This is a genomic window from Castellaniella sp., assembly GCF_034674885.1.
Taxonomy (GTDB): Bacteria; Pseudomonadota; Gammaproteobacteria; order Burkholderiales; family Burkholderiaceae_B; genus Castellaniella.
The window spans coordinates 1-57,075 of sequence record NZ_JAUCDS010000005.1 but is presented as its reverse complement, the minus strand read 5'-3'; the positions used below and the strand labels follow the sequence as shown (position 1 = coordinate 57,075).

Here is a 57,075-nt window from a genome sequence, read left to right as displayed (position 1 = left end):
CCTTCACGTAGATCTTCCATGAACAGGAACCCGTGCAGTTCACGCCATGCGTGGAACGGACGATCTTGTCGTGCTGCCAGCGGTTGCGATAGGCATCTTCCCAGGTGCGGTCCTCGTGGACGACATTCCCATGACCATTGGAAAAGGCTTCTTTCTGACGGGAAAAATACTTCAGGCGATCAATGAAATGGCTCACGATGATGGCTCCGTTTGAAAGCGTTCTGAAAAGCGCCGATCAATGGCGCAGGCCCCGACCGAGGGGCAGGATGTCGATGGGCATCAGCACGGGATCTCCGCGCGGCGACGCGAGTAGTACCACCACGTGACAGCGATGGATACGGCATAGAAGACGACGAAGAACACCAGCGCGGCATCCGGGGTGCCCGTCAGGTCGAAGGACGTGCCGAAGCTCTTGGGGATGAAGAATCCGCCATAGGCCCCCATGGCGCCGCTGAAACCCAGGACAGCGGCGGATTCCTTCGCCCCCTCGGATTCCGCCTGCGCCAGCGAACCGGCCGCATGGCGGCGCTGCGCCAGCGTGTTGAAGATGACCGGAATCATGGCGAAGGTCGAGCCGTTACCGATACCGGTCAGGAAGAACAGAAACAGGAAGGCCAGCAAAAAGCCCAGGAAACTGCCGCCCGAGCCGCCGCCCGGCAGCGATGCCATGACGCCCAGAACCCCCAGGATCATCCAGAAGAACGTCCAGAACGTCACCCTGGCCCCGCCCAGGCGATCGGACAACCAGCCCCCGAAAGGCCGCGCCATGGCGCCCACCAACGGCCCCAGCCAGGCGTATTGCAAGGGCCGGATATCGGGATACAGGTACTTGATCAGCAGGGGAAAACCGGCCGAGAAGCCGATGAAGGACCCGAAGGTGCCCAGATACAGGAAGCACATGATCCAGTTGTGCTTGCGCCGGAAGATGACGGCCTGTTCGCGAAAGGACGCCTTGGCATCCGCGATGTCATGCATGCCCACCCAGGCCAGCATGGACACGATGATGATGAAGGGCACCCAGATGAAGGCGGCGTTCTGCGCCCAGACCTCGACCACCCCATGGGCGCCGGACAGCCTGGCCATCTGGGGCTCGCCGGCCCAGGGGCCGAGGATGCCCATGGTGATCACCAGCGGCGCCAGAAACTGCACCGATGACACCCCCAGATTGCCCAACCCTGCATTCAGCCCCAGGGCGGAACCCTTGCGTTCCTTGGGGAAGAAGAAGCTGATGTTGGACATGGACGAGGAGAAGTTCCCGCCACCCAGGCCGCACAACAGCGCCAGCATCAGCATCGTGGAATACGGCGTGGACGAGTCCTGGACGGCCAGCCCCACCCCGATGGTGGGCAGCAGCAGGCTGGCGGTGGTCAGGGCCGTCCAGCGCCGCCCGCCGAACACCGGCACCATGAAGGAATAGAAAATACGCAGCGTGGCGCCAGACAGCGCCGGCAGCGCAGCCAGCCAGAACAGCTGGTTTTCGGTGTAGCGGAACCCCAGGTTGGGCAGGTTGACCGCGACGACGCTCCACATTTGCCAGACCGCAAAGGCCAGGAACAGCGCGGGGATCGAGATCCACAGATTGACGTTGGCGATGGCGCGGCCTTCGTGCACCCAGAAGGCCTGATCCTCTGGAGTCCAGACGGTCAACAGACGGCCACGCCGGTGAGGGACATCATCAGGCACAGTACTCATGCAGGGACTCCTATGAGAAGGACCCCTTACGATAGACCCCATGAAAGACAGGGGTACTGATCTGAATCAAACCTGCCGGAACTTCCACGGGCGTCTCGGCGCCTGTGGCAGCGGACTGAATCCGGAAGACTGTTCAGACCCCGCGAAGGCCAGGGTCCCGTGATCTGACGGAATGGACCCAGTATAAGTGCCCAACCGCCCAAAGACCACAGGCGCAGTCCGGTCACCTGCCACAAAAAAAAACCGCACCCTGGACGGATGCGGTTTGCTGGGGTATCCCCACGGCCCTCGCGGCACGAGGGCAGGCAGCGATCAGACGCGATCGCAGCGGATGGTGATGGGATGGCGGCGCAGGCCCTCGATCACCTGGTCCGTGACGTCGCCGTCGACATCGGTGATGGCGTAGCCGATCTTGCCACGCGTCTGCAACTGCTGGCTGACGATGTTCAGGCCGAATTCGCCCATCAGGTTGCTGAGCGCCCCCATGGCGCCGGGCACGTTCTGGTGGATATGGATGATGCGCACGGCACCAGCTTGCTCGTGGTAGGAGATTTCCGGGAAATTCACCGTGCCCTTGGTCGTGCCGCTGCTAATGAAGCGCTTGAGCTTTTCGGCGACCTCGCGACCGATGTTTTCCTGGGATTCCTGGGTGCTGCCGCCGATGTGCGGAGTGAGGATCACGTTGTGCATGCCGCGCAGCGGGCTGTCCAGGGCTTCGTCGCGGCTCTTGGGTTCCGTCGGGAACACGTCGATGGCCGCGCCCGACAGATGGCCGGACTTCAGGGCGCGCTGCAGGGCCGGAATGTCCACCACCGTGCCGCGCGAAGCGTTGATCAGGATGCTGCCCGGCTTCATGGCTGCGATGGCATCGGTGTCGATCAGGTTGGCCGTATCCTTGCCCCCGGGCACGTGCAGCGTGACCACGTCTGCCTGGGCCAGGAACTTCTTCAGCGAACTGGTCGCATGAGCATTGCCCAGGGGCAGCTTGGCCTCGATGTCGTGATACAGGACCCGCATGCCGAAGGATTCGGCCAGGATGCCGACCTGGGACCCGATATTGCCGTAGCCCACGATGCCCAGAGTCTTGCCGCGCGCCTCGTAGGCGCCATCGGCGGTCTTGTCCCAGAAGCCCTCGTGAACCCGCGCGTTCTTTTCCGGAATCCGGCGCAGCAGCAGGATGGCTTCGCCCAGCACCAGTTCGGCCACGGACCGGGTGTTGGAGAACGGCGCATTGAACACCGGGATGCCGCGCAGCGCAGCCGTTTCGAGATCCACCTGATTGGTGCCGATGCAAAAGCAGCCGATGACCCGCAGGTCCGGCAGATCGGACAGCACGCTCTGATCGAGATGGGTCCGGGAGCGAATCCCGACGACATGCACCCCCTGCAGGGCTTCGCGCAAGGCGTCGCCCGTGAGCGCACCCGGATAGGTGACGACCTCGTCGAACCCGGCGGCGACGAAGACTTCCTTGGCGCTGGCATGGATGTTTTCGAACAGAACGATGCGTGCCATCTTGATCCTTCTCAAGCAATGGAAAACGACCATTGTGCGATATTTCTGAGTCTACGTCAGGGTCATCCCTAATGAAAGCAGGGTCAAAAAGCGCTGATTTCACAGGTATCCTAGATTCAGCGCATATGCTTATATGGCATCCGGTCGGATTCCTGTTCCAGGCCGGGTAAAAGTGCTACCGTTTTCCCAGCTTCGTTGCCCCGTCATCGCCATTCTGTCCCGCAAGGTGGTTCTCACGATGGTCACGTCCTCCGCCGGCAATGCATCGCCTCCCCAACCGCGCATCCACCGCAGAAGCCGGACCGCGCGCGACGCCGATGACCACGCGCACAACCTCAGCCAATGGGAACAAAGCTACGACCAATTTTCCTCGGGCACGTTCGAAGGCCGGCTGACCGAATTGTGGCTGCCGCGCCTGCAGGTATTCCAGGAATCCGCCAACCAGGCCTTGCACCAGTCCTGTGCCGCCTGGCCAGATTCCCTCTGGTTCGGCCTGCCTGCCCCCCACCAGGCGACCTCCCGCCTGGACGCCCAGCCGATTCCCGGCCACACCGTGCTGTTCCGACCCGGCGCCTGTGAATTCGAACTCTCCACCCCTCAGGATTACGACATCTTCGGCATCGTGGTAGACCAGGACCTGCTGCGCGAACACCTGACGCCGCTGGATGAGGATGCCTGCGGCAGGTTGAACGAAGGCGGCACCCTGAAGATCACGCCCGACCTGTACCGGCACATGATCCAGACCCTGGGCCGGGCTCTGTTCGAACCGCAGCCACCCGACACGGCCGCCGAGGACCTGCAGGAAACCGTGCTGGATCTGCTGTGCACCGCCCTGACCCAGGGGGCTCGGCCCGCCCTCGACCCTCATTATTCCCGCATCCGCCACAGTCGCCAGATCGTCCAGCAGGCCCGGGAAATGGTCCTGTCCCAGGCCAATCACCGGCTGTCGATCGCGGACATCTGCCGCCAGTTGCACATCAGCCGGCGCACCCTGCAGTACAGCTTCCAGGCCGTGGTCGGCCTGTCCCCGCTGGCGTACCTGCGCATCCTGAAACTCAACCAGGTCCGGCGGCGGCTGCACAACGCGCAGGATTTCTCCAGCCGCGTCACCCAGGTGGCGACCACCTGGGGCTTCGAGCACCTGGGCCAGTTCTCCCAGGACTACCGGCGCCTGTTCGGGGAATGCCCGTCGGCCACCCTGAAACACATCCCGGACTGAAGCCTTTCCACTCCCTCCTGGCGGATACCGGGGATAACCCTGGTTTTGCCGAAATCCGATAAGGCATTGCCAATTCTCGATAACGCAATGCCGTTTTCAGATAGGCACCCGCCAAGGCACGCGCAATCATAGACCTCATCAGAAAGCGACAGCAGCCCCCGGGGCGGACTGTCTCAGGAGGAGGAGCGTGCCACACATCATCAAGCTGTACGTGCGATGGGTCGACCGGATCAACCGGGTCATCGGGCGTTTCGCCATGTATTTCGTGATCGTCATGATCGTCGGATTCCTGTATTCCGCCTTCATGCGCATGGCCTTCAACATCTACTTCAACTGGATGATGGAAAGCGCCCAGTTTCTGCTGTCGGCCTACTACCTGCTGGGCGGCGGCTATTCCATGCAGCTCGATTCCCACGTACGCATGGATCTGCTGTATTCGCGCTGGAGCCCGCGCACCCGGGCCTGCGTGGACATCGTCACGATCTGGCTGGTGGTGGCGTTTCTGGTCTTCCTGCTGCTGGGCGGCATTTCCAGCACCGAATACGCCCTGGTCAACGATCAGCGCAACTACACCGCCTGGGCGCCTCCGCTGGCCCCCATCAAGATCATCATGACCTTCGGCATCTTCATGATGCTGCTGCAGACCCTGGCGACGTTCTTCCGGGATCTGGCAACCGCGCTTGGGAAATCCATCGAATGAGCCACGAACTGATCACTCTCACGATGTTCTCGTCCCTGCTGGTCCTGATGACCACCGGGCAGCGGGTCTACGGGATCGTCGGCTTCATCGGCGCCACGGCTGCGTATTTCCTGTGGGGCGGCAACGACATCGAAATGCCGTTCAACGCCACCTTCACGGTGCTGAACTGGTTCGCCCTGCTGACCCTGCCGCTGTTCGTATTCATGGGCTTCATGCTGTCGGAATCCGGCCTGGCGGACAAGCTCTACCGCATGTTCCACGTCTGGATGGGGCCCCTGCCCGGCGGACTGGGCATCGGCACCATCGGCCTGATGGTGATGATCTCGGCCATGAACGGGCTGAGCGTCGCAGGCATGGCGATCGGCGCCAGCGTCGCCCTGCCGCAGATGATGCAACGCGGCTACGACAAGGTCATGGTCACCGGCGTGATCCAGGCCGGCAGTTCTCTGGGCATCCTGATCCCTCCCAGCATCGTGCTGGTGCTGTACGCCATGATCGCCCGCCAGCCGGTGCTGCAGCTGTGGATCGCCGGCATTCTGCCCGGCCTGCTGATGGCGGCGCTGTTCACGATCTACATCTACATCCGCTGCCGCATGAACCCGGAACTGGGGCCGCCGCTGTCGGAAGCCGAACGCAAGGCGGAAGAGCCCGAGAAATGGCGGCTGCTGGGCGAAGGCATCCTGCCGGTCGTGATCTTCGCCGTCATGATGGGCTGCTTCATGACGGGCGTCACCAGCCTGGTGGAAACATCCGCCCTGGGCGCCGGCCTGGCCACCGCTGCTGCCGCCTTCAAGGGACGCCTGAACGGCCAGGTCATGGAATCCTGCCTGCGCCAGACGCTCAGCATCAGCTGCATGTTCATGTGGATCATTCTGGCCGCGCTGTGCTTTGGGGCGGTCTACGACGGCCTGGGCGCCATCAAGGCCATCGAGAAACTGTTCCTGAGCGAACTGGGCTTCGACCGCTGGACCATCCTGATCATCATGATGCTGTCCTTCATCGTGCTGGGCATGTTCCTGGACGACACCGCCATGCTGGTGATTGTCGCGCCGCTGTACATCCCGCTGGTCAAGGCCCTGGGCTTCAGCCCGATCTGGTTCGGGATCCTGTACACCATCACCTGCCAGCTGGCCTACGTCATCCCGCCATTTGGCTACAACCTGTTCCTGATGCGGGCCATGGCTCCGCCCGAAATCACCATCGTGGACATCTACAAATCGATCGTGCCGTTCGCCATCCTGATGATGATCACCCTGGTCATCATCATGATCTTCCCGGACATCGCCCTGTGGCTGCCCGACATGTATTCAAACCGCGCCCGCTAGGCCCCACAGGCCTGCACCTGTAAAACACGGGGCGGCACGGCGCGGCGTGTCCCCCAACCAAGCGGAGGTCAGAGACAATGACTCAAAGACGTGAATTCCTGAAACTGGCAGGCGGTGCCGCCCTGGGGGCGGGCACCATCGCGGCGCCGGCCATCGTGCGCGCCCAGGCGCCCATCAAGTGGCGGCTGCAGACCTATGCCGGCCCGGCCCTGGCCGCCCACGTGATCAAACCGTCCATCGACGCCTTCAACAAAGCCGCCAACGGCCAGATGGAAATCGAACTCTACACGGCCGACCAGCTGGTGCCCCAGGGCGAGTTGTTCCGCGCAGTGCAGAAAGGCACCATCGACGCCGCCCAAAGCGACGACGACTCCATGGCGGCGCCAGTGGACGTAGCCATCTTCGCCGCCTATTTCCCCCTGGCCTCGCGCTACAGCCTGGACGTGCCCGCCCTCTGGAACTGGTACGGCCTGAACGACATCTGGAAGGAGGCCTACAGCAAGGTCGACAACGTCACCTGGCTGGGCACGGGGGCCTGGGATCCCTGCAACATGGCCACCACCAAGCCGATCAAATCCCTGGAAGACCTGAAGGGCCTGCGCCTGTATACCTTTCCGACGGGCGGTCGGTTCCTGTCGCGGCTGGGCGTGGTGCCCGTCACCCTGCCCTATGAAGACGTACAGGTCGCGCTGCAGACGGGCGAGCTTGACGGCGTCTGCTGGTCCGGCATCACCGAGGTCTACACCGTGGGCTGGGCGGACGTCACGAAATACTATCTGACCAACAACGTCTCGGGCGCCTGGGCCGGGTCCTACATCGCCAACACCGAAAAATGGAACGCGGTGCCCGACCACCTGAAAACCCTGTTCCAGCTGTGCATGGACAGTTCCCACTATTACCGCCAGCACTGGTACTGGTGGGGCGAGGCCCACTATCGCACCCAGGGCGGCAAGCTGGAACTGACCACCATTCCCGAATCGGAATGGAAGGCCGTGGAAACCGAGGCCCATAAGTTCTGGGACGAGATCGCGCAAAAAAGTCCCCGGGACGCCAAGGTCGTGGGCATCCTGAAGCAATACGCAGAGATCATGACAAAAGCCGGTCCTCCGTACCGCTTCGCCTGATTCTGATCAGCAGGTCCGGGGGGCGCGCCAAGCGCCGCCCCCCGCTTCATCGACGCGGCACAAAGGTGCAACATGCAAGAACGTACCCTACAGACCATCGACGACGCCATCGCCCTGGTCAAGCAAAGCAGCCTGTCCCACATCAAACTGGGGCTCTCAGACATCGACGGCGTCATCCGCGGCAAATACATGCGCAAGGACAAGTTCATCAGCGCGCTGCAATCCGGCTTCGCCTTCTGCGACGTCGTGATGGGCTGGGATTCCAACGACGAGCTGTACGACAACACGACTTTCACCGGCTGGCACACCGCCTACCCGGATGCTGCCGCCCGCATCGACCCCAGCACCTGCCGCCGGCTGCCGCTGGAACGCAACGCCCAGGGCGAGGACATGCTGTTCTTCATCGCCGAACTGGACGGGCCCGCCGCCCAGGTCTGTCCCAGGCGCCTGCTGCACCGAGTCATCCAACGCGCTGCCGACCTGGGGTTCGACGCCCATGCCGCCCTGGAATATGAATTCTTCATGTTCGACGAGACGCCCGATTCCATCCGGGAAAAGCAATACCGCAACCTGAAGAACTGGACGCCCGGCAACTTCGGCTACTCGGTGCTGCGCAGCACCGTCCATGCCGATTTCTACGAAGAACTGATGGATCTGTGCGAACGCATGGACCTCCCCATCGAAAGCCTGCACACCGAAACCGGCCCGGGCGTGCTGGAAGCCGCCATCGCGGTGGACCGCATCGACCACGCAGCCGACAAGGGCTTCCTGTTCAAGACATTCACCAAGGCCCTGGCCGAACAGCAGGGGCTGATGGCGACCTTCATGGCGAAATGGTCGCATCACCATTCCGGGCAAAGCGGTCACATCCACCTGTCGCTGACTGACCGCAAGACCGGCCTGAACGTCTTCCACGACCCCAAGGCCGAGCACCACATGAGCGCGCTGCACCGGCATTTCGCAGCAGGCCAGCAGCGCTACATGCCGGAACTGATGGCCATGTATGCCCAGACCATCAACAGCTATACCCGCCTGGTGCCGGGCTACTGGGCGCCGCTGGAAGCCAGCCTGGGCGTCGAGAACCGCACCACGGCGTTGCGGGTGATCCCGGGCGGGCCCAAGGCCCAGCGCATCGAGGTACGCATCGGCTCGGCCGACGCCAATCCCTACATCGCGCTGGCCGCAGCCCTGGGCTCGGGACTGCTGGGCATCGAACAGAAGCTGGAACCGACCTTCACCTTCGGCAATGCCTACACCCAGGAATTCCCGGAATCGATCAAATTCCCCCAGACCCTGTGGGAGGCCGCGCAGCGCCTGCGCCGCTCCGACGCTGCCCGCGACTTGTTCGGCAACGTCTTCGTCGACCACATGGCGGCCACACGCGAATGGGAAGAGCGTAAATTCCGCGAATACGTCACCGACTGGGAACTCCAGCGTTATTTCGAAATCATCTGACCATCAGGACAGGCGTTCACCATGAGCGAACTCATCACCATCAGCCCCATCGACGGGCAAGAACTGCTGCGCCGGCCGCACGCCACGAGCGCCGACCTGGAACGCATCGCCCAGGCAGCCCGGCGCGCCCAGCGCGACTGGGCGCGACAACCCTTGTCCGTGCGCGTGGGCCTGCTGGAACAGGCCATCAGCACGGTCGTCGCACGCACTGACACCTTTGCCAAGGCGATCACCGAACAGATGGGCCGCCCGATCAGCCAGGCACCGGGCGAACTGCGCGGCTTTGCCGAGCGCGGGCGCTACATGCTGTCCGTGGCGGAACAGGCGCTGGCGCCGCTGGACCTGCCGCAACAGGATAATCTGCACCGGTCCATCGCGCGCGAACCGGTCGGCGTGGTGCTGACCATCGCGCCGTGGAACTACCCGCTGCTGACCGCCGTCAACAGCATCGTGCCCGCGCTGGCCGCCGGCAATGCCGTGATCCTCAAGCATTCGGACCAGACGCCCCTGTGCGCCGAACAGCTGGTCCAGGCCTTTACCGACGCCGGCCTGCCCGCAGGCCTGTTCCAATTCATCCACGCCACGCACGACACCATCCGTGCGCTGATCCAGTCGCCGGCCATCGACTATGTGGCCTTCACCGGATCGGTGCGTGGCGGTGCCGCCGTGGAAGAAGCCGCCGTGGGGCGCTTCATCGGCCGGGGGCTGGAACTGGGCGGCAACGACCCTGCCTACGTTCGCGCCGACGCGGACCTGGGCCAGGCCGTCGAAACGCTGGTGGACGGCGCCTTCTTCAATTCCGGACAGTCCTGCTGCGGCATCCAGCGCATCTACGTCCACCAGTCCCATTACCAGGCGTTCGTGGACCAGGCGGTCGCCCTGACGGAACAATACCGCCTGGGCGACCCTCTGGACCCGAACATCAACCTGGGCCCGGTGGTGCGGATGCGAGCAGCCGAGGAAATCCACGCCGTGCTGGCCCAGTCCATCGGCATGGGCGCCCGCGACTGCGTGGACCCCGGACGATTTCCCATGGCGCTGCCCGGCAGCACCTACCTGGCGCCCAGCATCCTGACGCAGGTCAACCACGACATGCCGATCATGAACGAGGAATGCTTCGGCCCTGTGGTGGGCATCATGCCGGTGTCCTCCGACGAACAGGCCGTGGCCCTGATGAACGACTGCCGCTACGGCCTGACCGCCTCGGTCTTCACGCGCGACATGGATGCCGCCCGCCACCTGGGGCAGCAGATCGAAGCGGGAACGGTCTTCATGAATCGCTGCGATTACCTGGACCCGGCCCTGGCCTGGACCGGCGTCAAGAACACCGGCCATGGGATCTCACTGTCCATCTACGGCTATCACATGCTGACGCGTGTGAAGTCCTACCATCTTCGCGAGCTGTCGCTATAGGGAAGCATCATGACCAATCTGACCGCCAACTGGAACTACCCCACCGCTATCAAGGCTGGCCCCGGACGCATCCGCGAACTGCCGCAACACTGCCGGGACCTGGGCATGCACCGGCCCTTGCTGATCACCGACCCCGGCCTGGCCGGCCTGCCCATGGTCAGCCAGGCCGTACAGTCCTGCCAGGGCGACGGCCTGGCTTGCGGCCTGTTTTCCCACATCAAGGGCAACCCCACCGGCCAGAACGTGAGCGACGGCGTCGCCGCCTTTCAGGCGGGCGGCCACGATGGCGTCATCGCATTTGGCGGCGGCTCGGCCCTGGACGCGGCCAAGGCCATCGCCCTCATGGTCGGGCAGGGCCGGCCACTGTGGGATTTCGAGGACATCGGCGACAACTACACGCGCGTCAACGTCGCCGGCATGGTGCCCGTCGTGGCGGTGCCGACGACGGCAGGCACCGGCTCCGAGGTCGGTCGCGCATCGGTCATCACGGATGACCATGCCCATGTGAAACGCATCATCTTTCACGCCCGCATGCTGCCGGCCACCGTGATCCTGGATGCCGAACTGACCACCGCCCTGCCCGCCCGCCTGACGGCAGCCACCGGCATGGACGCGCTGTCCCATAACCTGGAAGCTCTGTGTTCCCCCGTCCACCACCCCATGGCGACGGGCATCGGCATGGAAGGCAGCCGCCTGGTGCACGAATACCTGAAACGCGCGGTGGACGACGGCACGGACCTGGAAGCCCGCCACTTCATGCTGGTGGCTTCCTGCATGGGCGCCACAGCCTTCCAGAAAGGCCTGGGCGCCATGCACGCGCTGGCCCACCCCCTGGGCGCCCTCTACGACGCCCACCATGGCATGCTCAACGCCATCCTGATGCCCTATGTGCTGAAGGCCAACCAGGCTGTCATCAGCGACACGATGACGCTGCTGGCCCGCTACCTGGGTCTGCCCAATCCCGGTTTCGCCGCAGCGCTGGACTGGGTGCTGGCCCTGCGGGAATCCATCCACATTCCACACGGCCTGGCCGACATCGGCATCCCCGCCGACGCCGTGGGCAAGGTCGGCGCACTGGCAGTGCTGGACGGTTCGGCCGCGACCAATCCGATCCCCTTCACCTCTGCTCAGTATGACGCGATCCTGAGCGACGCCATCCAGGGGACGCTCTGACCATGGCGCGCATCGGTATCCTGGGGTTCCTGCACGAGACCAACACCTTCGCCCCCGGCCCGACCACGCTGGACCGTTTCATCGAGGCCGATGCCTGGCCCGGACTGGTCGAGGGCCCCGCGCTGCTGGACGCCACCCACGCCATGAACCTGGCGGTCAGCGGTTTCATGGCCGCATTGCGGGGCACCGGACACACCCTGGTGCCCTTGCTATGGTGCTCCGCAAACCCCTCGGGCCCCGTGGCGGACGCGGCCTTTGAAACCGTCGTCGCACGTATCGAAGACCTGTTGTGCCAGGCAGGCCCGCTGGACGCCCTGTTCCTGGACCTGCACGGGTCCATGGTGACCGAAAGCCTGGATGATGCCGAAGGCGAACTGCTGCGGCGCCTGCGGGCCATCACCGGCCCCGCCATGCCTTATGTAGCCGCCCTGGACTTCCACGCCATCATCACCCAGGCCATGGTGGACCAGACCCAGGCCATGGTGGCCTATCACAGCTATCCTCACGTGGACATGGCGGACACAGGCGCCCGGGCGGCGCGCATGATGCAGCGGCTGCTGGCCGGGGAAGTCTTCCATGCAGCCTGGAAAAAACTGGATTTCCTGGTCTCCATGCCGTGGCAAAGTACCCTGGGCCAGGAACCCGCCGGGCGGATCATGGCCCGGGCACGGACACTGGAGGCCCCCGATCGCCCCGAGGTCCAGTTCATCCCCGGATTCCCCAATTCGGACACCCCCGAATCCGGGCCGGCGATCCTGGCCTATGCCCGCACGCCCGATCTGGCGCAGGCAGGCGTCCAGGCCCTGGCGGCCGACGTGACCGGTCTGCAGCAGGCCTTCAGCGGCACGCTGCACACTCCCGACGAAGCCTTGCAAATCGTCCGCACACAGGCCGCCCGCCGCACCATCCTGGCCGATACCCAGGACAATCCGGGCGGCGGCGGGTCGGGGGACACCACCGGCATGCTGCAGGCGCTGCTGGACCATCGCCTGCAGAACGCCGCCGTGGCCCTGCTGTGCGATGCGCCCTTCTCCCTGGCAGCCCACCAGGCGGGCGTCGGAACCACGATCCGGCACCCCCTGGGAGGCCGCAACACGCCGGGCGGCCCCCCGGTGGAAGGCGACTTCGAAGTGCTGGCCTTGGGAGACGGGAAGTTCACGGGCACGGGGCCGTTCTATCAGGGCTGCCGCATGGACCTGGGCCCCATGGCCCGGGTGCGCATCTGCGGTGTCGACGTCCTGATTTCCAGCCGCAAACAACAGGCGGCCGACCAGGCCATGTTCCACCACCTGGGCGCGAATCCGCAGGACTACAGCATCCTGGTCCTGAAAAGCTCAGTCCATTTCCGCGCTGACTTCGGCGCCCTGGCCGACCGCATCCTGGTGGTGAAGGCCCCGGGCGCCAATACGGCCGATCTGCACGAACTGCGCTATACCCGGCTGCGCCCCGGGGTCACGATCCTGTAAGGCGATGCAGGGCTTGCTCATGCAAACGGGCATTGGCCGCTGCAATGACGCGGCCATCGGACTGCGCCGTCAACGCCCGGCCCTGCCAGTCGGTGATGATGCCGCCTGCTTCCTGGACGACGGTGATCAGGGGCAGGTAATCGTAAGGCATCAGGCCCGATTCCACGACCAGATCCACGTGCCCGCTGGCCAGCAGGGCGTAGGCGTAGCAGTCGCCGCCGAAGCGGCGCAGATACACCGCCTGCCCCAGATGGTCGAAGGCCCGGCGGTCGGCCTCCCCGAACAGGTCCGGCGATGTGGCCTGCAGAATCGCCTGCGCCAGATCCGTGACCGCCCGGGTGCGGCAGCGTTCACCATTGAGCCAGCAGCCGCGCCCGCGCACCGCCACCCAGCGTTCTGCCGTATACGGGATGTCGATGATGCCCAGCAGCGGCTGTCGTTCGTGCAGCACCGCCAGCAGGCAGCCCCACAGCGGGTTGCCGGTGATGAAACTGCGCGTGCCATCGATCGGATCGATGGACCACAGGATAGGGGCATCCCCCGCCTGTATGCCGAATTCCTCGCCCAGCACCCCGTGATCCGGATAGCGGCGCGCGATTTCACGGCGCAGGAATTCCTCGACCCCGCGATCAGCCACCGTGACCGGGCTGGCATCGGCCTTGACCTCGATGCCGGGCTGATGGCGAAACCAGCGCAGGGCAATCGATCTGGCCTGGCCTGCGAGGTCCTGCGCAAAATCCAGGACTTCATCCGTCCAGGGCGGCACCACGGATGATATCGGCATGTCTGGCTCCGAAAACAATGGATGGGCACATCACTGAAAAAGAATTCTGCAGGGGATTGCATGTTTTTGCAAATTTCCACAAAATAACAACCACAGGCGCTTCGGCAGATAACTCGTAGGACCGCAACACGCCATGCATCGCCGTAGCGACTCCCGACGACCCGGCACCAGACCGGTTCCCCACGACAGCAGGAGACACGCATGCAACGCTTTACACAAAAAGCCCTGACCGCAGCCATCGCGCTCGTCGGGGCCGGCCTGATCCAGGCCGCCCACGCCAAACCCCTGACCATCTACACCGCCCTGGAAGACGACGAAGTCACCGACTACATGGCAGCCGCAAAGGCCGCCATGCCCGACGTCGAATTCCACGTCCTGCGCCTGTCCACCGGCGACATGGCCGCGCGCCTGCTGGCGGAACTCAAGAACCCCCGGGCGGACGTCATCTGGGGATTCGCAGTCACCAACATGCTGGACCCCCGGATTCACGGCGAACTGATGAAATACGAACCCGCCGCCGCCCAGAAACTGCCCGCCATCTATCGCGGCAAGGACGGCACCTGGTTTGCCGCCACCGGCTACATGGCAGCCTTCTGCGTCAACACGGAACGCCTGAAATCCAAGAACCTGCCAATGCCGGCATCGTGGGAAGACCTGACCAAACCGGTCTACAAAGGCGAAGTCGTGATGCCCAACCCGGCCGCGTCGGGCACGGGCTGGCTGCAGATCGCCGCCATCCTGCAGGGGCTGGGCAACGACAAGGGCTGGGACCTGATCAAAGGCCTGAACCAGAACATCGCGCAGTACACCAGTTCCGGGTCCAAACCCTGCAAGATGGCGCGCACGGGCGAATACGCCATCGGCGCCTCGTTTGCATTCCCGGCCATGCAATCGATCGAAGCCGGCTTCCCCGTCAAGATGGTGATCCCATCCGACTGGGTCGGCTATGAACTGGAAGCCTCCGGCGTGGTCAAGACCACAAAGAACCCGGAAGACGCCAAGCGCTTCCTGGACTGGACCCTGTCGTCCCAGGCCGCCACGCTCTACACCAAATACAAGGAAATCGTCACGATCCCGGGGTCCCAGCCGTCCGAACAGTTGCTCAAGGCAGGCCTGCCCAAAAACGTGGACAAAGTCCTGTATCCCATCGACTTCGAGAAATCCGCCGCCGACCGGGCCGAGATCCTGAAGAAATGGCAGCAGGTCACGGCGCGCTGACCCGCCATCCATCAACGGGCCGGGCTCGCCCGGCCTCCTTCGGAGGGCTGCATGAGCCTGGAACTCTCACACATCCACAAGTCGTTCGGCGATTTTCAGGCGCTCAAGGACATCAACCTGACGGTCGGACCCCACGATTTCGTCTGCCTGCTGGGCCCCAGCGGCTGCGGCAAGACGACGTTGCTGAGAATCATCGCAGGACTGCTGCAGGCCGACGGCGGCGATCTGAAACTCGATGGCCAGGACCTGGGGCAAATGCCGCCTCGCACCCGCAATTTCGGCATCGTCTTCCAATCCTATTCGCTCTTCCCCAACATGACCGTGCGCGACAACATCGCCTACGGCCTGCGCATCCGCAAGGAACCGGCCGACAGGATCCGCCAGCGCGTGGACGAACTGCTGCAACTGATCCGCATCCCCACCATGGCCGAGCATTTCCCCTGGCAGCTGTCGGGCGGACAGCAGCAGCGGGTGGCCCTGGCGCGGGCCCTGGCAGTCAACCCCCGGCTGATCCTGCTGGACGAACCGCTGTCGGCCCTGGACGCGCGGGTGCGCAACGAAATGCGCCATGAAATCCGCGACGTCCAGCGCCGCCTGAAAATCCCGACCATCATGGTGACGCACGACCAGGAAGAAGCCCTGATGCTGGCCGACACGGTGGTCTGCATGAACAATGGCACGATCGAACAGGTGGGATCCCCGCAAACGCTATACCGCGAACCCAAGACCCGTTTCGTGGCGGATTTCATCGGCCTGAGCAACCTGCTCTCCGCCGACTGGCTGCGCGCCCACACACCCGACATCCTGAACCAGATACCGGCTCCGGCGCAGGCCCCCGAGGCCCTGCTCTGCATCCGGCCCGAGCACATCCAGGTTCACGCAGACGCAGCAGGCCCCGCCGTCATCCAGAGCATCACGTTCCTGGGCAACCTGTGCCGCATGACGCTGCGCTGGGGCGACCGCGAACTGCTGGCCGAACAGCACGCCGGCACGGCCCAGCGCGAAGGCGACCGCGTACGCCTGTCGATCAGCCCGGGCCAGGGCTGCTGGGTCACGGCCTAGGAGCCCGCCATGAGCGCATCACAGACGGCAACCCTGCCCGCTGCCACTCGCCGGTGGCAGCTGCCCGCAACCCCCGAACAATGGCTGGTCTGGGTGTGCGTGGCCATCCCGACCCTGGCCCTGATCCTGTTTTTCGGCTATCCGCTGCTGACGATCTTCTGGCAAAGCTTTGTCCAGTTCGACGGCACGCTGGGGCTGGACAACTACGCCTCCATCACGTCGACGCCGGGGCTGATCACAGCCGGGATCAACAGCCTGGCCATCAGCGTCAGCACCACCGTGGTCTGCCTGGCGCTGGGTTTCCCCATGGCCTACGCACTGGAACGCTGCGCCATCGCCGGCAAGCCCTGGGTGCGACTCAGCCTGCTGCTGCCGCTGCTGGCGCCGTCCCTGGTCCAGGGGCTGGGGCTGCTGTTTCTGCTGGGGCGCAACGGCCTGCTGTATCGCTGGACCGGCATCGAACAGAACATCTACGGTTACTGGGGGCTGCTGCTGTCCGACGTCTTCTACGCGCTGCCGCAGGCCATCATGATCATCCAGGCGGCGCTGCGCAACGCCGACGCCCGCTACTACGATGCCGCCACCGTCATGGGCGCCACGCCGGCGCAGCAGTTTTTTCACATTACCCTGCCCAACTGCAAGTTCGGCCTGCTCAGCGCGGGTTTCGTGGTCTTCACCATCACCATCACCGACTTCGGCAACGCCGCCGTGATCGCAGGCGACTACCGGGTGCTGGCCACCGAGATCTTCAACCAGGTGTCCGGCCAGCAGAATTTCGGCATGGGCTCAGTCGTCGGCATCATCCTGCTGCTGCCCGCCCTGCTGTCGGTATACATCGAACGGGTGGCATCCCAGAAACAGTTCGGCGGCAGTTCGGAGAACCGCATTCCGTTGCAGCCCGCCCCCGCCCCCTGGCGCGACACCGTGCTGGGCCTGGTCACGCATCTGTGCTGCCTGGCGATCTGGGCCATCATCGCGGTCGTGGTCTTCGCCAGTTTCGTCAAGCTCTGGCCCTACAACATGACGCTGACCCTGGCCAATTTCAACGTCAACATCTCGACAGGCTACCAACCCATCTGGACCACGCTCTACGTGTCGGTGGCCGCCGCCCTGATCGGCATCGTGCTGCTGTTCCTGCTGGCCTACGGCGTGCGCAACCTGAGCGGCCGCCTGGCCAAGGCAGTCTATCTGCTGGCCGTGCTGCCCGTGGGCGTGCCCGGCCTGGTGATGGGCCTGTCGTACATCTTCACTTTCAACGACCCGGCCTATCCGCTGCACTGGCTGTACGGCACGGCGCTGCTGATTGCCTTGTGCAACTTCTATCACTACCATACGCAGGGCTTTCTGACCATGACCACCGGCATGCGCATGGTGCCCCAGGCCCTGGAAGAAGCCGCCGCCTGCCTGGGCGGCCGAGCGCGCCACATCATGGGCGACGCCATCCTGCCCGTCATCGCCCCCACGGTCCTGGCGGTATTCTTTTTCCTGTTCATGCGCTCCATGGTCACACTGTCCGCCGTCATCTTCCTGGTCACCCCCGAACTGAACGTGGCGGCCGTGTCGGTCATGCACCTGAACGAATCCGGCTTCGTCTCGCAGGCAGCAGCTTTTTCCACCATCATCATCCTGGTGGTATCGGTCGCCATGCTGCTGATGCGGGCGCTGGTGCACTACGCGCGCCCGAACCTGACGGTGGGGATGAACTGAGATGTGGGCCGAGGCGCGCCACCAGAAGATCCGTTCCCTGCTGCAGCGGCATGACCGCATCACCACGGAACACGCCATGCGGGAACTGGGCGTCTCGCGCGAGACCGTGCGCCGCGATTTCCTGGAAATGGAGGCCCTGGGGCTGCTGCAGCGGGTGCATGGCGGCGCCATCCACCTGAGCGACGAACCGCCCCTGGACAAACGCAACACCATCCACGTCGCGGCCAAAAAGGCCATCGCCCGGGCCGTCGCACAGCGCCTGCGGGCCCCCCTGACGCTGTTCATGGACGCCGGCAGCACCACGACCATCCTGGCCAGGGAACTGACCCAGCTCAGCGGCCTGACCCTGATCACCAATTCGCTCAGTGCGGCAGCCTGCTTCACGGAATCACGTCCGGCCCCCGACAGCCAGGTCATCATCCTGCCCGGCTCGCTGAACACCGAACTGTTTTCGACTACGGGGTCTTCGACCATCCTGAAGATCCAGGACTTCCACGCCGACATCGCGCTACTGTCCCCGGTGGCGGTCAACGCACGCCAGGGGGCCTCCAGTTTCCTGCACGACGAAGCCGTGATCGCTCGCGCCATGTCCGCAGGCGCCAACGAAACCTGGATCCTGGCCGACCACAGCAAGATCGGCGCGGCCAGCCGCGAGACGTTCTGCCCCGCCAACCGCATCGACCGCCTGTTCTCGAACCACGCGGCCCAGGACGCGGACGGCTACGAGGACTTACGAGGCCAGGTCGGCGAGGCTGTCCTGGTCTGAATCGATCACCAGGCGGTCGCGCCCGGTGTCCTTGGCGCGATACAGGCAGGCGTCGGCACGCCTGAACAAGGACTGCGCCGTGTCTCCGGGCTGCCAGGCTGCGGCCCCCGCGCTCAGGGTCAGCGACAGCCGACGGCCATCTTCCAGATCCACGGAATGCAGGCGCACATGCTCCAGCACCCGCCGGATCAGGACGGCGGCGTCATCCAGTGTCGCGCCTGGCAGCAGGACGACGAATTCCTCGCCACCGAAACGGGCCAGCACGTCCGATTTGCGCCGCAGGAGATTGCCCAGGACTTCGGCGACCCATTTCAGGACGTGATCGCCGACATCGTGGCCGTATTCATCGTTGACACGCTTGAAATGGTCCAGATCAAAGACGGCCAGCACCGCGCAGGAATCTTCTCGACCCGATTGATCCAGCACCTGTTCCAGGGATTCGTCCAGCCCGCGCCGGTTCAGCAGGCCGGTCAGGGGGTCGTGCAGAGTCAGTTCGCGCAACTGCTGATTGGCCTGCTGCAGCGCCCCCAGGGCAGTGCGCAGATCGGCGGTGCGTGCCTGGACTTCGTGTTGCAGGGAACTGCGGGCCGAGGACTCGATCCGCAAGGCGCGGTCCAGCAGCTCGCGCAATTGCATGATTTCAGCATAGGTCAGCAAGAACATCTGGCTGCCCAGGGCGGCCTGCATCCAGCGTTCCTGGGCCATGAAGCCTGGGATGTAGCCAAAGGCGGCCAGGCTGTAGAGCAGGAAGCCGGCATAGAAGACCAGCCAGGACGCCGCGTACCAGCGGGCAGCGCGTTCGCCCTGCCGCCCATGCCGCAGCCCGATGCCGAACATGCACAGCATGCTGACCAGGGCATACACGGTATTGATCTTGATGATGAGCGCATACGGCGCCCAGAAACTGGCTGCCAGCAGCACCACGCCAACGACAAACAGACACTGGATCACCAGCGCATGGCGCGGCTGGCGGCCGGAACGCACATCCAGGAACGCCCGTGTGAACAGCAGCAGGCTGAGGATGGCCAGCACTTCGGTCACCGGCACCGAGACATTGGCCAACCAGGGGGAATCCGGCCACAGGTATTGGAAACTGAGCCCCGACATCGACGTCAGGAACAGGCCCGCGCACAGGATGTAGATAGCGGTGTACAGCGGCTGCAGGATCCGCAGGCGCAGGAACAGCGTCAGGTTGAAAATGGCCAGCAGCCCCAGCGCGCCCATGAACATGCCTTGCGCCAGGCTGTGTCCCTGGGTGCCGGCCAGCGCGGATTCCGCCGTATGCAGGGACAGAGGGATGTTGATGGCACCGTTGCTGCGCACCCGGATCACCACCCCCAGGGATTGCCCCGGCTTGAAGTCCAGCGGCAGCAGGAACAGGCGGTGATTGACGGGACGCAGCCCGAAGGGGCGCGCATCGCCCATGCGCTCGACACGCAGCAGGACCGGCGCTGCGCCGGCACCGGCGGGATCCAGGTCGTAGACCCAGAAATCCACGTCGTCGAGCAAGGGATAGTCCAGCTGCAGGAACCAGGCGTGCGAGACCAAGTCGGAATTGCGCAGCGGTACGTAGACCCAGTATGCCGCCTGGGTGTGCGCGAAGACCAGATGGTCAGCATCGCGGCGCTGGACGGGCCAGCGGCCGCTGAGCACGTCTTCCGGCCCCAGGGACTGCTGTTCGTCCCGCACGAAACAGACGTCGGCCAGCGACGGGATATCCGGCTGCACCGGAGACAGGGAGCGGGTCGGGCAGGCCGCCGCCAGGGGCTGAGCCATGGCGGCCTGCGGCACGACCAGCATCAGCCAGACGCCCAGCATCACCCGCGCGATCAGCCACGACAGGCACACGCGTTCACGTATTCGCGAAGCGCGCCGCCCCCGGCCGATGATCCGACCATGCCTGCATTCCATGCCCCTTCAAGCCCCCCCATGAAACGTATCAGGGTTATGCTGCATCAATGCATTATGCATGTGAAGCTGAAGCCATGCGATCTTTTTCCCGCCGCACTGCCATGTTAGGCTGAAGCGTTCGCATATTTACCATTTCGTCCGGATATCCTCATGCCTTCCACTGCCACCCCGATCTCCCCCGTCCCGGCCCCTCTGCGATCGGCGCGATTCATGCGCACACCGAACCTGGCCGAGCCGGACACCGATCAGTTACGGGCATCGATCCGGCAGTACTTCCTGGAAACCTGCGACCGCTACGAATCGCTGTTCCAATGTCTGGCCAACGACGAGGCCTATTTCGTCAAGCCCATCGCGCTGCGCCACCCCCTGATCTTCTATTTCGGCCACACCGCCACATTCTTCGTCAACAAACTGCTCCTGACACGCATGATCGATCAGCGCCTGGATCAGCGCCTGGAATCCACTTTTGCCGTTGGCGTGGACGAAATGAGCTGGGACGACCTGGACGAGCAGAACTACGACTGGCCAACCGTGGCCGAAGTCCGGGCCTACCGCGACCGGGTGCGTCGGATGGTCTGCGACCTGATCGACCATGCGCCCCTGCAATCCCCGATCGACTGGCAGAACCCCTGGTGGGCCATCATCATGGGGATCGAACACGAACGCATCCACCTGGAAACCTCGTCTGTGCTGATCCGCCAGCACGCACTGAAATATGTGCGGCCAGCCGCCGGTTGGGAACCCCAGGCCGATGCGGGCGCAGCCGCCCCACACAACGAAACCGTTCGGGTTCCGGGCGGGACGGTGCAGGTCGGCAAGGCCTTCACCGATCCGCAATACGGTTGGGACAACGAATACGGCACCCATACGGCAGAGATCGAATCCTTCCAGGCCAGCCGCTACCTGGTCAGCAACCAGGAATTCCTGGCCTTCGTCGAGGCGGGTGGCTATCGCAATCACCGCGACTGGACCGAAGAAGGCCGCCAGTGGCTGGCCTTCAGCCAGGCCGAACACCCGACGTTCTGGGTAAAGAAGACCCAGGGCTGGGCCTTGCGCCTGATGACCGGTGAAATCCCCATGCCCTGGTCCTGGCCCGTAGAGGTCAACTACCTGGAGGCCAAGGCCTTCTGCAACTGGAAGGCCGCCGAAACCGGCCAGCCCGTGCGCATGCCTACCGAGGACGAATGGTACCGGCTGTACGATGCCGCAGGGCTGCACGATCCCGACGACCGGCCCTGCGCCGCCAATCTGCACCTGGATCACGGGGCCTCATCCTGCCCGGTCGATCGCTACGCCCACGGAGACTGGTTCGACGTGGTGGGCAACGTCTGGCAATGGACGGAAACCCCCACCTATCCGTTCAACGGCTTTGACGTCCATCCGATCTACGACGATTTCACCACCCCGACCTTCGATGGCCGGCACAACCTGATCAAGGGCGGGTCCTGGATCGCCTGCGGCAACGAGGCCGTGCGCGCCTCGCGCTATGCCTTCCGGCGGCATTTCTTCCAGCATGCCGGGTTCCGCTACGTGATTTCGCACGCTCCGGCCGAGGCTCCCGCCGCCTACTACGAAACCGACAAACTCATGTCCGAATACGCCGAATTCCATTACGGCGACACCTATTTCGGTGTACCGAATTTCTCGCAGGCGCTGGCGCAGCACGCCATCGCCGCCATGGGCGATCGACCCCGCCGCCGCGCCCTGGACCTGGGCTGCGCATCGGGACGGGCCACCTTCGAACTGGCACGCGCCTTCGAGCAGGTCACCGGAGTGGATTTCTCGGCCCGCTTCATCAACCAGGGCGTGCAGCTGATCCAGTCCGGCCAGTTGCGCTACACCCTGACCGACGAGGGCGATCTGGTGTCCTACAAGGCCCGCAGCCTGGCTGACCTGGGCCTGCAGGATATGATCGGCCGGGTCGAGTTCTACCAGGGCGACGCCTGCAACCTGAAACCCCAGTTCTCGCAATACGACCTGGTGCTGGCCGCCAATCTGATCGACCGGCTATACGATCCGGCCCGGTTCCTGGACCAGATCCACGAGCGCATCGTCCCCGGCGGTCTGCTGGTGATCGCCTCGCCCTACACTTGGCTGGAAGAACACACGCCGCGCCAGGCCTGGATCGGCGGGTTCAAGAAAGACGCCGAGAACTACACCACACTGGACGGCCTGCAGGATCACCTGGGCAGCCATTTCCGGCGGGTGTCGGGCCCCACCGACGTGCCCTTCGTGATCCGCGAGACTCGGCGCAAATTCCAGCACACGCTGTCGGAAATGACGATCTGGGAACGATTCTAGCGTGCCGTTAGGCTAACCCACGTCCATCCCGGCCCGGGATGCGGCGCGGGCTCAGGCCTCCGGCTGTGTCCGGTGATCCTTCACAAAGGCGGCGAAGACATCCGCCGTCAGCGGTCGGCTGTAGTAATAGCCCTGAACCTCTTCGCAGCCATTGGCTCTCAGGAATTCCTGCTGCTCGGCGGTTTCCACGCCTTCGGCGATGGTGCGCAGGCCCAGGCTGCGCGACAGTTGGATGATGGCCGTGGCGATGGCCTGGTCTTCCGGATCTACATTGATGTCGCGCACGAAAGACTGGTCGATCTTCAGCTTGTGCAGCTTGAAGCGCTTCAGGTAGCTGAGCGATGAATAGCCGGTGCCGAAATCATCGATGGCGAACCGGACCCCGAAATGCGACAGTTCTTCCATGCGTTGCGCCACTGATTCCGGCGCCTTCATGGCCACGGCTTCCGTCAGTTCCAGTTCCAGCTGACTGGCCGGCACCCCCGTATCGGCCAGAATCCGCTTGATCTGGCCCGGGAGGTCGGGCTGGTTGAACTGCACGGCCGACAGGTTCACGGCGATGCACAATTCGGGCAAGCCCTGGTCCCGCCATTGACGCAGTTGCTGCATGGCAGTACGCAGCACCCATTCACCGATGGGAATGATCAGGCCGTTGGCCTCGGCGATGCGGATGAATTCCGAAGGCGGCACCCTCCCCCATTGCGGCGATTCCCAGCGCAGCAGCGCCTCGGCGCCCAGGATGGCGCCGTCCTTGAGAGCGAACTGCGGCTGATAGACCAGGAACAGTTCCCGATTGGCCAGGGCTTGCTTGAGCGCATTGCCCAGCATCAGTTCACGGCTGACTTGGGCCTGCATTTCGGGCGTGAACATCCCCACCCGATGGCGCCCATCGCTTTTGGCACGGTACATGGCGGTTTCCGCGCTTTTCAACAAGGTGTCGAACGCTGCCGCATCGTCGGGATAGAGGGCCACCCCGATCGTGGCCGAACTGAAGATGTCCTGATCGGCCAGCCGCAGCGGTAACGACACCGCCTGCAGCAGAGCCCGCGCCTGCGCCATGGCCTGCTGCTGGGTGGCCCCGGGCACCAAGGCGACGAAATCATCCCCCGAATACCGTGACAGAAAGGCTGCAGCCGGCAGCTGGGCGCGCAAGCGCCGGGCCATTTCCTGCAGCAAGGCATCGCCGACATGGTGGCCCAGGGAATCGTTGACGGCCTTGAAGTGGTCCAGGTCCATCCACAGGGCGGCCATGCCGTCGCCGCGATCCATGGCATCGCGACACAGCTCGCGCAACTGGTCCCGATTGGGGAGCCCGGTGAGCTGGTCGAACTGCGACAGCAGCCGGATGCGTTCGTCTGCCCGGCGCTTTTCCGTCACGTCTTCGTTGTGGGCCAGGTAGTTGGTGACGCGTCCCTGGGCATCGCGCACTGGATAGATCAGTACGGATTCGGTGTATTCTCGGCCGCTTTTGCTGAGATTCTGCCATTCGCCGCGCCATGCCAGACCCTGCGCCAACTGCTCCCACATGGCGCGAAACTTGGTAGCAGGCGTGCGGGCAGGTTTCAGCCGACGCAGGCTGCGGCCCACGACTTCGGCAGCCGTATAGCCGCTGATGCGCGTGAAGGCCTCGTTGACGAACTCGACCCGGGCCTGGCTGTCGGTGATGATCATGGAGACCGGGCTTTGCACCACGGCGGTGGACAGCGTGCGCAAGGCCTGTTCGCTATTGCGCCGAGCCGTGACATCGCGCGAGATCACCACGAACTGGGGAGCTTGTCCGGGGGGCACGGCCTTGCGGGCCACCGAGAGTTCGAATTCGCGCGACTGGCCCTCTCTGTCGTGCAGGGTAATGATCTTGCCCTGGGATTGCCCCTGCACTGCGGCCTCTTGCAGCGCGTCCAGCACGATCCGAGCGTCCCTGGGCTGCAGGAGGTCACTGACGGTGCGCCCCAGCAATTGATCCGCGGGCTCGGACAGATCCGACGGACGGCTGGTGTGGACCGACAGATAGCGGCCGTCGGCGTCCATGTTGAACACCAGATCGGGCATGGCGTCGAGCGTCGCCTGCAGCCGGTCCTGGGAATCCCGCAGCAAGGCATAGGGATGCTGCACGGCTTCGACGAAGACGGCCCGGTACAGGAACAGGTAGGCCACGACCTTGTAGATGTGGCCAAAAAGAATGTAGATATCCGTGACCCCCTCGTACAGGGTGAGGAAGAACTCGCCCTGCGCCATGACACAGGCCGCCACGAACAAGTCGCTGACGTTGTAATTCCGAGGCTGGCGCATGCGCAGCCAGAACAGCAGCGCCGCCGCCAGGTACAGCGCAATGAGGCCGTATTCCGCAAAGATCTTGAAGGAGGTCAGCCCCTGGCCGGGGATGAAGGTCTGCGGGATGCTGTCCGGTTGCAGGAAATACAGTGCGGTCAGCCCTGCCACCAGGACCAGCACGCCCACCACCTGCCCCCCCAAGGGGACGCGAATGGCGCGATCCTTCCAGGCCAGAACCGCAATCGCCAGCAAGCCCAGCGCACTGAACAGGCGCGCCAGCAGCCAGAAATAAATGGCCTTGTCCGCATCCAGGTTGGGGGTGATGAGTTCGGGCATGCCCTGATAGGCCAGGACATGCAGGAAATCCAGCAGCGCAACCCCCAGAAAGGTGCTGCCCAGCAGGACCATGTTGCCGGGCAGGACTTCATGGCGACTGGCCCAAAGCACTGCGAATATCAGCGAGGCCACGATCACGGAGACGGCTTCGGTCAGATTGTGCAGCGGCAGATAGTGGGCGATTTCATGAAAGGACGCAGGAAACGTCAGGCTGCTGACCAGAATCAGCAGCGCCATCAACACACTGACAGAACGAAAGGCGCGACGCGCACCCGCCTGGTAGTTGGGGTGTATCCACATAGTTGCTAATCATATAGCGCATTGCCATATGCTTAATCATCGAAAAGCTTTGCAGGGTCGATAAGGGCTCATTAGAATGAAAACCCATAAAACAAGCCGTTCATATAACAACACCGCTTAACTATCGAGGCCTGCTCATGAAAAAACTTTCCGCTCTCGTACTGGCTGCAGCTCTGCCCCTGCTCTCGATGGCGCCTGCCGCCCAGGCGGCGACCGACGATCTGGCCGCCATCCAGAAGGCCGGCACCATCCGCATCGGCACCGAGGGCACCTATGCCCCGTTCTCCTTCCACGACCAGAAGGACAACAAGCTGGTGGGCTTTGACGTGGACATCGGCCGCGCCATCGCCAAACAACTGGGCGTCAAGGCGGAGTTCGTCGAAGGCAAATGGGACGGCCTGATCGCCGGGCTGAACGTCAACCGCTACGACGTGGTCATCAACCAGGTCGGCATCACGCCCGAACGCCAGGCCAAATACGAATTCTCGAAACCGTACATCTCCTCGGCAGCCGCCCTGATCGTGCGCGACGACAACACGGCCATCCACACTTTCCAGGACCTGAAAGGCAAGCGCTCCGCCAACACCATCACCAGCAACTTCGGCAAACTGGCCCAGCGCTACGGGGCCGAGGTCGTGCCGGTGCAGGGCTTCAACGACGCCATCGCATTGCTGACGTCCGGCCGGGTGGACGCCACCGTCAACGATGAACTGTCCTTCCTGGACTTCAAGAAGCAGCAGCCCGCCGCCAAGGTCAAGGTCGTGGCCACGGATGACAGCGCGGAGTTCAGCCAGTCGGGCGTACTGATGCGCAAGGACCAGCCCGCCCTGAAAGCTGCTGTGGACAAGGCGCTGGACGCCATCCGCGCCGACGGCACGTACAAACAAATCTCGGAACGCTACTTCGGCACCGACCTGTCTTCCCGGGTGAAGTAAGCCCGATCGCCTATACTGCGACACGATCCCCAAGGAGTTCCCGACCGTGCCAGATTGGCTGCACCTGATGGCAAACTCCCTCTGGCCGCTGCTGGTCGGAGGGTTTCAATTCACCGTACCGCTGGCGATCCTGTCGTTCCTGATCGGGCTGGCGCTGGCATTCCTGGCGGCCATCGCACGGCTGTTCGGACCGCCGCCGCTGGTCGCCCTGGTGCGCTTCTACATCTGGCTGATCCGGGGCACCCCCCTGCTGGTGCAGCTGTTCGTGATCTTCTACGGACTGCCCAGCATCGGCTTCGTCCTCGACCCGCTGCCGGCCGCGCTGATCGGTTTTTCGCTGAACGTCGGGGCCTACAACGCGGAGGTCATCCGCGGGGCCATCGAGGCCATCCCCCGGGGCCAGTGGGATGCCGCCTATTCCCTGAGCATGACCCGCGCCCAGGCGCTGCGGCGCACGATCCTGCCGCAGGCGGCCCGCGTAGCCGTGCCGCCGCTGTCCAATTCCTTCATCGCGCTGGTCAAGGACACTTCCCTGGCAGCCGTCATCACGGTGCCGGAAATCTTCCAGGCCGCGCAGCGCATCGCGTCCGTCACCTACGAACCGCTGATCCTGTACACGGAAGCCGCCCTGATCTACCTGGTCCTGTGCACCTTCCTGTCAGCCGCGCAGACCCGGCTCGAACGCCATTTCAGCCAGCACGCTGTTTTTTCCGAGGGCCAGCGATGATCCAGCTGGAAGGCATCCGCAAGTCCTTTGGCGGCCACGAGGTCCTGAAAACCGTCGGCGTCACCATTCCCGAAGGCCAGGTCACGGCCCTGATCGGCCCGTCGGGCAGCGGCAAGAGCACGCTGCTGCGCTGCGTGAACTTGCTGGAAACCCCCGACGAAGGCCAGCTCACCATCGGCACCGAAACGATCCAATTCCAGGCGGGGCGTCACCCCGACCGGCACGCCGTCCAGCGGGTCCGGCAACAGACCGGCATGGTGTTCCAGAATTTCCAGCTGTTCCCGCACCAGACCGCCATCCAGAACGTGATGGAAGGCCTGATCACCGTCAAGCGCTGGCCGCGCGACCGGGCCTACGCGCGCGCCTGTGAATTGCTGGACAAGGTCGGCCTGCGCGACAAGGCCGATGCCTGGCCCGCCAGCCTGTCGGGCGGCCAGCAACAGCGCGTGGCCATCGCCCGCGCCCTGGCGCCCGAACCGCGCGTGCTGCTGTGCGATGAACCCACATCCGCCCTGGACCCTGGGCTGGCGGCGGAAGTCGTGGCCGTGCTGGGCGCCCTGGCCCAGGAAGGCATGACCATGCTGATGGCCACGCACGATCTGCGGCTGGCCGCGCAGATCGCCCGTCAGACGGTGTTTCTGGAAGACGGCGCCATCGTCGAATCCGGGCCTTCGCAAGACCTGTTCCAGCATCCCCGGGATCCCAGGACGCAGCGCTTCGTGGTCACGCTGCAGGGCTGAACCGCAGCGGCACGGTTCATCGCGCCAGGATGAGGTCAGAGCATGTCAGGAGCGTCCATCCCCCACCAGCGCAGGGTGCAGACAAAATGCGTCCTGATCGCCTTCATGGCCCCGGAGTCGTCTCCTACCAGGATCGAGTCTAGGATATCCAGATGCTCGTCCATGGCAGAGATAATACGCTCTGAAAGAAACCGCCGCGATAGCTGCAGGACGGTGATACGGTCGTGATTGCTGGCGTAGATACGCGACGCCAAAGAGTTATTCAGTGCCTGCTCCAGCACGCGGTGCAGTTCCCGGTCGACCTCTCGGGCCCGGCGCTGCAACGCCGGCGTGACATTCACGCCGGCCTCGTCGCGTATTTCGGCATGCGCCTGCCGGAGCTCGCGCAGGTGCTCTCGATCCGCCTGATTGGCCAGGATCCGGGCGCCTTCCTGATCCATCAGGTATCGCAAGTGAAAACATTCTTGGATGACGGATGGCAGCGGTTCAATCACCAGCACACCCCGCTTGGGCAGGATCTGGACCAGGCCCTGGGTTTCCGCATACTTGACCGCTTCCCGCACAGGGGCCAGAGGATAGCCCGACAGCTCGACCAGTTCCGAGATAGACACCATCTGGCCCGCCCGTACATCGCCGCTAAGTAACAGCGTCCTGATGGCTTGAAATGCCTGATCGGCAAGCAGCATATCCCCCCCTGGTAGATTATCCGCATCCGAAAGGTTTCGCTGTTCCTAGGATGGCGATTGGTAGGCTTGTTCAACGGCTGCAAAAGGCCATTTGACTGCTTTAGGTTCCGGTAGACGGAAACTACCGCTGAGTGGTTTTTTCAGGTTCAAGCGGACCAGCGACTGAGCCAGCCCAACAGCTTCACGCACCCCGTTGAGCACCGGAACACTGAGTTGCGGTGCAATGCCTTCATAAATGTTAGCAAATATCGCCCCGGAAAGGACGATGGCCTCTGCCTGATGGTCATGCACCTCTGCCTCGATCATGGCCCGCAATTCAGGAAAGACGAGTGCGGGATTCCTGATCTGCTCGTCAGAGAGCGGCGGCAGTGACAGCACGGCACCCAGCCGGGCGTCCAGACCGTAACGCCTGGCCAGTTCTGCATAAATGCCACGAGCGTGATAGCCGAATGTGATCAGGGAAAAACGTTCCGCGACTGTCATCGCGGTCAACATCGCGGCCTCTGTCATGCCGATGACCGGAATATCCAGGCACTCGCGCAGAGCTGACAAGCCGCTGTCAAAGGAAATGGCCAGGATGACGGCATCATGACCCGGTGCATGTTCCAGAGCCAGGTGCAGGGCCTCCGCCGCAGCCAAGGCGTCCTCGGAACGCCCGCTCACGATCGGGGAGCCATACGTACCGGTCACCGCAGTGAGCTGAACATCGGGCGCGAGGACCGTTTTTGCAGCCGCCGCGACCATCTCAGTGACGAATTGGCTGGTATTGGGATTGATCAGAAGTAATTTCATGTCTATTGGCTAAAGTCAGCTGCCACGATAGCAACTGTATCCCCATGGAGAAAGGAGGAGGACCACGTGATGATGTTCGGCGATGTCCTGGATGCGGAGTTTGACCGGGACAGTATCGAAAAAGGGATGATCTCCCACGCCGAACCCCAGTTGGCGGTAATAGTCGCCAACTTGGAATTCGAGCACATAATCTGTGGCTACGAGACAGCCATCCGGTATCAACCAGTGATCGGTTCTGCCTTCCGCATTGATCGCGAAGCCGGACTCTGCGGAGCAGTCAGCGTCCCTTAGCAAAGTCCCCTGCAAACCGCAGGCGCCGACGCCACGGGCAATGTCGATGACATGCAAGGACAAACCCGCGCCGCCACCCGTACCCTGTGATGGCTGCATGACATCTGGCCACGAGGCTGGGTCACCGACATGCCAGGCGCCAGATTCACGGGGTGACCGTGAGGGTGGAGCCCCTCTGTAACAAGAATATCCGCCAGGCGCCACGATCAACGGGACATGATAGTGAGCCAGCGGCTCGGCCAGACGAAAGCACACCCGAACACAGGGGAAGATAGAGGGGGCATCAAAATACGCCGCCAGATCGAAGTCCAGCACATAGGATCCCGCCCGGGCACTCGCACTGGAGAGCAGCGGAGCGGCACACCGCCCCTGAGCATTCAGCGTCACACTGGCCAGTGGCGTCGCGCGCGTCCGGGCATCGCCTTCGCGCAGAGTGACACCCAGTCCAGCCCCCGGGCAGCCTCGTGAAAGATCCAGGGCGTGCGTGGTCAGGATTGCCTGCTGAGCATACAGGTCCATCGACATGTCAGACCTCGGCGGATGCGGCCTGCTGCGTACGGCTGGCCCGGAAATGATTGAAATAGAAATTGAGCAACATCGACACGATGGCCGACAGTGCGATCCCACTGTGCGTCAGCGGCGTCAGGGATTTCGGGAAATGCCCGAAAAAACTGGGGGCAATCATGGGAATTAGCCCGATTCCCACACTGATGGCGACAATGAAGAGATTATGCTGATTCCGGTAATCAACGTCCGACAGAATCTTGATGCCGGTGGCACACACCATGCCGAACATCACGATACCTGCGCCCCCGAGAACATAAGCGGGAATCGAAGCCGCGAGGATGCCCAGTTTGGGAAACAACGCAAATACGATCAAGATGATGCCCGCCATGGCGCATACCCAACGGCTCTTGATGCCTGTCACTCCCACGAGACCGATATTCTGCGAGAACGATACATAGGGAAAGGTGTTGAAGATGCCGCCAATGACTGTCCCGAGCCCATCGACCAACAGACCGCGTGTGATGCCCTCCGGGCCGGGCCGACGCCCGACCATTTCACCCACAGCCAGCAACAGCCCGATGGTCTCGACCATGACAATGACCATCACGATCGATAGCGACAGGATGGCCCAGGGATGGAATGTCGGCCAGCCGAATGCCAAAGGCTCGATGACTTCAAACCAGGCGGCTTCGCGCAAACCCGTGAGGTCGACACGCCCCGTCATCCAGGCCAGCGCAAAACCCACCAGCAAGCCAACCAAAACCGAAATGTTGGCCCAGAAACCCTTGGCGAATTTTGCCAGAAGCAAAATGACAATCAGCACAAGCCCCGCAAACAGGAGATTTTCAGGAGCGCCATAATTCGGATTGGGCACGTCCTGAAGGACCCCATCCACCATTTTTCTGATCGTGGGATTGCCGCCCGCCGCCCAATTGATACCGATGCGTAGAATCGTCAGACCGGTCACTGCAATCACGGTGCCCGTCACGACGGGCGGAAAGAACCGCACCAGCTTACCGACGAACGGCGCCAGTATCATGGTGACAATCCCTGCGCCGATAATGGAGCCATACAGGCCCTGTGCGCCGATGTTGGGATCACCCGCCAAGATGATCATCGACGGCACGGTCGCAAACGTCACCCCCATCATGACAGGCAGCCTCACGCCGAATTTCCAAAAACCGACGGACTGCAGGATCGAAATGACCCCGCAAGCGAACAGATCGCAATTGATCAACAAGGCGATCTGCTCTTTGGGCAGCCCCAGCACGCCGCCGATGATGAGCGGAACAGCAATGGCGCCCGCGTACATGATCAACACATGTTGCAAGCCAAAAATAAAGAGTTCCCAGACAGGCAGCACCTCGTCTGCAGGATGCACGTCAGATTTCTTCAGATTCATGATGTCTCGTCCCACGCAATTTGATTGCTTGTCATTGATGTGATTGCAGCCAGGCGCCCAGCTGCGCTCTTTCCTCGTCGGTCATCTGAGTCAGATTTCCGGGAGGCATTTCCTTGCTGTTGACAGCCCGGGCCATGATCAGGGGCGCACTGGCTTCGATCTGGGCCAGCGTATCGAGCCTGAAACCCAGTGGCGCCGACGAGAACAAAGGGCTGCTCGGGGTCGCTGAGTGACAGGTCACGCACCGGTTCTGCACGATCTGGTGGATCTGCTCGCTGCTGGCGACAGCGCCGGCCGGCATACTGCCAGGCGACGACGGAATCCTGGTGAGGCCGATACCCAGAGCGATGAGCGCTGCGGCAGCAAGCAGGAGACGGTGATCCGAGCGATCCGTCTTGAACTGCACGTTGCGCCAATGCCTCAACAGCGTACCTGCCGACATCAACAGAAACAGCACCAGCCAATTGAGGGCACTGCCCGTCACTGCCGAGAAATGCGTTGACAACATGGCCAGGATCACGGGCAGGGTGATGTAATTGTTATGTGTCGACACCCGCTTTGCGCGTTCTCCCAGGGAGATATCCAGGGGCTGCCCTTGCTGGATCTGCCGACGCATCTTGATGTGATTGGGAACAATGACGAAATGGACGCTCAATGCCATGACGGTCCCCAGCATGGCGCCCACCTGGATGAACGCGCCTCGCGCACTGAACAAATGGACACAGACAAAGCACAGCAGCAGAACCACAGCCGCAAAACACAGGCTGAAGATCCGTTCACTGCGTATCGTCCGCACCAGGGCGTAATACACCGGCCAGATGATCGCCAGCAAGAGGACGCTGATCAACACCCCCGTGACCGGTGAGACGTTCAGGACGGACGCATCGAGCAGATATATGCTGGCGCTCGCCCAATACAACAGGGCCAGCAACGCCAGACCGCTGAGGAACGTGAACTGTGCAGGACCCGAATGCGCCAACGTGCGGGGATGATCGCGATCCGGCCAATACTGCTCATGGTAGTAAAAACTGCCACCGTGCATCTCGTGGATGGTGCCGCGATTGTTTTCCTTGGTGACCGGGTCTTGCGTGGGCCTGACTCGGAGATCGAACCAATTGAAATAAAACGAAGTCCCGATCCATGTAATCGCCGCGATGACGTGCCCCCATCGGACCAGAATGGAAAGCCAGTTGATTGTTTCCTGCATGAGTCTCCTCTCCTTTTGCATATCTGATGCTCGACAATACATATCTTCTTATATTTGTACTGACATGTTAGTTATAACATCAGTGAGGAATGCCGAAAATGCTTTTCACACAGATCTAGGGGAAATCCCCGAACGCGGTTACGTTTCAGGCATCAGGAAGACGCCCCTGGCGCAGGCACCGGCGCTGCCGCCGTGTACTTCGCCCCCGCCACGCAGGCGACGACAAAGGCGGTGACGACGATCATCGTCGCCGTGACGGATTCACCCAGCAGCCAGGCCGACAGCAGCAGGCCCAGGAAAGGCTGCAACAGCTGCAACTGGCCCACCGCTGCGATACCGCCCTGGGCCAGGCCCCGATACCAGAAGATGAAACCCACCAGCATGCTGAAGACCGCCACATAGGCCAGGCCCACCCAGGCCGAGAACGGCACGGTCGCCGCATCCGCCGGCCACAGCCACCACATCAGCGGCAGGCTGAAGGGCAAGGACAGGACCAGGACCCAGCAGATGACCTGCCAGCCCCCCAGGCGGCGCGACAGGCGGCCGCCTTCGGCATAGCCGTAGCCACAGCTGAGAATCGCGATCATCATCAGGGCATCCGCCCCCAGGGACCCCGAGCCGTCCTGACTGAAAGCAAAACCGGCCACGGATGCGGCGCCCAGCACGGCAAACGCCCAGAACGCCCGCGAGGGGCGTTCGCCCCCCAGCCAGGTGCCGAAGATCGCGGTAGCCAGCGGCAGCAGGCCGATGAAGACCAGGGAATGCGCCGAGGTGATGGTGCGCAACGCCAGCGCCGTGCACAGGGGGAAACCCACGACTACGCCCAGCGCCACCAGCGCCAGGGTGCGCCATTCGGCCCAGGTGGGGCGCAGGTTTCGGCCGGCCATGATCAGGGCCACGGCCAGCAGGCCGGCCAGGGCGGAGCGCCCTGCCGTGACGAACCCCGGATCCAGCCCCAGCACGGCCACCCGCGTGGCCGGCAGCGAACCGCTGAAAATCGCCACGCCGATCGCGCCGTTGATCCAACCCTGTGTGCTTGTCTGCATGAAACCGCCCTGCTTGCTCAGTACCGATTGAGCAGACACTATGCCGCCCGAATCTTGTCCCTGCCAGATACAGTCTGGTACAGTACGCTGAAACTGTACTGGTTTTATCGGATATGCCCCACCCCACTGCCAAGGCCGGCCGTACCCGCCACGTCATGCAATACGTGCACCAGCGCATCGCGGCCCGCGAGTGGCAGCCTGGCGCGCGCCTGCCGTCCCTGCGGTCCATGGCACGCCACCAGGGCGTGTCCAAATCCACGGTGGTCGAGGCCTACGAACGGCTGGTGGCCAACGGCACGATCCGCCCCCAGGCCGGATCGGGATTCTACGTCGCCGGTCCGCTGGCGCCGCTGACGCTGGCGGAAATCGGCCCGCGCCTGGATCGGCAGGTCGACCCCCTGTGGGTCGCCCGGCAGTCGCTGGACGTGGGCGCCCAGGCGCTGAAGCCCGGCTGCGGCTGGCTGCCCGCCGACTGGATGCCCACGGAACTCATCCGCGCCGCACTGCGGCAGGCCGCGCGCGACCCTGCCGCCACGCTGACGGACTACGCGGCTGCGCTCGGACTTCCTGCTCTGCGGACAACCATCGCGCAGCAGCTGTCGCAACGCGGCCAGCCGGTGGATCCGCGACAGGTGCTGGTGACGGATTCCGGCACCCAGGCCATCGACCTGCTGTGCCGCTTCCTGATCCGCCCCGGAGACACGGTCCTGGTGGACGATCCCTGCTATTACAACTTCCTGGCCCTGCTGCGCGCCCACCAGGCCCACATCGTCAGCGTTCCCTACCAGCCCGATGGCCCGGACATGGCACGCTTTCGCCAGGCAGTCGCCGAATATCGGCCCAGGCTGTATCTCAGCAATTCCGGTCTGCACAATCCCACTGGCGCGACCTTGTCCCACCCCAAGGCACGCCAGATCCTGGATCTGGCCAGAGCCCACGACATGATCCTGGTGGAAGACGATATTTTCAGCGCCTTCGAGCCGGCGCCATCCACCCACCTGGCCAGCCTCGACGGACTGGACCGGGTGATCCAGGTCGGCAGTTTTTCCAAGACGCTGTCAGCCAGCCTGCGATGCGGCTACCTGGCGGTGCGCGCGGACTGGATCGACGCCCTGGCCGACCTGCGCACGGCCACGACATTTTCCGGCGCATGGCTGACCCAGTCCATCGTCAGCCACGTGCTGCAGGATCCTGCCTGGCCGCGCCACATCGGCCTGCTGCGCCAACGCCTGGCTCAGGCCATGGGCCGCGCCGTACCCCTGCTGCGGGCACTGGGGCTGGAGCCCTGGCGCGTGCCGCCCGGGGGCATGTTCCTGTGGTGCCGCCTGCCCGACGCCCTGGACGGCACCCGGCTGGCCTCGCTGGGCCTGCAGCAGGGCCTGGTCCTGGCGCCCGGCAACGTCTTCAGCCTGTCCCAAGGCGCCGACGCCATGCTGAGATTCAATGTGTCGCAGATGGACGATCCCCGCCTGCCCGGCCTGTTGGCCACCCTGATGGACCAGGCAGGCGGCGGGGCGCATACTGCCGGCATCCCCGAATCCCCCACTGTCACACCATAGCCCCACTGACCATGAACGACCCGCATTCCACCGAAGTCCTCAATGCGTTCACAGGATCTTTGCGCACGCAGGTCGAATCCCTGCCGCCCGCCTGGCGCACTGCGCTGGAAGCGCCTCATCTTCAGGGCGTTCTGTCCCGCCTGGACGCCATGCTGGCCGAACGGCTGGCTGCAGGCGCGCAGATCTTTCCCCTGCGGCCGTTTCGTGCCCTGATCGAAACCCCGCCCGAAGCCGTGCAGGTGGTCATCGTGGGGCAGGATCCCTATCACGGCCCTAACCAGGCCCAGGGCCTGGCCTTTTCAGTTCCCGACTTCTGCCCCACGCCGCCCAGCCTGCGCAATATGTTCAAGGAACTGGCCCAGGAATACGGGGAACCGTCCCAGCCGCCGCGCAACAGCCTGGTGCGCTGGGCGCGGCAAGGGACCCTGCTGCTGAACACATCCCTGACGGTGGAGGCGCATCAACCCGCATCCCATGCGAAGAAAGGCTGGGAACACATCACGGATGCCCTGATCATGCGGGTGTTGCGCGAACCCCGCCCCAAGGTGCTGCTGCTGTGGGGCTCGCATGCCCAGGCCCGCCGCCAGCTACTGGAAATGCAGGCCCCGGCCGGCCCCGTCCAGGTGCTGATGGCCAATCACCCGTCGCCCCTGTCGGCCCTGCGCCCGCCACGCCCGTTCATCGGCTGCGGTCATTTCCAGCAGGCCAACGAATGGCTGCAGTCCCAGGGGGAATCAGGCATCGACTGGATGCTCGCCAAGTCGCCCCCGGCCGCTGCGGGCTATGGCGGCTGAGAACCCGGCTTCCGGCGCCGCCACCGGCCACAGGCGGATGCAATCACGCCCATCGGTCTTGGCCGCATACAGGGCCTGGTCGGCCCGCGCCAACAGGCGGTCCAGGTCGTAGCCGACCTGGCGCGAACAGGCGATCCCGATACTGACCGTCAGACGGCACGGCAAGGCGTCGGCCTGCGCGGACAACAGACTACGCAGGCGGGCCGCCAGATCCTGCGCCCCCAAAGGCCCTAGATTGACGGCCACGACGACGAACTCTTCGCCCCCCAGACGGGCGTGCAGGGATTGGCCGCCGGCAGCTTGCTGCAAGACGCGGGCGAAACAGGCCAGCACGCGATCACCGGCGTCATGGCCGAAACGGTCATTGACCTGCTTGAACCAGTCCAGATCGCACATCAGCACGGCAACGTCGGACCCCGCCGCGCCGGCCTGCGCCAGCAGGGCCTGGCCTCGCTCAAACAAGGCCCGGCGATTGGGCAGGCCGGTCAGGGCATCGTGCAAGGCAGCGTGGCGGTAGTTCTGTTCGGCCCGCGCCCGCACCATCATCAGAATGCTGAAGGACAGGCAGATCGCGAAGAACAGGCCCTCGAACATGACCAGCGCAAAATCCGGCCAGTTCTGCCACACGACCTGCTGGGCAGGCGCAGGCGGAATCCGGTACATGTAGAACAGGCCATGGAGAGCCAGGAAGGCCATCAGCGGGGATGCCGCCCTGGAATGACGCCGCCATTCGGTCCAGGTTTCCGCCAGCGCCGCACCGATGTACCCCAGGCACAGTATCGAATACAGCGCCACGCGAAGATCGGCGTCGGCCATGAACCTGGGCCACTGGGCCAGCAGCAGCCAGGCGAGCGCGCCGGCCAGCAACCAGCGCCCGGACACCGGCCGGCCGGCGAAGACCCGCATGCTGGTCCACAGGCAGGCATGGCCGGTGATCATCAGCATGTTGGTGACGACGATGGACAAAGCCAGCAGATCCGCGTATTCGCGCATCACGCCCAGCAGGAATCCCAGGCACGCCAGCCACATCCCCGCGCCCGCCCACAACAGGGTCCGGTCGCGCTTCACCTGGAACGCCGCCAGAAACGTCAAGCCGCCTGTCAGGAACAGGACGAAGGCAACGACGATCAGCATGGTCCGCGGATCAAGATTCACCATCAGAGGCTTGCCCCTTCACAAAAATCGCAGGCAAGTCACGACAAAGCGCCACACGCCAACACTCACAATCTGTATCAAGTCACTATGATATAGGGCTTGGAGATCTTCCACCCGCCTTTCACGCATGAACGTTCACTTCGACCTGGTCTACGCCGCCGTGCTGGCGGGCGCCCTGATGCACGCAGTCTGGAACGCCCTGGTCAAAGGCAGCGACGACACCTGGCTGAGCGCCGCGCTGCTGCGCCTGGCGTAGGCGGCATCCAGGCCCTGCGGCCGATCCGTATAATGGCCGGACCCGCGCCATCGCGGGCCGCGACGATGTCCCCCATGCCACAGAATTCCAGAACCTCCCCATTGTCCATTCCCAGCCTGACGGCGCCAGTCGCCATGGGCTATGTCCCGCTGGGCGCCGTCTTCGGATTCCTGTTCGTCCAGGCGGGCGGCAGCGCCTGGCTGGCGATTGCTTCCAGCCTGCTGATCTACGCGGGGGCGGCACAATTCATGATGGTGCCTATGCTGGCGGCAGGCCTGCCGATCGGCGCCATCGCCCTGGCCACCCTGGTGCTGAACCTGCGCCACGTGTTCTACGGACTGTCGCTTTTGAATCACATGCCCGTGACCCGCTGGCAGCGCTGGTATGGCATTTTTGCCTTGACCGACGAGAGCTATTCCGTGCTGACCGCCCTGCCCCCCCAGGCCCGCGCCCAGCGCATGGCGCTGGTCTGCGCCCTGAACCAGGGGTGGTGGGTGCTGGGCACGGTGCTGGGGGTTGTATTGGGCGCCCAGGTCCAGATCGGCCTGACCGGACTGGATTTCGTGCTGGCTGCCCTGTTCGCCGTCCTGGCTGTCGAGCAGTGGCGCGCGCGCCACGACGTGCTGCCTATCTGGATCGCGCTGGCTGCCTACGCCCTGGCGCTGTGGCTGCTGCCCGCCCAGGCGCTGGCGCTGGCCATCGCCCTGAGCCTGCTGGCCGCCGCTCTGCGGCCCGCCAGGGCCCCGCTGCACGCCGCCGCTTCGAATACGCAGGCGCCCCATGACTGAGACCGGCTACGTCCTGACCGTCATCGGCGTCATGGCCGCCATCACCCTGGGCCTGCGGGCGCTGCCCTTCATCGGCGGGCACTGGCTGCGCCGCCACCCCCTGGTGCACAAGCTGGGCGACTCCCTGCCGCTATCCATCATGGTGCTGCTGCTGGTCGATACGGTCGCCGGCCAGGCGCGCGGCAACCCCTATGGACCCTGGCAGGAAATCGCCGCCGTAGCGCTGGTCGTGCTGCTGCAGTGGCGCACCCGGCAGACCCTGCTGAGCATCGTCGCCGGCACAGCCGCCTACATGGTGCTGCGGGCACTGTGACTCCAGGTCCGCAGCACCTGACCGAACACCCTCTACAATCGGGGAATCGCTTTTCAGCCTCAGGATGCCTCCATGCCCAGCTTTGACGTTGTTTCCGAAGTCGACAAACACGAACTCTCCAATGCCGTCGATCAAGCCAGCCGCGAACTGGCGACGCGATTCGACTTCAAGGGCACGGACGCCCGCTTTGAACTGGACGGCTATGTGATCAACCAGTCCGCCCCCAGCGCCTTTCAGCTGGGCCAGATGCTGGACATCCTGCGCGGGCGCCTGTCGGCGCGCAGCATCGATGTGCGCTGCCTGGACGTCGCCGCCCCGCTGGAAAACCTGGGTGGCGCCCGCCAGAAAGTCACGGTCCGCCAGGGCATCGAACAGGCCACGGCCAAAAAACTGATCGCCGCCATCAAGCAGGCCAAGCTGAAGGTCGAGACCCAGATCAACGGCGACAAACTACGCGTCACCGGCAAAAAGCGCGACGACCTGCAACAGGTCATCGCCCTGCTGCGCAAGACCGATGTGGAATTGCCGCTGCAGTATCAGAATTTCCGCGATTGAACTGCGCGCCGGCCCGCCCGGCGCTACGCTGCGATACCCCTGACGCCATCTCCTGAAAGCCCACAATACGGGTGTGCCCGACCTATACTGTTGACGGACGTTCCGCCTGGTACGACGAGAACACGCAGTTTTGATCGACCGAACAACAAGAGGGCACGCCATGACGACATACGATGTCAAGCTCATCAGCAAACGGGAAGTGGCTGAAGGCACGATGGAATTCACGCTGGAAAAGCCACCCGGACTCGATATCCGCGCAGGCCAGTTCTGCGACGTGAAACTGCCCAGTCCCGAAGGCACGCCCAAGCACGACGGCATGCACGGGTTTTCCTTCGTCAATGCCCCGTTCGAACCCCACGTGGCGGTCGCCACGCGGATGCGCGGCACACCGTTCAAGGAAGCCTTCAAAAAAACGCCGGACGGCACCATGGTCAAGCTGATCGCGCCGTTCGGGGACTTCACCCTGCATAAGACCGAATCCGTGCCGGCCGTGTTCATCATCGGCGGCATCGGCATCACGCCTGTGCGCAGCATGATCGCGCAGGCGCTGCATGACAAGACCCGCCACCAGTTGACGCTGATCTACGCCAACCGCACGCCAGCGCAGGCGGCCTACACCGCCGAACTTCAGCAGTGGGCCCGCGAACACGCGAACTTCACCTTCATCCCGGTCTACACCCAGGCCCAGGCGGACGGCGCGGAACACGGTCGTGTCGACGGCGACATGATCCGCCGCCACGTGTCCGATCTGGCGACACCCCGGTTCTATCTGGCAGGCCCCGAAGGCATGGTCAAGGCCACACGGGCGCTGCTGATCGATATCGGCGCCAACGAAGACAACATCCGCGCCGAAGAATTCGAAGGCTATTGATTTTTCCAGGACTCTTTCGCATCACCCATGAAGATCGGCTTACTGCAATGCGACGACGTCGCCCCGGCCCTGATCGGGCCGCACGGCAACTACCCCGACATGATCCAGACCCTGTTGCGGGCGGTCGACCCGGACACACAGTTCCAGGTCTTCGCCTGCCACCAAGGCCAGTTGCCTGATCACACCGCCAACGTGGACGGATGGGTCACCACTGGATCGAAATGCGGCGCCAACGACGATGCGGACTGGATCGCACGCGTGTCGGACTTCATCCGCGTACTCTGGCAGACTCGCCAACCCCTGGTGGGCATCTGCTTCGGACACCAGATGATCGCCAAGGCGCTGGGCGGCCGGGTGGAACGCGCCGCCCTGGGCTGGGGTCTGGGGGCCTACCAGACCACGCTGGAACAGCAGGAACCCTGGATGACACCCTGGCACTCGCAGGAACTGCAGTTGCTGGCCAGCCACCAGGACCAGGTGGTCGAACTGCCGCCTCAGGGTCGCGTGCTGGCGGGCAGCGGCTTTTGCCCCATCTACATGATGCAGGTGGGCGACACCTGCCTGGGCATCCAGGGACACCCGGAATTTTCCCGCGCCTACCTGGAAGACCTGCTGGACACCCGCCGCGACCGCATCACCCCGGAACGCCTGCTGGCGGCCCGGCACAGCCTGCGCGGCTCGACGGACGACCTGCTGGTCGGCCGCTGGATCCTGAACTTCATCCGGTCCGTGCAACGGCAACGCGCAGACTAGGCATCCGAGGCCGGTGGTTCTTGCAGCATCCGGCCCAGTTCACGCACCTGCGACTCATCCAGCCGACCCGCTGCCTGGGCCAGCGCAACCCCGCGCACGCACAGGCGATCATACAGATCGCGCATGGCCGGATCCACGGCCTGCAACGCCTGCCGATGCAATCGCACAGTGCCGGCATCTCCGCGCGACACGGGGCCGGGCATGCCGCCCGCCACGCCGCTGCGGGCCACTGACGCCAGCGTCCCGCGCAACAGGGGCAGCAAGGCATCCAGCGCCTGCTGTTCGGTCGCGCCCCAGGATTGCCACAGGCGCACAGCCTCGGCCAGCAGCACATGCACGTGCTGCGAGGCATAGCCCCCCGAGGCGTGATAGCGCGCCCGCGCGCCCGGCGGCAGCGTCAGGCCGGCGCACCCCAGGCGCTGCGCCAGCGCCTGCAGCCAGGCGCCCAGCGCGGGTTCGGCGGCCTCGATCGCCACGGTGCAGCCCGGCAGGCTGCGCACCGCCGCCTGCGGATCGGGGCCGAACGCCTGCATGGGATGGAAGCCGCCGATCCAGGCACCCGCATCGGCGGCCGGCTGCAGCACCGCCACGGGCGTCGCGCCGCTGCAATGCACCACCCCCTGGCCTGCATGCCAGGCGACCGTCCCGGCCACGCCGGAAATCGCGGCGTCCGGCGTGGTGATGAACACCAGATCGCACTGATCGGCCACGGCCTGAGGATCGCAGGCCACGCAGGACGGCAGCATCGCGGCCATGGCGCCGGCGCCTGCGGGGCTGCGGCTGCCGACCCGCGCCACCGGCACGCCGGCCTGCTGCAGCGCCAATGCCAGGGCCTGGGCCAGGCGGCCGGCGCCGATGAAGCCCAGTTCCAGATCTGCCAACTGCACAGCCGGGCTGGATGCGGAAGTCGTCACGGATGTCTCTCTTTTCTGGCCCGCTGCCACCAGACCAGGCGCATGCCCAGCAGGATGGCCAGCATCACGGCATACAGGCGCGGTTCAAGGAAATCGTTCTTGCCCGCCCGCATCCACTCGAAATGCAGGACGGACAGCATGGCAGCTGGATAGACCAACCAGTGCAGGCGCTTCCACCCGCGCCCCAGACGCCGCATCCAGCCCCGGGTGGAAGTCAGGGCCAGCGGCAACAGCAGCAGCACGGCCAGCGTTCCCACGCCGATGAAGTCCCGCTGCCAGATGTCCATCCACATGGCCGCAGGCACGCCACCCCGATCCCAGATGGCCCAGGCAATCACGTGCAGCACCGTGTAGAAAAAGGCATATAGCCCCAGGGCCCGCCGATGCTTCACCAGCTGCCCCCAGCCGGCCAGGCGGCGCAAGGGTGTCACGCACAGCACGATCCACAGCAAAGCCAGCGCCCAGATGCCGGACGAGCGGGTCAGGAACTCCTGCGGATTCACGCCCAGGCCGCCATCGAACCCCAGCACGATCCAGCGCAGCAAGGGAAACAGGCCCAGCCCGTGAATACACACCGTCAGCCAAGCACTGGAGCGCATCAGAAGTTCTGCCGCAGGTCCATGCCGGCATACAGGGCGGCGACCTCGTCCGCATAGCCGTTGAAAGGTCGCGTCTGCAGACGGGGCGCGAAAAAGCCCGAACCGATCCGCTGTTCGGTGGCCTGGCTCCAGCGCGGGTGCGGCACGGCCGGATTGACGTTGGCGTAAAAGCCGTATTCCCGGGGCGCGGCCCGCATCCAGCTTGTGACCGGGGGTTCGGATTGCAGACGGATGTGCACCAGGGATTTGGCGGACTTGAAACCGTATTTCCACGGCACGATCACCCGCAGCGGGGCGCCGTTCTGCGCCGGCAATTCGCGACCATACACACCGAAGGTCAGCAGCGTCAGCGGATGCATGGCTTCATCCATGCGCAGGCCTTCTGTGTAGGGCCAATCCAGGATGCCCTGGCGGACTCCCGGCATGACATCGGGCTGCAGGGCGGTGGTGAACACCACATAGCGGGCGTCGGGCGTCGGCCCGACCTGTTTCAACAGATGCGACAGCGAATAGCCGATCCAGGGAATGACCATGGACCAGGCCTCGACGCAACGCAGCCGGTAAATGCGTTCTTCCAGAGGCGCCAGCCGGCGCAGGTCGTCAATATCCAGCGTCATGGGGTGCTGCACCGCGCCGTCGATCTTCACGGCCCAGGGCTGCAAGGCCATGCGCCCGGCATGGGCGGACGGATCGCCCTTGCCCGTACCGAATTCATAGAAATTGTTGTAGGTGGTGATGTCGCGCCAGCCATTGGGTTTTTCGGTCGTGGACCAGCGCGCATCCAGCGGGGCCTTAAGTACCGGCCCGACCGGACTCTCGTCGTCGGCAGCGCGCGCCAGCCCGGCGGCCCCCAGCGCCAGGGATCCCAGCGCGGCCTGCTGCAACCACCGTCGCCGTCCGATCCAGACGGACTCGGGCGTGATCTCGGACGGTGGAATGAAGGATCCCTGTGTCGTGCGCATGATGTTCTGCCTCCGGGCCGCAAGCGCCGCCGGCCCTGTTCCATTTACCCCAGTTTTTCCGCGAACTGCACCAGGCGGCGGGCCTGGTAGCCGATGGCGGCCTTTACATCGTCGGTGAACGGCGTGCCCTGGGTATGGCTGTAGCCGTACGGATTGCCGCCGACTTTGAAGATGGACGGATCGGTGAAGCCGGGCGCCACGACAATGCTGCCCCAATGGCAGACCGTGGCATAGAAGGACAGGATGGTGGCTTCCTGCCCGCCATGCGCATTCTGCGCCGACGACATGGCCGACACCGCCTTGTTGGACAGACCGCCCTTGGACCAGACACCGCCCAGCGTATCGATGAAGGCGCGCATCTGGCTGGCCATGACACCGAAACGCGTGGGGCAGGAAAACAGATAGGCATTGGCCCATTCCATATCGGCCGCAGTGACGGCCGGAATGTCGGCGGTCTTGTCGGCCTGTGCCTTCCAGGCTTCTTGGCTGGCCACCACCTGGGCCGGAGCGGTTTCCGGCGCCTTCAGCAGCCGGACTTCGGCGCCTGCGGCCTGTGCGGCCTGTGCGGCGATGGACGCCATCTGATGATTGGTGCCATAGGTGGAGTAGTAGATGACAGCAAGCCGAACGCTCATGCGAATCTCCTGAAAGGTTCAGATCGGGGCCGCGGTTTGGGCGGCTTATTGACTGTACGCCAAATTGATCCGGGTGTCGTGCGCCGCTTGGTCAGCATCTGTGAACGGCCCGCCGCCATCCAGAGGCGACGGTACGGCAAGCTGCAACCGCGTAGAATGGGCGCAACCACACCATGCGCTTCGCTGCCCTCTTCACCCCCCTGTTTCGCTGGTTCGAGTCCCGGATCGCCGTTTTCCAGGAACCGGACGAACGCATGCCGCCGACGTCGGTGGGGCGCTTCTATGCCTTTTACCTGGCACAGGTCTGGCCGATCTTCCTGGCCATCCTGATCGTCGGCCTGGGCGTGGCCTCGATCGAAGTCGCCCTGTTCGGCTTCATCGGCCGCATCGTGGACCTGGCCAAGGAAATCCCCGAACCCGGATTTTTCAGCCGCCACGGGCGTGAACTGCTCTGGATGGCGCTGATCACGGTCGTCGCCCGCCCGGTATTCAGCGGCCTGCACAACCTGCTGGTCAACCAGACCGTCGTCCCCAACCTGACCAATCGCATCCGCTGGCAGAACCACCGCTACGTGATCCGCCAGAGCCTGGGATTCTTCCAGAACGATTATGCCGGCCGGGTCGCCAACCGCATCCTGCACACAGGCGACGCGTTGCGGGAATCCGCCGTCCAGCTGGTGGACGCGCTGTGGTACGTGGTGGTCTACACCGGCAGCGCCATGGCCCTGTTCGCGCACGCGGACTACCGGCTGGCCCTGCCGCTGATCGCGTGGCTCGTCATCTACGCCGCCTTGCTGCGGGTCTGCGTGCCGCTCATGAAGGACCGGTCCTGGCAGGCCTCGGCGGCGGCCTCGAAGCTGATGGGCCGCATCGTGGACGGCTACGGCAACATCCTGACGCTGAAACTCTTTTCCCGCCGCCGGCACGAGGAAGCCTACGTTGCCGAAGCCCTGGCCGAGCAGACCGACAAGCTGGCCCGCATGACCCGCATCACGACCGCGCTGGACGCCGGCGTCACGGCCCTGAACAGCCTGCTGATCGCCGGAACGTCGGGGCTGGCGCTGTGGCTCTGGAGCCGGGGCGAAGTCACGGTGGGCGACATCGCGCTGTCCACCGGCCTGGTCATCCGCATCAGCAACATGTCGGGCTGGGTCATGTCGGTCGTCAACAGCATCTTCGCCAATGTCGGCGCGGTGCAGGACGGCATCACCTCGATCTCGCAGCCCAGGGCCGTGCAGGATGCCGTCGAAGCGTCGCCGCTGCGCGTCACCGCAGGCGCCTTGCGCCTGGACGACGTGCATTTCCACTACGACCCGGGGCACCCGGTCTTCACCAGCCTGAACCTGAGTATCCGGGGCGGGGAGAAAGTCGGTCTGATCGGTCCGTCCGGCGCCGGGAAATCCACCCTGGTCAGCCTGCTGCTGCGCCTGCACGACATCCACCAGGGCCGCATCACGATCGACGGGCAGGACATCGCGGGCGTCACCCAGGAAAGCCTGCGCTCGCAGATCGGCGTGGTCACGCAGGATACTTCCCTGCTGCACCGCTCGATCCGGGACAACATCCTGTACGGCCGGCCCGATGCGACCGAAACGCAAATCCTGCAGGCCATCCGCAAGGCCCAGGCCGACGATTTCATCCCGGATCTGGTCGATCGGGACGGCCATCGCGGCCTGGACGCCACCGTGGGCGAACGCGGGGTGAAACTGTCGGGTGGACAGCGTCAGCGCATCGCCATCGCCCGCGTGCTGCTGAAGGACGCCCCGATCCTGGTGCTGGACGAGGCCACCAGCGCCCTGGATTCAGACACCGAGGCCGCCATTCAGGACAGCCTGGACGCCCTGATGCAAGGCAAGACCGTGATTGCCATCGCGCACCGGCTGTCGACCATCGCCCGCATGGACCGCCTGATCGTGCTGGACCAGGGCCGCATCGTCGAAACCGGATCCCACGCGGAACTGCTGGCCCGGGGCGGGCTCTATGCGCACCTGTGGCGGCGCCAGACCGGCGGCTTCATGGCGTCGGACAAGGTGACCGGCATGCCGGACGAAGGCAGGCACCAAACAATTTGACGATTTGCGATATGTCGTCTAATATTTCGCCATGGACCTGGACTTGGCACTCAAAGCACTGGACAACACCCACCGGCGCACCGTACTGGCGGCAATGCGGGATCCGCGCAGGCACTTCCGGCCTGTCGGCGGCACCGACCCCTTGGCCGATGGCGTCTGCGTCCTGCAGATTTCGGAACTGCTGGGCGTCAACCAGTCCACGGCATCGACCTATATGTCGTTGCTGCGCGACGCGGGCCTGGTGTCGGCGGCTCGCGTCGGCAAATACACGCGCTACAAGAGAAATGAACAGGCGGTGGCCGAGGTCGCCTCTGCCATTGTCCGGGAACTCTGAGAACCTCTCTTGATCACCTGTTTTCATTCCGTTATTTTTGACCAAATACATCGATAATTATCAAATCATAGATATGTAGTCATGAAAATTCCTACCCAGTACCAGATCCTGCTGCTCGCGATGACGACCTTCGTGGCAGGAGCCAACGAATACATCCTGGCCGGCATCCTGGACCTGGTGGCCCCGGGCCTGGGCGCCCCCGTCTCGCTCACCGGTCAGTTGATCACCCTGTATGCCTTCGTCTACGGCCTGTGTGTGCCGATCGTCATTGCCCTGACCAGTCACATCGGCCGGCGCACCGTCATGATCACCGCCATGACGATATATGGCCTGGCCAGCCTGCTGACGCTGCCGGTGAGCGACTTCTGGACCTTCATTCCGGTGCGCATCATCCAGGCGCTGTCGGGCGGCACGGCGGTGGTCACCGCCCTGTCCACCGCCGCCACGCTGGCCGGCTCGCAGCGCCAGGGGCGGGCCATCGCCACCGTGATCATGGGCTTCACCGCTTCGCTGATCGTGGCAGTGCCGATCGGCCGGGAGATCGCCCTGCGTTTTGGCTGGCACGCGGTTTTTCCCCTGGTCGGTCTCCTGAGCCTGCTGACGGCGCTGAGCCACCGCTTTGTCCTGCCCGCCCTGAGCCCGGCCGCTTCGATCCCGCTGCGCGAGCAGCTGGCCCTGGTCCGGCGCCCGGCAGTCCTGGGGGGATTGCTGGTGACCGTGCTCTGGATGGCCGGATACGTCATGACCTACAGCTATCTCACGCCCTACCTGATCGAGGTCCAGCATCTGCCCGGCGCCTGGATCAGCCCGGTGCTGCTGGTATTCGGCATGTCCAGCCTGATCGGCTCCAGGCTGGGGGGCAGCCGCACCGATCGGCACGGCTTTCACTCGACCCTGACGAGGTCGAAACTGCTGCAGATGGCCTTCCTGGTCGCCTTGCCGCTGGCCGCGTGGCTGGCACCCGCCGGATCCCTGGCCACGACGACCCTCATCCTGGTGCTGTGGTCCATATCGGCCTGGGCCGCCGGCCCGGCCCAGCAGGTCAGGGCCGCTGCGCTCGTCCCGGGCGCCCAGGGTGTCCTGGTGGGGCTCAACCAATCGGCCATGCAGATCGGAATCGCAACCGGCACGGCCCTGGGCGGCATCGTCGCGCAGACCATCGGCCTGGCAGACCTGCCCTGGCTGTCGGCCACCCTGATCCTGCTCTCGCTGGCTCTGATGGCGATCCTGCGCGGCCGGGCGACGCACAGCCGCGCAAGTGTCGGCGCGGGCCTGCTGGCCGACGGGCAGGACACGCGATCCCCGGTCCTGTGACATCCACCGGGGTTTCTCCTCGCTTTTCCTTTGAAGCCTGCAGTCCTATGATGTACCACCGGCCCAGGGCCGGTGCGGCGGCAGTGCCCACCCTGCGCTCGCCGGCATGGCGGACATGATCACAGAATGAACATCGGCTGCTTCGTCACTTCAAAACACGAGGAGACTCATCTATGCGCACCACAACACTCAAGGCGGCACTGACCGTCATCACGCTGGGACTGGCAGGAACCTTCACGGCCAGCGCCTCGGCGGCCACCCTGGCCGACGTCCAGCAGCGCGGCTATGTCCGCTGCGGGGTCAACACAGGCCTGCCGGGGTTCGCCGCGCCCGACGACAAGGGCCAGTGGGCGGGCCTGGACGTCGATTTCTGCCGCGCCGTCGCAGCCGCCGTGCTGGGCGACGCCACCAAGGTCCAGTTCTCGCCGCTGCCCGACAAGGAACGCTTCACCGCGCTGCAGACCGGCGCCATCGACCTGCTGGCGCACAACGCAACCTGGACGCTGACGCGGGATGCGGAACTGGGCGTCAGCTTCACCGGCGTCACGTTCTATGATGGCCAGGGCTTCATGGTGAAGAAATCCCTGGGTGTCGACCACATCAAGGACCTGTCCGGCGCCACGGTCTGCACGATCACCGGCACCACCACCGAACTGAACCTGGCCGACTACTTCCGCGCGCACAAGATGAAGTACACGCCGCTGGTGGTCGACAATACGGCGGCATCCATCACCGCCTTCAAGGACGGCCGCTGCGACACCCTGACATCCGATTCGTCCCAGCTGGCCGCCCTGCGCGTCAAACTTCCCAACCCGGAAGACGCCGTCATCCTGCCGGAACTGATCTCCAAGGAACCGCTCAGCCCCGCCGTGGCCAAGGGCGACGCACAATGGGACACCCTGGTCCGCTGGACCTACTACTCCATCATTCGTGCCGAGGAACTCGGGGTGACTTCCAAGAACGTCGACGAGATGATGAAATCGGATAACCCGCTGATCCAGCGCCTGCTGGGCACCGCCGATCACATGGGCCAGAAACTGGGCCTGAAGGACCAGTTCGCCTACAACGTCATCAAACAGGTGGGCAACTACGGCGAGATGTTCGACCACACGGTCGGCGCCAACGGCCAGCTGGGCCTGAAACGCGGGGTCAATGCGCTGTGGACCGATGGTGGCCTGATGTACGCCATGCCGCTGCGCTGATCCAGGCTTTCGGCCAGTTCCTCTGTCGACTCGTGCCGCCGGGCCTGGCCTGCGCGGCACGCCCCGCCCCCATGACAAGCACCTCCACATCTTCCCCGCACGCGCCGGCCCGACGATGGCGCAACGACCCGCACATCCGCGCCATCCTGTTCCAGGCGATCGCCCTGGGCCTGGTCGTCTGGCTGGGCTGGGCGCTGTTCGACAACACGCTGACCAACATGCAGGCCCGTGGCATCAACACGGGCTTCGGCTTCCTGGAAAACCAGGCCGGTTTCGGCGTGCTGTTCTCGTTGATCCCCTACAACGAGAGCATGAGCTATTTCCGCGTGTTCCTGGTCGGCCTGCTCAATACCCTGCTGGTGTCGGCCATCGGCGTCGTGCTGGCCACCATCCTGGGCTTCATCATTGGCATCGCGCGCCTGTCGAGCAACTGGCTGGTGTCCAAGATCGCGCTGGCCTACATCGAGATTTTCCGCAACATCCCGCTGCTGCTGCAGATCTTCTTCTGGTATTTCGCGGTCATCCGCGGCCTGCCCAGCGCCCGCAACAGCCTCAGCGTGCTGGACATGGCCTACCTGAACAACCGGGGCATCTATCTGCCTGCCCCGCAGCCCGACACCGGCTTCGGCTTCGTGGTCCTGGCCTTCGCACTGGCCATCGTGGCCAGCCTGGCCTGGTCTGCCCACGTCCGCCACAGGCAGGAACGCACCGGCCGCCGGCTGCCGGTCTTCTGGGTCAACGCCGCCCTGATCATCGGACTGCCGGCCCTGGTCTTCCTGGGCCTGGGCATGCCGCTGCACTGGAGCATCCCCGTCCTGCACGGATTCAACTTCGGCGGCGGGATGGCGTTCATCCCGGAATTGGGCGCGCTGCTGCTGGCCCTGACCATGTTCACCGCAGCCTTCATTGCCGAGATCGTGCGGTCGGGCATCGAATCCGTCAACAAAGGCCAGCGCGAGGCCGCATCCGCGCTGGGCCTGCGCCCCGGCCGATCGCTGCGCCTGGTCATCATCCCGCAGGCCCTGCGCGTCATCATTCCGCAACTCACCACGCAGTACCTGGACCTGTTCAAGAACTCATCCCTGGCGACCGCCATCGGCTACCCGGACCTGGTCGCCGTGTTCATGGGCACCACCCTGAACCAGACCGGCCGCGCGGTGGAAATCGTGGCTATGACCATGGGGGTGTACCTGTCGATCAGCCTGCTGATTTCCCTGGGCATGAACTTCTACAACCAAAGGATCGCCTTGCGAGGGGGGCGCTCATGACGACGCACCTGGACGTTCAGGCCGCAGCCCCCGACCTGCCACCCCCAAAATCCGAAGTCGGGATCCTGGGCTGGCTGCGCAAGAACCTGTTCTCGACCTGGTACAACGGCCTGCTCACGCTGCTGCTGGCCTATATCCTGATCCAGGTGCTGGTCCCATTCCTGGATTGGTCCATCATCGATGCCCGATTCCTGGGCACGTCCGAAGCCGACTGCACGCGGGGCGCCGCCTGCTGGGTGTTCGTCAGCCAGCGCCTGGGGTTCTTCATCTACGGCTTCTACCCGGATTCCGAACTCTGGCGCGCCAACATCGTCTTCGCCATGATCGCGATCTGTTTCGCGCCGCAGATGATCCCCGGCTTTCCGGGACGCAAGGCGCTGCTGATCCTGGGCTTCACGGTCTTGCCCATCGCCGGCTTCATCCTGATCTACGGCGGGCTGTTCGGGCTGCCGGTCGTGGCCACCAACAAATGGGGCGGCCTGATGCTGACGCTGGTGCTGGCCTATTCCGGCATGGTGGCATCCCTGCCCATCGGCATTCTCCTGGCGCTGGGCCGGCGTTCGCACATGCCTGCCATTCGCGGCCTGTCGGTGGCCTTCATCGAGCTGTGGCGCGGCGTGCCACTGATCACCGTGTTCTTCATGGCCTCGGTGATGATCCCCCTGTTCCTGCCGCAGGACGTCACCTTCGACAAACTGCTGCGGGTCTTCATCGGCATGAGCTGCTTCTGGGGGGCGTACATGGCTGAAATCGTGCGCGGCGGCCTGCAGGCGATCTCGCCAGGCCAGTACGAAGCCGCCGATGCCCTGGGCCTGGGCTACTGGAAGAAGATGATCCTGATCATCCTGCCCCAGGCCCTGAAGACCGTGATCCCGGGCATCGTCAACACCCTGATCGCCCTGTTCAAGGACACCACCCTGGTCCTCATCATCGGCCTGTTCGACATCCTGGGCACGATCCAGTCCACGATCTCCGACCCCGCCTGGGGCGACGTGACGACGGAAGCCTACCTGTTCGTGGCCGCCATCTTCTTCGTGTTCACCTTCGGCCTGTCCCTGTACAGCCGCAACCTGGAACGCAAGCTGCGAGCCGGGTCCGACGACAGATAACCCCAAGCGCGAACCTCTGAATCCCGTAAAGACCATGCCCAGTGAAACCGCCACCCCGAAAGAAACCGTCATCCACGTCGAAGGCGTGCACAAATGGTACGGGCAGTTCCATGTCCTGAAGGACATCAACCTGACCGTGCAGCGTGGCGAACGCATCGTGATCTGCGGGCCTTCCGGGTCAGGTAAGTCGACCTTCATCCGCTGCATCAACCGCCTGGAAGAACACCAGCGCGGCCGCATCAGCGTCGATGGCGTGGAACTGACGGCCGACGTCAAGGACATCGAACTGATCCGCAGCCGCGTCGGCATGGTGTTCCAGCAGTTCAACCTGTTCCCCCACCTGACGGTCATGCAGAACTGCTGCCTGGCCCCGATGTGGGTCAGCAAAATCCCCCGGCGCGAAGCCGAGGCCACCGCCATGGAATACCTGAACCGCGTGCGGATTCCCGACCAGGCGCACAAGTTCCCGACCCAGCTGTCCGGCGGCCAGCAGCAGCGCGTGGCGATCGCGCGGGCGCTGTGCATGAAACCCGACGTGATGCTGTTCGACGAGCCCACGTCCGCCCTGGACCCGGAAATGATCAAGGAAGTCCTGGACGTCATGATCGAACTGGCTCAGTCCGGCATGACCATGCTGTGCGTGACCCACGAGATGGGGTTCGCCCGGACCATCGCTGATCGGGTGATCTTCATGGACAAGGGCCAGATCATCGAGGAAGCGCCGCCGGCGGAATTCTTTTCCCAGCCCAAGAGCGCGCGCACGAAACTGTTTTTGGAACAGATTTTGCATCATTGAGGGGCAAGCCTGCCCTGACGCACACTGCGGACCACCCTGGTCAGGAGATGAGGCAAGCCAAAGGTCTTCTACCGCCCAGGCCTACACGGAATTTCCGCGTCACCCAGCATGCCCCATGAACCTGGACATCAACAGAACATTTTCCCGGTGGAATTCCAGATACTTGCGCTGCCCGGCGGAAAACGCGCCCACATTGGGCGGACGCTGGGGATCCAGCCCCATGCGGACCAGTGACTCTTGATGAGCAACCGGCGAGACAATCGTCTGCCCATTGTTATCAAACCCAATGAACCCCCTATCGAACAAATGGTCCATGCTGGGCGTCAACAGCAAGCCATTCTCACCATCCAGGCGCTCTTCGTTGCTGGCATCCCGCCAGGGCTTGCAATGACTAGCGCGCAGGTGCTCCTCACGATCAACACCTGTAATGCGGCATGCATGTTCCAAGGCCATGACGCGCTTTTTGAACAAGCCCTGCCCACGACGGGCAAGAATGATGGCCTGCCTCTCCGTATCTGCCAATGTCGCATCTGCTTGGATCTGGACAAGCTCGTGCTCTTCCCACTGCACAAGCCCTACCCCAGAAGAGGCGTAAGTTGGCTGCTCCTCGGCCACGTACTGCTGAGTCACCAAGCCGCGAGCCTCCGCCCCCAGCATGTCAACCAGAGCTGCGGCAAAAGCCTCCGGCAAGCGCGTCAGATACACACCTTGCAGGCCCACACCGTTGGCGCGCAAAGGAGCATATTTCGCAGGCAGATGCGGTGCCAACACCGCCATGTGATCAACAGGCCTGGCGGGCAATCGCAACTGGTGAAACTTGACGTCTATACGCCAGCCGATGTGGTGCCAATACGCCCCTGCCTGTCCGAATTCCAATGGTTTAGGGGCTTCGTAGGCATGCGAGGCCGCAATTCCAATGGCTCGGATATAGGCGTCGCAAAAGGAAAAAATGATATCGCCCGGCATGACCTCACGCATGAAGTCATAGAAGGGATTCTGGGCGTGGTTCGCCTTGCGTTTGGGCGACCAGAGATAGCCGCCAGGGACCTCGTGGCGGTATGTTTGATTCTGATTGACCCACCAATAACGCATATGTGGCTGCTTAGGCGGTGGAAGGAAGACGGAGGTTTCACTGTAGCATCTGAATGAGGCCAGAACCACTAGCCCCAACCCATACGATTCCAAGAGCCCGACGCCTAAGCATCCCTGGCCGAGAATAGGATATAACCCATGGATTTGACATAACACAATAATACTGATATTTTATACAGCAATAGTGGCGGCACACGGTGTGCTGCCACGTTGCTTTGGGAGAACACCATGTCAACACCTAAACGTGTCGCCTGGAAGGATATCGTCGCGCCGCCGCTCAACTGGAAAGCCCCAAAGATATCCGACCAAGAATCCAAATCCGGCGAGAACAAACAAGACAAGGAAGAGCAAGACTCTGACAAGTAAGCATCTTGTCGCCGGGTAGAACCAGCAAAAAGGCCGTCTCTGTGCAAACAGGGACGGCCTTTCTAAATTGGCGGAGGGCCGAAATGGTAATCCCCCCACTCAATCAATGCGCCCCCTCCGCTCCGCCCGGCGCGCCGCCTCAGCAGCCCACATCGCGCTGAAGATCTCATTCTTCCCTTGTTTGTCGTGTAGCGATGCTATACACTACACGAATGATCAGGAGCTTCCGACACAAAGGCCTCCAGGCCTTCTTCGAGACGGGATCGAAGGCTGGCATCCAGGCCAAGCACGTAGCGCGACTACACGTGCAACTGACCACCCTCAACGCGGCCATCGACCCTCAAGATATGAACGCTCCCGGATGGAAGCTGCACAAGCTTTCTGGAGCCAACCCAAAGGGCCAGCCAGTTCAAGATCACTGGTCCGTGTCGGTCAGCGGTAACTGGCGCCTCACCTTCTACTTCGAAGGCGTGGACGCCGTTCTGGTGGACTACCAGGACTATCACTAGGAGAACATCATGCGTATGCACAATCCAGCACACCCAGGCCTGGCACTGCGCGAATTCTTGGGCGATCTGACCGTCACAGAAGCGGCAAAACGCCTGGGCGTCACTCGCACCGCTCTGTCCCGCATCCTCAACGGTTCTGCTGGTATCTCGGCAGACATGGCTCTACGGCTTCGTGACGCTCTGGGAACCAGCGCCGAAATGTGGATCAACATGCAGGCTCAGTACGACCTGTGGCAGGCCAAGCAAAAACCCCGACCTGCCGTTGTGTCGTTCCGAGAGCCTGCGCATGCGTGAGGATCGCCGCCCGTAGGCGGCCTCCGGTTGAATCTTCAGAGGGTTTTTGAGTGGTGCCCGGGGCCGGAATCGAACCGGCACGCCTTGCGGCGGGGGATTTTGAGTCCCCTGCGTCTACCAATTTCACCACCCGGGCGGGTTCGGGGCGGCAGATCGCTGCCCCGGAAATGGATCGCCATTATACGGTGTTTTTGGGCGGATCCGCCTGACGTCGCCATACCCCCGGGGACAAACCGTATTCCGCCCGGAAGCTGCGCCCCATGTGCGCGGCGTCGGCGAAGCCGCAGTCGGATGCGACGGCGGCGATGCTCTTGTCGGTCTGGCGCAGCATCCAGGCGGCCAGGCGCAGGCGCACGATACGGGCGTAGGCTTGGGGAGTGGTGCCCAGGTGCTGGCGGAACAGGCGCTGCAGCTGGCGCGGGGACAGGCCCAGGCGCCCCGCCAGGTCGTCCAGGCCCAAGGCCTGGCCAGCGTACTGCTGGATCAGCAGGACCGCCCGGCGCACAGCGGGGGGGCTGTCGGCCGGCACGTCGGGCGGCGGGGGTTGCACCTGGCGGTGGGGTTCGCCGGCCTGGATCTGCAGCAGGCGCAGGGCGCGGCGGATATCGGCCTGGGGCAGGTAGCGGCTGAGGATACGCACGGCCACGTCGGTGACGGCGGGGCCGCCTACGCAGCTGATGCGCCGCCGGTCGAAGGCGGCAGGCTGATCCGTGACCAGTTCATCCGGGCCAAAGGCCGGATATCGTTCCGTGAATTCCCGATAGAGGCTGCTGCTGACGGACAGGCGGTGGCCTGCCATCACGCCCGCCTGGGCCAGGGTGAAGACACCATTGCACAGGCCCACCAGGCGGCGCCCGCCCCGGGCGGCCTGCCGCAGCCAGGCCAGCAGCGCAGGACCGGGCGGATCCTGCGGCTGCTGCGGGCCGCCCACGACCACGATGTAATCGAAACGCAAGGGGTCCCCCAGCAGATCGGAGGGCACGACCTGCACACCACTGGCGCACCGCACGGGAATCAGGGTGTCGGCTACGACTTCCCAGGAACATGGGCCGGGGGTGTCAGTCTGGGCATCCAGCAGACCCAGCAGGTCGGCGAATGCGGCAAACGCGCCCAGTGCGAACTGGGGCAGCAGGACAAAACCTAGCCGGACGGAGATGGCATCAGGCGCCATTATGTCGTTTTTATTCATTTAACTTATTTATTGGTCGTTTTTATTCTATTAAACCAAACCCTGATAAAACAGCAATTAAAGGTCATAAGCCTGAAATACTCATGATTGGATAAAAAATACCTGATGAATGTCGTTTTCATTCAAGCCATATTTTGCCAAATCACTAGAATCTCAGGCAAGCAGGGAATGCCCACCCCCCCCCGGTGGCGCACCGATTCCCCACACCTATCGCACAAGAGACAAGCATGGCCTTATCCGTTTTCGACATCTTCAAGATCGGCATCGGTCCGTCCAGTTCCCACACAGTGGGCCCCATGCGGGCCGCCCGCAATTTCGCCCGCAATCTGGACGCGCGCGGGCTGCTGGACCAGGTGTCCAGCCTCTCCATCCACCTGTACGGATCCCTGGCGGAAACCGGCGCGGGCCACCGCACCGACATGGGCATCATGCTGGGCCTGATGGGCGAGGCCCCCGACACTGTGGACCCGGCTGCCATCGGCGAACTGATCGGCGCCGTGATCCGCGACAATCGCCTGGCCCTGTGGAACCACCACACGATCGCGTTCGACCCCAAGACCGTGTTTTCCGGACGGGTGCAGCCCCTGCCGGAACACCCCAACGGCATGCGCTTCATCGCCCTGAACGCCCAGGGCCGCACCGTGCTCGACGAACGGTACGTATCCATCGGCGGGGGCTTCATTCGCGCGCTGGACAGCATCGAGACCGACGAGACCGTGCCCGAGCACGAGCCCATGCCCTACCCCTTCGCCAATGCGGCCGAACTGATGGACCAGTGCGCCCGCCACGGGCTCACCATCCCCCAGTTGATGATGGCCAACGAAACCACGCTGCGAACGGAAGTTGAAGTCCGCGCAGGGGTCCTGCGCATCGCCCGGGTCATGGACGACGCCATCGATAGGGGTTGTGGCCTGCAGGGCGGTTTCGCCGACGAGATCCTGCCCGGCGGGCTGAAGGTCCGACGCCGGGCGCCGGCCCTGTACCGGGAATTGAAAGCCAAATCCGGCGAATCCCGGACCCCCTGCCCCGCCAGCCCGGACGACGTGATGTTCGCCATGGACTGGGTCAATCTGTACGCCATGGCCGTGAACGAGGAAAACGCCGCCAGTGGCCGAGTGGTCACGGCGCCGACCAACGGGGCCTCGGGACTGCTGCCGGCGGTGCTGCGCTACTACCGCACCTTCATCCCCGGCTGGTCCGAAGACGGTGTAGTGGATTTCCTGCTGACGGCGGCCGCCATCGGTTTCCTGTATAAGGAAAACGCCTCGATTTCCGGGGCCGAGGTCGGCTGCCAGGGCGAGGTCGGCG

54 protein-coding genes and 1 tRNA gene (1 of these 55 only partly in view) are annotated in these 57,075 nt (G+C 63.9%); 35 read left to right on the top strand and 20 right to left on the bottom strand.

Going from position 1 to position 57,075, the window contains the following annotated elements; genetic code table 11:
• From VDP74_RS05010 to serA, 3 genes are all read right to left on the bottom strand, one after another.
• Positions 1-196: the 5' end (the start) of a nitrate reductase subunit alpha gene (locus tag VDP74_RS05010; RefSeq protein ID WP_322998532.1), read on the bottom strand. 3,560 nt of this gene lie to the left of the window's left edge; the window shows 196 of its 3,756 coding nt (coding positions 1-196); it begins with the start codon at positions 194-196; its stop codon lies beyond the left edge, outside the window.
• 83 nt (positions 197-279) lie between these two features.
• Positions 280-1,692, bottom strand: coding sequence for a NarK family nitrate/nitrite MFS transporter (locus VDP74_RS05005; RefSeq protein ID WP_322998531.1), 1,413 nt, complete (start codon positions 1,690-1,692; stop codon positions 280-282).
• Between the two features lie 312 nt (positions 1,693-2,004).
• Positions 2,005-3,204 carry a phosphoglycerate dehydrogenase gene (serA, locus tag VDP74_RS05000; RefSeq protein ID WP_322998530.1) on the bottom strand — a complete coding sequence of 400 codons (1,200 nt, stop codon included), beginning with the start codon at positions 3,202-3,204 and terminating at the stop codon, positions 2,005-2,007.
• Positions 3,205-3,442: 238 nt separating this feature from the next.
• Here serA and VDP74_RS04995 point away from each other — a divergent pair, with 238 nt between their 5' ends.
• From VDP74_RS04995 to VDP74_RS04960, 8 genes are all read left to right on the top strand, one after another.
• Positions 3,443-4,423 carry a helix-turn-helix domain-containing protein gene (locus VDP74_RS04995; protein ID WP_322998529.1) on the top strand — a complete coding sequence of 327 codons (981 nt, stop codon included), beginning with the start codon at positions 3,443-3,445 and terminating at the stop codon, positions 4,421-4,423.
• A 187-nt stretch (positions 4,424-4,610) separates the two neighbouring features.
• Positions 4,611-5,123 carry a TRAP transporter small permease subunit gene (locus VDP74_RS04990; protein WP_322998528.1) on the top strand — a complete coding sequence of 171 codons (513 nt, stop codon included), beginning with the start codon at positions 4,611-4,613 and terminating at the stop codon, positions 5,121-5,123.
• A complete protein-coding gene (locus VDP74_RS04985; RefSeq protein ID WP_322998527.1) occupies positions 5,120-6,448 on the top strand; it encodes a TRAP transporter large permease in 1,329 nt (442 codons plus the stop codon). The genes VDP74_RS04990 and VDP74_RS04985 overlap by 4 nt, the downstream gene beginning before the upstream one ends.
• Positions 6,449-6,525: 77 nt before the next feature.
• Positions 6,526-7,572 (top strand): TRAP transporter substrate-binding protein, encoded by a 1,047-nt coding sequence (locus tag VDP74_RS04980; protein ID WP_322998526.1) that lies wholly within the window; start codon positions 6,526-6,528, stop codon positions 7,570-7,572.
• A 72-nt stretch (positions 7,573-7,644) separates the two neighbouring features.
• The gene (locus VDP74_RS04975; RefSeq protein WP_322998525.1) at positions 7,645-9,027 is read left to right on the top strand and encodes a glutamine synthetase; all 1,383 of its coding nucleotides are present in this window, start codon (positions 7,645-7,647) and stop codon (positions 9,025-9,027) included.
• A 21-nt stretch (positions 9,028-9,048) separates the two neighbouring features.
• Entirely contained in the window at positions 9,049-10,440 is a 1,392-nt protein-coding gene (locus VDP74_RS04970; RefSeq protein WP_322998524.1) for an aldehyde dehydrogenase family protein, read from the top strand.
• A gap of 9 nt (positions 10,441-10,449) precedes the next feature.
• The gene (locus VDP74_RS04965; RefSeq protein ID WP_322998523.1) at positions 10,450-11,613 is read left to right on the top strand and encodes an iron-containing alcohol dehydrogenase; all 1,164 of its coding nucleotides are present in this window, start codon (positions 10,450-10,452) and stop codon (positions 11,611-11,613) included.
• Positions 11,614-11,615: 2 nt separating this feature from the next.
• The gene (locus VDP74_RS04960) at positions 11,616-13,079 is read left to right on the top strand and encodes a M81 family metallopeptidase (protein ID WP_322998522.1); all 1,464 of its coding nucleotides are present in this window, start codon (positions 11,616-11,618) and stop codon (positions 13,077-13,079) included.
• Here VDP74_RS04960 and hisN read toward each other — a convergent pair.
• Complete coding sequence (gene hisN, locus VDP74_RS04955) at positions 13,066-13,863, bottom strand: histidinol-phosphatase (RefSeq protein WP_322998521.1); 798 nt, start codon at positions 13,861-13,863, stop codon at positions 13,066-13,068. The genes VDP74_RS04960 and hisN overlap by 14 nt on opposite strands.
• A 201-nt stretch (positions 13,864-14,064) precedes the next feature.
• Here hisN and VDP74_RS04950 point away from each other — a divergent pair, with 201 nt between their 5' ends.
• Genes VDP74_RS04950 through VDP74_RS04935 form a run of 4 tightly spaced genes read left to right on the top strand, consistent with a single transcriptional unit; the run spans position 14,065 to position 18,616 of the window.
• Positions 14,065-15,081, top strand: coding sequence for an ABC transporter substrate-binding protein (locus tag VDP74_RS04950; RefSeq protein WP_322998520.1), 1,017 nt, complete (start codon positions 14,065-14,067; stop codon positions 15,079-15,081).
• Between the two features lie 51 nt (positions 15,082-15,132).
• On the top strand, positions 15,133-16,143 hold the full coding sequence (locus VDP74_RS04945) for an ABC transporter ATP-binding protein (RefSeq protein WP_322998519.1): 1,011 nt from the start codon (positions 15,133-15,135) through the stop codon (positions 16,141-16,143).
• A gap of 9 nt (positions 16,144-16,152) precedes the next feature.
• Positions 16,153-17,850: an ABC transporter permease subunit gene (locus tag VDP74_RS04940; RefSeq protein WP_322998518.1), complete on the top strand. Its 1,698-nt coding sequence runs from the start codon at positions 16,153-16,155 to the stop codon at positions 17,848-17,850.
• Position 17,851: 1 nt separating this feature from the next.
• Positions 17,852-18,616 carry a DeoR/GlpR family DNA-binding transcription regulator gene (locus tag VDP74_RS04935; RefSeq protein ID WP_322998517.1) on the top strand — a complete coding sequence of 255 codons (765 nt, stop codon included), beginning with the start codon at positions 17,852-17,854 and terminating at the stop codon, positions 18,614-18,616.
• Here the strand turns inward: VDP74_RS04935 and VDP74_RS04930 are convergent.
• Positions 18,581-20,464, bottom strand: a complete 1,884-nt coding sequence (locus VDP74_RS04930; protein ID WP_322998516.1) for a diguanylate cyclase — start codon at positions 20,462-20,464, stop codon at positions 18,581-18,583. The two genes, VDP74_RS04935 and VDP74_RS04930, sit on opposite strands and share 36 nt — an antisense overlap.
• Positions 20,465-20,737: 273 nt before the next feature.
• On the opposite strand from VDP74_RS04930, the gene ovoA reads away from it, so the two are divergent.
• Positions 20,738-22,828, top strand: a complete 2,091-nt coding sequence (ovoA, locus tag VDP74_RS04925; RefSeq protein ID WP_322998515.1) for a 5-histidylcysteine sulfoxide synthase — start codon at positions 20,738-20,740, stop codon at positions 22,826-22,828.
• A 51-nt stretch (positions 22,829-22,879) separates the two neighbouring features.
• Here the strand turns inward: ovoA and VDP74_RS04920 are convergent, their stop codons facing one another.
• Positions 22,880-25,735, bottom strand: coding sequence for an EAL domain-containing protein (locus VDP74_RS04920; RefSeq protein ID WP_322998514.1), 2,856 nt, complete (start codon positions 25,733-25,735; stop codon positions 22,880-22,882).
• A gap of 137 nt (positions 25,736-25,872) precedes the next feature.
• On the opposite strand from VDP74_RS04920, the gene VDP74_RS04915 reads away from it, so the two are divergent.
• The 3 genes from VDP74_RS04915 to VDP74_RS04905 are packed head-to-tail and all read left to right on the top strand — an operon-like array spanning position 25,873 to position 28,137.
• Positions 25,873-26,670, top strand: a complete 798-nt coding sequence (locus VDP74_RS04915) for an amino acid ABC transporter substrate-binding protein (RefSeq protein WP_322998513.1) — start codon at positions 25,873-25,875, stop codon at positions 26,668-26,670.
• A gap of 46 nt (positions 26,671-26,716) precedes the next feature.
• Positions 26,717-27,397: an amino acid ABC transporter permease gene (locus VDP74_RS04910; RefSeq protein WP_322998512.1), complete on the top strand. Its 681-nt coding sequence runs from the start codon at positions 26,717-26,719 to the stop codon at positions 27,395-27,397.
• On the top strand, positions 27,394-28,137 hold the full coding sequence (locus VDP74_RS04905; protein WP_322998511.1) for an amino acid ABC transporter ATP-binding protein: 744 nt from the start codon (positions 27,394-27,396) through the stop codon (positions 28,135-28,137). The genes VDP74_RS04910 and VDP74_RS04905 overlap by 4 nt, the downstream gene beginning before the upstream one ends.
• A gap of 35 nt (positions 28,138-28,172) precedes the next feature.
• Here VDP74_RS04905 and VDP74_RS04900 read toward each other — a convergent pair whose 3' ends face one another.
• The 6 genes from VDP74_RS04900 to VDP74_RS04875 form a co-directional block, all read right to left on the bottom strand.
• Entirely contained in the window at positions 28,173-28,823 is a 651-nt protein-coding gene (locus VDP74_RS04900) for a GntR family transcriptional regulator (protein ID WP_322998510.1), read from the bottom strand.
• Positions 28,824-28,868: 45 nt separating this feature from the next.
• Positions 28,869-29,615, bottom strand: coding sequence for an aspartate/glutamate racemase family protein (locus VDP74_RS04895; protein ID WP_322998509.1), 747 nt, complete (start codon positions 29,613-29,615; stop codon positions 28,869-28,871).
• A 15-nt stretch (positions 29,616-29,630) separates the two neighbouring features.
• Complete coding sequence (gene uraH / locus VDP74_RS04890; protein ID WP_322998508.1) at positions 29,631-30,431, bottom strand: hydroxyisourate hydrolase; 801 nt, start codon at positions 30,429-30,431, stop codon at positions 29,631-29,633.
• Between the two features lies 1 nt (position 30,432).
• Positions 30,433-31,815, bottom strand: coding sequence for a nucleobase:cation symporter-2 family protein (locus tag VDP74_RS04885; RefSeq protein ID WP_322998507.1), 1,383 nt, complete (start codon positions 31,813-31,815; stop codon positions 30,433-30,435).
• A 31-nt stretch (positions 31,816-31,846) separates the two neighbouring features.
• The gene (locus VDP74_RS04880) at positions 31,847-33,064 is read right to left on the bottom strand and encodes a urate hydroxylase PuuD (protein WP_322998506.1); all 1,218 of its coding nucleotides are present in this window, start codon (positions 33,062-33,064) and stop codon (positions 31,847-31,849) included.
• 110 nt (positions 33,065-33,174) lie between these two features.
• The gene (locus VDP74_RS04875) at positions 33,175-34,068 is read right to left on the bottom strand and encodes a DMT family transporter (RefSeq protein WP_322998505.1); all 894 of its coding nucleotides are present in this window, start codon (positions 34,066-34,068) and stop codon (positions 33,175-33,177) included.
• Between the two features lie 113 nt (positions 34,069-34,181).
• Between VDP74_RS04875 and VDP74_RS04870 the strand changes: the two genes are divergently transcribed.
• A complete protein-coding gene (locus VDP74_RS04870) occupies positions 34,182-35,627 on the top strand; it encodes a PLP-dependent aminotransferase family protein (RefSeq protein ID WP_322998504.1) in 1,446 nt (481 codons plus the stop codon).
• Positions 35,628-35,638: 11 nt separating this feature from the next.
• Positions 35,639-36,421: a uracil-DNA glycosylase gene (locus tag VDP74_RS04865; protein WP_322998503.1), complete on the top strand. Its 783-nt coding sequence runs from the start codon at positions 35,639-35,641 to the stop codon at positions 36,419-36,421.
• On the opposite strand, the gene VDP74_RS04860 is transcribed toward VDP74_RS04865, so the two are convergent.
• Entirely contained in the window at positions 36,362-37,555 is a 1,194-nt protein-coding gene (locus VDP74_RS04860; protein ID WP_322998502.1) for a GGDEF domain-containing protein, read from the bottom strand. The two genes, VDP74_RS04865 and VDP74_RS04860, sit on opposite strands and share 60 nt — an antisense overlap.
• A gap of 148 nt (positions 37,556-37,703) precedes the next feature.
• Between VDP74_RS04860 and VDP74_RS04855 the strand changes: the two genes are divergently transcribed.
• The 6 genes from VDP74_RS04855 to VDP74_RS04830 all read left to right on the top strand — a co-directional run bounded on the left by VDP74_RS04855 (position 37,704) and on the right by VDP74_RS04830 (position 41,112).
• On the top strand, positions 37,704-37,832 hold the full coding sequence (locus VDP74_RS04855) for a hypothetical protein (protein WP_322998501.1): 129 nt from the start codon (positions 37,704-37,706) through the stop codon (positions 37,830-37,832).
• Positions 37,833-37,906: 74 nt separating this feature from the next.
• Entirely contained in the window at positions 37,907-38,620 is a 714-nt protein-coding gene (locus VDP74_RS04850; RefSeq protein ID WP_322998500.1) for an AzlC family ABC transporter permease, read from the top strand.
• Positions 38,613-38,933, top strand: a complete 321-nt coding sequence (locus VDP74_RS04845; RefSeq protein WP_322998499.1) for a branched-chain amino acid transporter permease — start codon at positions 38,613-38,615, stop codon at positions 38,931-38,933. Before VDP74_RS04850 ends, VDP74_RS04845 begins: the two co-directional genes overlap by 8 nt.
• A gap of 72 nt (positions 38,934-39,005) precedes the next feature.
• Positions 39,006-39,488 carry a YajQ family cyclic di-GMP-binding protein gene (locus VDP74_RS04840; RefSeq protein WP_322998498.1) on the top strand — a complete coding sequence of 161 codons (483 nt, stop codon included), beginning with the start codon at positions 39,006-39,008 and terminating at the stop codon, positions 39,486-39,488.
• Positions 39,489-39,648: 160 nt separating this feature from the next.
• Positions 39,649-40,359 (top strand): FAD-dependent oxidoreductase, encoded by a 711-nt coding sequence (locus tag VDP74_RS04835; protein WP_322998497.1) that lies wholly within the window; start codon positions 39,649-39,651, stop codon positions 40,357-40,359.
• A 27-nt stretch (positions 40,360-40,386) separates the two neighbouring features.
• On the top strand, positions 40,387-41,112 hold the full coding sequence (locus tag VDP74_RS04830; protein WP_322998496.1) for a type 1 glutamine amidotransferase: 726 nt from the start codon (positions 40,387-40,389) through the stop codon (positions 41,110-41,112).
• On the opposite strand, the gene VDP74_RS04825 is transcribed toward VDP74_RS04830, so the two are convergent.
• From VDP74_RS04825 to wrbA, 4 genes are read right to left on the bottom strand one after another with little or no spacing between them, the layout of a single operon-like run.
• Positions 41,109-42,026 (bottom strand): Rossmann-like and DUF2520 domain-containing protein, encoded by a 918-nt coding sequence (locus VDP74_RS04825; RefSeq protein WP_322998495.1) that lies wholly within the window; start codon positions 42,024-42,026, stop codon positions 41,109-41,111. The two genes, VDP74_RS04830 and VDP74_RS04825, sit on opposite strands and share 4 nt — an antisense overlap.
• On the bottom strand, positions 42,023-42,625 hold the full coding sequence (locus VDP74_RS04820; RefSeq protein ID WP_322998494.1) for a protein-methionine-sulfoxide reductase heme-binding subunit MsrQ: 603 nt from the start codon (positions 42,623-42,625) through the stop codon (positions 42,023-42,025). Before VDP74_RS04820 ends, VDP74_RS04825 begins: the two co-directional genes overlap by 4 nt.
• On the bottom strand, positions 42,625-43,587 hold the full coding sequence (gene msrP, locus VDP74_RS04815) for a protein-methionine-sulfoxide reductase catalytic subunit MsrP (protein ID WP_322998493.1): 963 nt from the start codon (positions 43,585-43,587) through the stop codon (positions 42,625-42,627). The genes VDP74_RS04820 and msrP overlap by 1 nt, the downstream gene beginning before the upstream one ends.
• Positions 43,588-43,631: 44 nt before the next feature.
• Positions 43,632-44,222 carry an NAD(P)H:quinone oxidoreductase gene (wrbA, locus tag VDP74_RS04810; RefSeq protein ID WP_322998492.1) on the bottom strand — a complete coding sequence of 197 codons (591 nt, stop codon included), beginning with the start codon at positions 44,220-44,222 and terminating at the stop codon, positions 43,632-43,634.
• A gap of 173 nt (positions 44,223-44,395) precedes the next feature.
• Between wrbA and VDP74_RS04805 the strand changes: the two genes are divergently transcribed.
• From VDP74_RS04805 to VDP74_RS04775, 7 genes are all read left to right on the top strand, one after another.
• The gene (locus tag VDP74_RS04805) at positions 44,396-46,294 is read left to right on the top strand and encodes an ABC transporter ATP-binding protein (protein WP_416232931.1); all 1,899 of its coding nucleotides are present in this window, start codon (positions 44,396-44,398) and stop codon (positions 46,292-46,294) included.
• 43 nt (positions 46,295-46,337) lie between these two features.
• Positions 46,338-46,628, top strand: coding sequence for a helix-turn-helix domain-containing protein (locus VDP74_RS04800; RefSeq protein WP_322998491.1), 291 nt, complete (start codon positions 46,338-46,340; stop codon positions 46,626-46,628).
• Positions 46,629-46,709: 81 nt separating this feature from the next.
• Positions 46,710-47,942 carry an MFS transporter gene (locus VDP74_RS04795; protein ID WP_322998490.1) on the top strand — a complete coding sequence of 411 codons (1,233 nt, stop codon included), beginning with the start codon at positions 46,710-46,712 and terminating at the stop codon, positions 47,940-47,942.
• A 173-nt stretch (positions 47,943-48,115) separates the two neighbouring features.
• A complete protein-coding gene (locus VDP74_RS04790; RefSeq protein WP_322998489.1) occupies positions 48,116-49,144 on the top strand; it encodes an amino acid ABC transporter substrate-binding protein in 1,029 nt (342 codons plus the stop codon).
• A 71-nt stretch (positions 49,145-49,215) separates the two neighbouring features.
• Entirely contained in the window at positions 49,216-50,412 is a 1,197-nt protein-coding gene (locus VDP74_RS04785) for an amino acid ABC transporter permease (protein WP_322998488.1), read from the top strand.
• Complete coding sequence (locus VDP74_RS04780; protein WP_322998487.1) at positions 50,409-51,521, top strand: amino acid ABC transporter permease; 1,113 nt, start codon at positions 50,409-50,411, stop codon at positions 51,519-51,521. The genes VDP74_RS04785 and VDP74_RS04780 overlap by 4 nt, the downstream gene beginning before the upstream one ends.
• A gap of 34 nt (positions 51,522-51,555) precedes the next feature.
• A complete protein-coding gene (locus VDP74_RS04775; protein ID WP_322998486.1) occupies positions 51,556-52,317 on the top strand; it encodes an amino acid ABC transporter ATP-binding protein in 762 nt (253 codons plus the stop codon).
• Between the two features lie 99 nt (positions 52,318-52,416).
• On the opposite strand, the gene VDP74_RS04770 is transcribed toward VDP74_RS04775, so the two are convergent.
• Positions 52,417-53,409, bottom strand: a complete 993-nt coding sequence (locus tag VDP74_RS04770; protein ID WP_322998485.1) for an HNH endonuclease — start codon at positions 53,407-53,409, stop codon at positions 52,417-52,419.
• A gap of 228 nt (positions 53,410-53,637) precedes the next feature.
• On the opposite strand from VDP74_RS04770, the gene VDP74_RS04765 reads away from it, so the two are divergent.
• From VDP74_RS04765 to VDP74_RS04755, 3 genes are all read left to right on the top strand, one after another.
• Positions 53,638-53,775, top strand: a complete 138-nt coding sequence (locus tag VDP74_RS04765) for a hypothetical protein (RefSeq protein ID WP_322998484.1) — start codon at positions 53,638-53,640, stop codon at positions 53,773-53,775.
• A 194-nt stretch (positions 53,776-53,969) separates the two neighbouring features.
• The gene (locus VDP74_RS04760; protein ID WP_416232930.1) at positions 53,970-54,284 is read left to right on the top strand and encodes a type II toxin-antitoxin system RelE/ParE family toxin; all 315 of its coding nucleotides are present in this window, start codon (positions 53,970-53,972) and stop codon (positions 54,282-54,284) included.
• 9 nt (positions 54,285-54,293) lie between these two features.
• Complete coding sequence (locus VDP74_RS04755) at positions 54,294-54,578, top strand: HigA family addiction module antitoxin (protein ID WP_416232929.1); 285 nt, start codon at positions 54,294-54,296, stop codon at positions 54,576-54,578.
• Between the two features lie 51 nt (positions 54,579-54,629).
• Here VDP74_RS04755 and VDP74_RS04750 read toward each other — a convergent pair.
• Positions 54,630-54,714, bottom strand: a tRNA-Leu gene (locus VDP74_RS04750).
• 42 nt (positions 54,715-54,756) lie between these two features.
• Positions 54,757-55,749 (bottom strand): GlxA family transcriptional regulator, encoded by a 993-nt coding sequence (locus VDP74_RS04745; protein WP_322998482.1) that lies wholly within the window; start codon positions 55,747-55,749, stop codon positions 54,757-54,759.
• 245 nt (positions 55,750-55,994) lie between these two features.
• Between VDP74_RS04745 and VDP74_RS04740 the strand changes: the two genes are divergently transcribed.
• A partial coding sequence (locus VDP74_RS04740; RefSeq protein ID WP_322998481.1) for an L-serine ammonia-lyase occupies positions 55,995-57,075 on the top strand: 1,081 nt, incomplete at its 3' end.

Excerpts from the sequence above, each read along its gene's own strand:
- wrbA (WP_322998492.1), bottom strand. The coding sequence starts at position 44,222 with ATGAGCGTTCGGCTTGCTGTCATCTACTACTCCACCTATGGCACCAAT.
- VDP74_RS04950 (WP_322998520.1), top strand. The coding sequence starts at position 14,065 with ATGCAACGCTTTACACAAAAAGCCCTGACCGCAGCCATCGCGCTCGTC.
- VDP74_RS04975 (WP_322998525.1), top strand. The coding sequence starts at position 7,645 with ATGCAAGAACGTACCCTACAGACCATCGACGACGCCATCGCCCTGGTC.
- VDP74_RS04830 (WP_322998496.1), top strand. The coding sequence starts at position 40,387 with ATGAAGATCGGCTTACTGCAATGCGACGACGTCGCCCCGGCCCTGATC.
- VDP74_RS04760 (WP_416232930.1), top strand. The coding sequence starts at position 53,970 with ATGCTATACACTACACGAATGATCAGGAGCTTCCGACACAAAGGCCTC.
- VDP74_RS04865 (WP_322998503.1), top strand. The coding sequence starts at position 35,639 with ATGAACGACCCGCATTCCACCGAAGTCCTCAATGCGTTCACAGGATCT.
- VDP74_RS04860 (WP_322998502.1), bottom strand. The coding sequence starts at position 37,555 with ATGCTGATCGTCGTTGCCTTCGTCCTGTTCCTGACAGGCGGCTTGACG.
- VDP74_RS04780 (WP_322998487.1), top strand. The coding sequence starts at position 50,409 with ATGACGACGCACCTGGACGTTCAGGCCGCAGCCCCCGACCTGCCACCC.
- VDP74_RS04805 (WP_416232931.1), top strand. The coding sequence starts at position 44,396 with ATGCGCTTCGCTGCCCTCTTCACCCCCCTGTTTCGCTGGTTCGAGTCC.
- VDP74_RS04835 (WP_322998497.1), top strand. The coding sequence starts at position 39,649 with ATGACGACATACGATGTCAAGCTCATCAGCAAACGGGAAGTGGCTGAA.
- VDP74_RS04765 (WP_322998484.1), top strand. The coding sequence starts at position 53,638 with ATGTCAACACCTAAACGTGTCGCCTGGAAGGATATCGTCGCGCCGCCG.
- VDP74_RS04980 (WP_322998526.1), top strand. The coding sequence starts at position 6,526 with ATGACTCAAAGACGTGAATTCCTGAAACTGGCAGGCGGTGCCGCCCTG.
- VDP74_RS04995 (WP_322998529.1), top strand. The coding sequence starts at position 3,443 with ATGGTCACGTCCTCCGCCGGCAATGCATCGCCTCCCCAACCGCGCATC.
- VDP74_RS04820 (WP_322998494.1), bottom strand. The coding sequence starts at position 42,625 with ATGCGCTCCAGTGCTTGGCTGACGGTGTGTATTCACGGGCTGGGCCTG.
- VDP74_RS04775 (WP_322998486.1), top strand. The coding sequence starts at position 51,556 with ATGCCCAGTGAAACCGCCACCCCGAAAGAAACCGTCATCCACGTCGAA.
- msrP (WP_322998493.1), bottom strand. The coding sequence starts at position 43,587 with ATGCGCACGACACAGGGATCCTTCATTCCACCGTCCGAGATCACGCCC.
- VDP74_RS04940 (WP_322998518.1), top strand. The coding sequence starts at position 16,153 with ATGAGCGCATCACAGACGGCAACCCTGCCCGCTGCCACTCGCCGGTGG.
- VDP74_RS04945 (WP_322998519.1), top strand. The coding sequence starts at position 15,133 with ATGAGCCTGGAACTCTCACACATCCACAAGTCGTTCGGCGATTTTCAG.
- VDP74_RS04935 (WP_322998517.1), top strand. The coding sequence starts at position 17,852 with ATGTGGGCCGAGGCGCGCCACCAGAAGATCCGTTCCCTGCTGCAGCGG.
- serA (WP_322998530.1), bottom strand. The coding sequence starts at position 3,204 with ATGGCACGCATCGTTCTGTTCGAAAACATCCATGCCAGCGCCAAGGAA.
- VDP74_RS04850 (WP_322998500.1), top strand. The coding sequence starts at position 37,907 with ATGCCACAGAATTCCAGAACCTCCCCATTGTCCATTCCCAGCCTGACG.
- uraH (WP_322998508.1), bottom strand. The coding sequence starts at position 30,431 with ATGTCGATGGACCTGTATGCTCAGCAGGCAATCCTGACCACGCACGCC.
- VDP74_RS04755 (WP_416232929.1), top strand. The coding sequence starts at position 54,294 with ATGCGTATGCACAATCCAGCACACCCAGGCCTGGCACTGCGCGAATTC.
- VDP74_RS04885 (WP_322998507.1), bottom strand. The coding sequence starts at position 31,815 with ATGAATCTGAAGAAATCTGACGTGCATCCTGCAGACGAGGTGCTGCCT.
- VDP74_RS04795 (WP_322998490.1), top strand. The coding sequence starts at position 46,710 with ATGAAAATTCCTACCCAGTACCAGATCCTGCTGCTCGCGATGACGACC.
- VDP74_RS04840 (WP_322998498.1), top strand. The coding sequence starts at position 39,006 with ATGCCCAGCTTTGACGTTGTTTCCGAAGTCGACAAACACGAACTCTCC.
- hisN (WP_322998521.1), bottom strand. The coding sequence starts at position 13,863 with ATGCCGATATCATCCGTGGTGCCGCCCTGGACGGATGAAGTCCTGGAT.
- VDP74_RS04855 (WP_322998501.1), top strand. The coding sequence starts at position 37,704 with ATGAACGTTCACTTCGACCTGGTCTACGCCGCCGTGCTGGCGGGCGCC.
- VDP74_RS04745 (WP_322998482.1), bottom strand. The coding sequence starts at position 55,749 with ATGGCGCCTGATGCCATCTCCGTCCGGCTAGGTTTTGTCCTGCTGCCC.
- VDP74_RS04870 (WP_322998504.1), top strand. The coding sequence starts at position 34,182 with ATGCCCCACCCCACTGCCAAGGCCGGCCGTACCCGCCACGTCATGCAA.
- VDP74_RS04965 (WP_322998523.1), top strand. The coding sequence starts at position 10,450 with ATGACCAATCTGACCGCCAACTGGAACTACCCCACCGCTATCAAGGCT.
- VDP74_RS04770 (WP_322998485.1), bottom strand. The coding sequence starts at position 53,409 with ATGCGTTATTGGTGGGTCAATCAGAATCAAACATACCGCCACGAGGTC.
- VDP74_RS04915 (WP_322998513.1), top strand. The coding sequence starts at position 25,873 with ATGAAAAAACTTTCCGCTCTCGTACTGGCTGCAGCTCTGCCCCTGCTC.
- VDP74_RS04970 (WP_322998524.1), top strand. The coding sequence starts at position 9,049 with ATGAGCGAACTCATCACCATCAGCCCCATCGACGGGCAAGAACTGCTG.
- VDP74_RS04845 (WP_322998499.1), top strand. The coding sequence starts at position 38,613 with ATGACTGAGACCGGCTACGTCCTGACCGTCATCGGCGTCATGGCCGCC.
- VDP74_RS04880 (WP_322998506.1), bottom strand. The coding sequence starts at position 33,064 with ATGTATTGTCGAGCATCAGATATGCAAAAGGAGAGGAGACTCATGCAG.
- VDP74_RS04985 (WP_322998527.1), top strand. The coding sequence starts at position 5,120 with ATGAGCCACGAACTGATCACTCTCACGATGTTCTCGTCCCTGCTGGTC.
- VDP74_RS04790 (WP_322998489.1), top strand. The coding sequence starts at position 48,116 with ATGCGCACCACAACACTCAAGGCGGCACTGACCGTCATCACGCTGGGA.
- VDP74_RS04905 (WP_322998511.1), top strand. The coding sequence starts at position 27,394 with ATGATCCAGCTGGAAGGCATCCGCAAGTCCTTTGGCGGCCACGAGGTC.
- VDP74_RS05005 (WP_322998531.1), bottom strand. The coding sequence starts at position 1,692 with ATGAGTACTGTGCCTGATGATGTCCCTCACCGGCGTGGCCGTCTGTTG.
- VDP74_RS04875 (WP_322998505.1), bottom strand. The coding sequence starts at position 34,068 with ATGCAGACAAGCACACAGGGTTGGATCAACGGCGCGATCGGCGTGGCG.
- VDP74_RS04785 (WP_322998488.1), top strand. The coding sequence starts at position 49,216 with ATGACAAGCACCTCCACATCTTCCCCGCACGCGCCGGCCCGACGATGG.
- VDP74_RS04900 (WP_322998510.1), bottom strand. The coding sequence starts at position 28,823 with ATGCTGCTTGCCGATCAGGCATTTCAAGCCATCAGGACGCTGTTACTT.
- VDP74_RS04920 (WP_322998514.1), bottom strand. The coding sequence starts at position 25,735 with ATGTGGATACACCCCAACTACCAGGCGGGTGCGCGTCGCGCCTTTCGT.
- VDP74_RS04960 (WP_322998522.1), top strand. The coding sequence starts at position 11,616 with ATGGCGCGCATCGGTATCCTGGGGTTCCTGCACGAGACCAACACCTTC.
- VDP74_RS04895 (WP_322998509.1), bottom strand. The coding sequence starts at position 29,615 with ATGAAATTACTTCTGATCAATCCCAATACCAGCCAATTCGTCACTGAG.
- ovoA (WP_322998515.1), top strand. The coding sequence starts at position 20,738 with ATGCGCACACCGAACCTGGCCGAGCCGGACACCGATCAGTTACGGGCA.